This is a genomic window from uncultured Allobosea sp., from assembly GCF_945956895.1.
Lineage (GTDB): Bacteria > Pseudomonadota > Alphaproteobacteria > Rhizobiales > Beijerinckiaceae > Allobosea.
The window spans coordinates 1-50,104 of record NZ_CAMFJF010000028.1; the positions used below are offsets into that span (position 1 = coordinate 1).

The window sequence follows — 50,104 nt, forward strand, 5'->3', positions numbered from 1 at the left end:
GCTCCCGGATGAGCGCAGTGCGGCCCTCGTTGAAGCTCTGGCACCGGGGGGCCTTACCAAAGTCACCTTGGGCGGCATCTGGCGCGGCACGCGCCCTCCCCCTGCATTGCTGCTGGAGGAAGTCGAAAAGCTGCGGGATCGGGCTCCAGAGGGCTGCGGGGCTCCCGCCTGTCAGCCTCCTGACACAACGACGACAGCGGAAGCCCAACTCGCGCCTGTGGCTTTCAGCCCCCCTGCCGACTGGGGCTGGGACAACTCTAAAGACGGCTTACTGGTGTCAGGTGCCGAGATCATCGCCGTAATGGCGCGCCATCTGGCACCGGGCGAACTGCTTTGGGGAGTAGCGCGGTCGAAGGATTACGAGACGAAATGGGGGGGCCGCCCGATCAGCCGGGATGACGCCCTGAGCGGGGGCGACAACCTAGCTTGGCTGATGCAACCTAAGAACGCGAATTATGTCTCTATGGGGGTGTTCGCGGAGGACGCATCGGGGAAGACCGGCGAAAACCAACGCGGCATCGTTCGCATTGTGCTGGACGACGTGGGCACAAAGGCGAAGTTTCCCGATCTGCCCCCCACGATGGTCATCGAGACTTCGCCGGGCAACTATCAGATCAGCTATTTTCTCGACGGTGTGGAGCGCGACATCCCGCGCGTGAAAGCCCTGCTGGCGGAATTGGCCCGGCTTGGCCTCACCGACAACGGCGCCGGTTCGACGGTGCGATATTTCCGCATCCCCGGCAGCAATGTGAAGCCCGAGCACAATAGCTTCCGGGACAAGGTGCGGGTCTGGGCTCCCGAGCGGCGTTTCTCGTTGGAACAACTCGCCGAAGGGGTTGGTATCACGATCCCGGCTCCCGGCAGTGTGCCCGTGTCAGCGGGTAAGCTGGCACCGGCGGCGCTGCTGGCACCGGGGGCGGACGATGAAGTGCGCGGCAACCTCGTCGCGCGCATGCTGAAATGCATCAAGAACGACGGGCGCTTCGACAGCCGGGACGACTGGCTGAACATGTGCTTCGCGGCCCATAGCGCTTGCTATGGCGACCCTGCGGGACGCCACGCATTTGTGGATTGGTCGTATGGCGATCCCGCCGAAGCCGAACGCGTTTGGGACACGTTCAAGGGAGCGGAAAGCCTTGGGTATGGCTACCTTCTTGATCGCCTGCACGACGACGCCCAGCGCTATCCGCAGGCGCGGCGCCTGCACACCGAACTTCAGAACCGCAGGGCGAAGGACGTGTTCGGTGTGTTCTCTGACGAACAAGTCGCTCAGATCAGCATCGCCGCTGCTCGCGCCGTTCCCGAGCACATTCGGAAGCTCAACGCCGAGTATATCTATGTAGGCGACATCGACCGCATTGTGCGTCTCGACAAGCACGGACTGCCGGCAACGTATCAGCGCCGGGAGGCTTTCAAGGTCGAGCACGACAACAATGCCGCGCACCCCAAGCTTGGGACGCATTGGTTGCAGAATGCCGAGCGCCGCACGGCCAGGACGATGGGCGTCTATCCACCGGGAACGGAGCCTGAAGGCGCCTTCAATCTGTGGCGGGGCCTAGCGCTCGATCCCAAGCCCGGCTCCTGGCCGAAGATCGAAAGCTACCTTCGGAACATCATCTGCGCGGGCGACATTGGAGCATATGCCTGGTTGACGCAGTGGATTGCCCGGATGGTCCAGTGCCCCCTGGAGCGCGGCGAGACCGGCGTGGTGCTGATCGGCGCCCAGGGCACCGGCAAGAGCACGTTTGGCGAGATGTTGAAGCGTATGCTGGGCGAACACGCGGTCTCCCACATTACAGACGGCCGGCACGCCTTCGGATTTAACCTCGGGATCGAAGGCAAACCGCTGCTTTGGTTTGAGGAAGCATTCTACGGCCACGATCCGCAGATGAAAGGGAAGCTCAAGTCGCTGGTCACGGACGGCACGGTCAGTATCGAGCCGAAAGGCGTGGATCGGCGGGCTTCCCGGAATATCGCGCACGTTCTCATCACGTCGAACGAGATTGCCGCTGTCCCTCTCGACGCCGACGATAGGCGGTTCACCATTCTGCGGGTCAGCGATGCAGGAGTGGGCGACAAGACGTATTTCGGGGAACTCCGGGCGGCTATCGAAGGCGACGAACTGCGCGCGTTCGGACACTGGTGTCTGGCCGTGGACCTGACCGGGTTCGATCATCGCGAGCCCTACATGACCGTCGCCAAGCAGCGGATGAAGGAAGCGGTCATGGTCCCGGAACTGGCATGGTGGTTGGAAGCGCTGGAAAGCGGCGTTGTACCGGGATTGCCTTCGGAGACGAACTGGCACCGCCTGCCGGTCACTGTGTCTAAGGATGCCTTCTATCGGGCCTATACGCAGTTCGTGTCAGAGAGGCGCGGACATGTTCGCTCGAAGGCGCAACTGCTCGATGCTATCGCTGGATATGCCCATATCCGGGAGGTGCGTCCCTGGATCGACAAGAACGGGCGCAAGCGCGCACCGTGGAGCATCGTCCTTCCGCCGCTGGACGAGTGCCGGAAGCGCTGGACGCAACGCGCTGGCCCCCGGAACTGGGATGCGGACGACGACACCGAACACACCCTTACGGACGGAACCGACACGCAGAACGACCCCGATGCAATCTGACGCAGAGGCGGCGTTTTCCATGCCGGCACGCACGGTTGACCGGATGACCATGGGGACAACAGGGACAAGCTGTCCGCGAAAGCCTGCGGAGAAATGTGAGAGAGAGGACGGGGAGCGAAAGTGCAGCAGGACGAACTTCGTTTTCATACCTTTTCCTTTTTGCTTGTTCCTCTTGTCCCCTTTGTCCCCAATCTAAAATACTGAATAAATATCCGACACTTAGGCGTCTGCACCAAGTTCGATTTTGCTTGTCCCCCGCTTGTCCCCGAGCCGGAGAACCTGTCCCGCCGCGCGTGTGCGTGTGTGAAGCCCGCGAGAGTGGGCCAGTCCCTCGCCCACTATCTCCCCCTCACTTCTCCGCAGGGCTTGTCCCCATCGGGATTCCAGCTTGTCCCCATGGTCGGTGCAGCCCCCCGCGCGCGCTTCCCGCAGCCTCGAAATAACGGTATCTGGATACCTCAACGCACCAGGGCTGGAGACAAGATATGCACAATCACTCCTCGCATCTCGGCTCTGACTTCGCCTCACGCGACCCCGCCCATCTCGCCCGCTGGCAAGCGGCGGTGCTGGCGGGGCGCGCGCGAGCGCCCCGCTGCACGGCAATCGCAAAATCCGGCGAACGCTGCCAACTGCCGGGAATGAAGTTCTCGGACCCCTGCCGCTGCCACCGGCATCTGCACGGGCTGGCGCGCGATCTTACGGATGAGCGCCGCCGCCCATGGCTGGAAGCCCTGTCCCGCAGAGCCAGCCGCCCTGTCATGTCCAGCACTGCTCGCAAGGCCCTCGCAGCCATCGAGCGCCGCCGCCTGCATCGGGCATGGCTGCGAGACCCGACCATCCCCGGCAGCACACTGCTGTTGGCACCGGACGACGAGGCACGTGTGGCTGAAACACTCCTTCACCGCTTCGGGGTGGACCTGAACAACGAGACCCACACCGAAAGGGCTCGGGACCGCCTGAAATGGGCCTGCGTCCGCATGTTGGGAGGCGCTGACCCCATCAAGGCCGGCTATCGCGTGAACGCCGCGCTGCGCGATGATGAGCGTTGGCGTAAGCGCACCTGCGCCTGACACCAGCGGGAAACCCGATTGACCGCCCTCGCGTACACACTTCGGCGTTATTCGACCGACACCCTCGCTACCATGCGCGAGCAGCGCAGCGCGATTGCCGGACAGCGCATCACGAAATCCCTGAAAGCGACCAACAAGCCCAGCACGAAGCCCCGTGCGAACTCGACTGGCAGTGAGCCCTTTCCAGTCGCCCGCATGGGCGAGTTTCACGAAGCATGGGCTGCACTGCGAAACACGCGAAACAAGCTCTCCCCCTTGCAGGAAAGCGACCTGCGGACGGCGCTGGAGAAGCATTTGACGGGCCGCATCCCCGGCGATGTCTGGCGCAAGATGCTCAACGAGATAGAAGCGAAGCTTCGCGAGCGCGAGCCCCTTGCAGGCACGAGCATCGGACGGCGCAGGCCAGCCTATGAGCCAGAACCGCCGCAGGGCTGGTAGCGCAGGGCTCTCCGGGGTTGCCCGTCAGCGCACCCAGTCCCGTGTTGCGGGCACATCCATTTCGTCTTCACCCGGCCCGATGCCCATGACGACGACAAGGCCGCTGGCACGCAATTCCGTCTGGACAGCCGGAGCCTCTGTGTCATCAAACCAGACGCAATCGGCAGCCGCGCCAGCCGACTGCAAGGGCAGCACATGCCGTTTGATAAATTCGCGTCCGCGTTCGGACCACGCCGTCAGCCCATAGCAGCCGGCAGCGCCGTTTGATCTGATCTTGAGGTCAACGCCCGCTGTCCCGGCCACAAGCGGCACTTCGGGTGGCGGGGGTGGCGGCTCTAACGCTTTGCGCTCTGCGGCCAGCGCTGCCAGCGCAGCCCGTTTCGCTCTGGTCTTTGGTTGCCCTGCCATGCTGCCCCCCTCGCGCACACGCATAGGCGCATGATAGCAGACCAAAAAGGATCGAAAGTGCTGTCACCGGCCTCCATCGGCGAGCATTCGCAGCAACCGATACACGACGCTTGGAACGAAAAAGCCATCGGCCTCGCACATACGGAGGCGATGGATAAGGGCTTCAGCGTCGTAGATGCCCCCGTCGCTTTTCGAGCGTCCGATCTCGTTGAGTGTGTACAGGATACGCTCGCACGCGAGACGGAATGGATAGCGTAGCCTTCTCCGGAGATGGGCCACTGTGACGAGATGGACAGTTAGATAGCCCAGCACGATCAGTATCGGCCAGGCAGTCCAAGCGGTGTTGCGGGGCCTGAGCCCTTCCACCGATATGACGTCCGCGATGGCATTTAGGCCCCATGGAACATAGCCCGCGATTAACGCGACAAGCGCTAAAGCAACGGTAAGCGGGATCCCAATCCACTCGCCAGATGCAATCGTTTGGTAGGGGCGGCCGGCCCACGCCGGATACAGATCAAGTCCTATTCTGCGAAGCAACGGATAAAGCTCACACTTCAGGTGCCAGACAACGAACCTCGCCGTAACTCTGTCGCACCAAAGGCGGCCATCTTGAAGGTAGCAGCTTGTCGCTTCATCAAGATCGTCACGAAAGCCTTCCTTAGCGAAGCCTACGCCTGGTCGAATTCCTTGGATGCTTTCCTGTTCGTTTTCTGCCTCCAGGCATTTGGAGGCCGCCTGCGTGAATGACGACCACAACTCAGACTGGCGCAAGCTGTCAGCAATATCCGCTCTTGGGCCGCCATAAAGCGCGCGCATCACCTGCTCGCGCTTCTTCTCCTGCTCCTGCTCCCACTGCAACGCTACAGCAAGGCGAAATCCCATAGTGGCCGACCTCCAGTGCACAGGCCGATCTCTGATCTCAAACATTCACTGCCGCATCAAGCAGCCGGGCCGATTTAGTATCGAGCCCTATCCAGACGGGGGTGGTCGTAAGGCGCGAAAGTTGAAAAACCTGCGATTTTGTCGGGGCGTCCGCGCGGTCCCGCGCGCCGCGCGTCGTCCGTGCCGGGGGGCTCCGGGACGGACGCGCGCGGGGCAGCGCGCGTATCGTATGCGAGGCAGCGCTCGCGCACGGGGGCAGGGTGCGCACGTGCGCTCACGTGAGGGTTGTGCCACGGCACGCGGCCATCAGCGCCGAATGCCTCCCCGCCTGCGGGGCGATGCCAGTCCGTTTGCGAAGGCTTCGACAACAGCCGGTGCCAGCCCCGTACGCAGGGCGACCTGTTGAACCGGGAGCCTGCGCCGAACGAGAACCGTAAGGTCCAGGGTAGCAGGTACGAAACTCAGCAGCGCGAGCAGGCTGCGGCCTTCCGAAATCGTGCGCCCTATGACGAGAGCCCGCGTTGGCTTCAGGCGGCGAACCATGTCCGCCCTGACATGATCAACGGGAAGCAGTGTTCGATGAGCATTGGGGAAGCCTCTGGTTGGTCACGAGGCCCGTCATTGTCCACATGAAACCGTGTCTGCCAACAAGGGCTTTGTTGGGTGATGTCGGGCGCGTAACGCGACACGCCCGACACGACGCTGCCCAATGAGAAAGGCGGCGACCATGCCGGGCACGGTAGCCGCCTCTGCTGGCGGGGGCAGCGCCCGCCAGTTGCCCTAGTTCCTGCCCGACTTTCCAGAGAATCGCCTTAAGCCGTTGAAAAAACTAAAACAATCAATTGTCGAGGAAGCTCCGGAGCTTCCGCGACCGGCTCGGATGCTTCAGCTTGCGCAGCGCCTTCGCCTCGATCTGGCGGATGCGCTCGCGGGTGACGCTGAACTGCTGGCCGACCTCTTCGAGGGTGTGGTCGGTGTTCATGCCGATGCCGAAGCGCATGCGCAGCACTCTTTCTTCGCGCGGGGTCAACGACGCGAGAACGCGCGTCGTTGTTTCGCGAAGATTGCTCTGGATCGCGGCGTCGATCGGCAGGATCGCGTTCTTGTCCTCGATGAAGTCGCCGAGATGCGAATCTTCCTCGTCACCGATCGGCGTTTCCAGCGAGATCGGCTCCTTGGCGATCTTCAGGACCTTGCGCACCTTCTCCAGCGGCATGGCCAGCTTCTCGGCCAGCTCTTCCGGGGTCGGCTCGCGGCCGATCTCGTGCAGCATCTGGCGCGAGGTCCGCACGATCTTGTTGATCGTCTCGATCATGTGGACCGGGATGCGGATCGTGCGGGCCTGGTCGGCGATCGAGCGTGTAATCGCCTGCCGGATCCACCAGGTCGCGTAGGTCGAGAACTTGTAGCCCCGGCGGTACTCGAACTTGTCGACCGCCTTCATCAGGCCGATATTGCCTTCCTGGATCAGGTCGAGGAACTGCAGGCCGCGGTTCGTGTACTTCTTGGCGATCGAGATCACGAGACGCAGGTTCGCCTCGATCATCTCCTTCTTCGCCTGACGGGCCTCGCGCTCGCCCTTCTGGACCATCAGCACGATCTTGCGGAATTCCTGGATCTCCAGGCCGGTCTCGGAGGCGAGCGTATGCACCTCCTCGCGCAGCTGCTTGATCCGCTCCAGCTCCGCCGCGACGAACTCCTTCCAGCCGCGCGAGCCGAGCTTGGAGACGCGCAGGACCCATTTCGGATCGAGTTCGCCGCCGACATGCTGCTTGAGGAAGTCCTCGCGCGCCACGCCATAGCTCTCGGCGAGGCGCAGCAAGCGCGTCTCGTGGCCGATCAGGCGCTTGTTGATGTCGTAGAGCTGCTCGACCAGCGCCTCGATGCGGTTGTTGTTGAGCGAGAGCGACTTCACCGCGGTGATGATGTCGTCCTTGAGCTTCTTGTACTTGCGGTCCTGCGACGGCGAGAGCTTGGTGTTCTCCAGCCGGTTGGCGATGTCCTGATCCTGCAGGCGGCGCAGCTTCTTGTAGTCGTCGGCGATGGCGTTGAAGGTCTCGAGCACGCGCGGCTTGATCTCGGCCTCCATGGCCGAGAGCGACACGTTGTTCTCCATGTCGTCGTCGTCCATATCCGGCGGGGTCTCACCCTCCGGAGTCTCGGCCTGCTCGCCCTCTTCGCCTTCCTCCTCGCCGGTGGCAGCGGGATTCTTGCCGTCGGGGCCGGCATAGGTCGCTTCGAGATCGATGATGTCGCGCAGCAGCACCTTGCCGTCGACGAGCTCGTCGCGCCAGATGATGATGGCCTGGAAGGTCAGCGGGCTCTCGCAAAGGCCCGCGATCATCGCTTCGCGACCAGCCTCGATGCGCTTGGCGATCGCGATCTCGCCCTCGCGCGAAAGCAGCTCGACCGAGCCCATCTCGCGCAGATACATGCGGACCGGATCGTCGGTGCGCTCGGTCGGCTCCAGGTTGCGCTTGGTCTCGACCGGCAGGGTCTGGCGCGAGGCGTCGACCATGTCGCCGCCCTCGGGCTCTTCCTCGTCGGCGGCGCCATCCTTGCGGTTGGCGCGCTCCTCGCCGGCGGCTTCCGGGTCCTCGTTGTCGACGACGTTGATGCCCTGCTCGCTGAGCTGGCCGAGCACGTCCTCGATCTGCTCGGAGGAGAACTCCTCCGAGGGCAGAACTTCGTTCAGTTCGTCATAGGTGACATAGCCGCGCTTCTTCGCGAGCTTGATCATGCGCCTTACGGCCTGATCGGTCAGGTCGAGCAACGGGCCGTCGGTAGTCGGGGGGGCATCCGGCGCGACCTGATCGGTCTTTTCCCGTTCGCTCGCTTTAGTCGCCATCAATCAGCGCTCCGCACTCGCGCCGGGCATGACCGAGAAAGTCATATACCGACGCATAAAAGGGCGGCGCGACCGCAGGCCCGGCGCGCTCACCCACCCAAATCCAGTTGCAGATGGCACCAGACGTCGTTGACGAATCGTGAACCACCCCACAGCTTGCGCGCATCGGACCGGCGTCCACCATTCGCTGGGCAATCAATCCTCGGACATGGCCTCAGTGCCTTCGATTGTCTCGAGGCGGGCCTTCACGTCCTTGATCCAGGCGAAATTGGCTTCGGTCGCATCGTCAGCCAATGCACGCTCGGCTGCTCTCAACTCGCTATTTAGCGTTCGCGCGCGATGATGCAAGACGATGGCCTGATGAATCGAGTCAAAAACCGATTCAGGATCAGCATCTTGTGCGAGCTTGCGCCGCTCGGCCGGCCCCGTGACGGCCATCAGATGCCCCTGCGCCTCCCGCACACGCGGCTGCGCCAGCCGATTCGCCAGCGTCTCACGGTCGAGCGTGTCCTCGACGGAATCCAGCAGCGCCTGCCGGAAGCGCTCGGCCGCCGGCCCGTCCAATGAAAGCTCCGCGATTTCGTCCGCACAGCGCAGGATGAGATCCGGATGGCTCGCCAGCCCCAGCAGGATGAAGGCTTCGCGCTGATCCTCGCCGCGCAGCTTCGCGACGAGACGCGACTGCGTCAGCGCGCTCGATGCCTTGAGCGGCCCGGCGAGCCATGGCGGAGCCTGCCGGCCGAATCCGCCGCCGCGCTGCGGCCCGCCGCGGCCACGCTGGAAATTGCCTTGTCCCCCGCCCCGCTCCGGCCGCGCCGGGGCGGTGCTGGCGAAGAGCTGCGCCAGGCGCTCGTCCATCTCGCGGCGATAATGCTTGCGCGTGGTCTCGTCGCGGATCTGCCCGAGCGGCTCCTTCAGGCGGCGTTCAAAGGCAGCCCGCCGCTCCGGCGTATCGAGCGGCCCGGCCTCGACCTCTCGCTGCCAGAGCATATCGACCAGCGGGCGCGACGCCGCAATCACTTCAGCGATGGCCTGTCGTCCGCCCGAGCGAGCGAGATCGTCCGGGTCCTGTCCGTCCGGCAGCAAGGCGAAGGAGAGCGACTTGCCCGGCTCCAGCATCGGCAGCGCCAGATCGATCGCCCGGCTCGCCGCCTTGCGGCCGGCCTTGTCGCCATCAAGGCAGATCACCGGCTCGTCGGCCATGCGCCAGAGCAGGCCGAGCTGGTCCTCGGTCAGGGCCGTGCCGAGCGGCGCCACCGTCTGCGGAACCCCTGAGAGCGACATGGCGATGACGTCGACATAGCCCTCGACCACGACGACCTGCCCGGTGTCATGCGCGGCCTTGCGGGCATTGTGGTGATTGAACAGCAAATGGCCCTTATGGAAGAGCGGCGTCTCCGGCGAGTTCAGATATTTCGCCGCGACCTCCGAGCTCATCGCCCGCCCGCCGAAGGCGATGACCCGCCCGCGGGAATCATGGATCGGGAATATCACCCGGTCGCGGAAGCGGTCATAGGGCACGGCAATCTCCTCGCCATGCACGAGCAGCCCCGCCTCCATCATCAGCTCGGCCGGAACACCCTTCCCCGCCAGATGGTCGCGCAGCGCGAAGCGATCGACGGGGCCGTAGCCGAGCCGGAAGCGCGTGCGCGCCTCGCCGTCGAGCCCGCGGGTCGCGAGATAGCGCCGGGCCGCGCCGCCGCGATCGCCCATCAATTCGGCCTCGAAGAACTGCGCCGCGAGCTCCACGACTTCGTGCAACCCCTTGCGCTTCTCCTCGAAGATCTGCGCCTCGGCCGTGATCTTCGGCAGGATGACGCCGGCCTCGGCCGCGAGCTTCTCGACGGCCTCCGGGAAAGAGAGCCCCTCGGTCTCCATGACGAATTTGAAGATGTCGCCGTTCTTGCCCGACGAGAAATCGAAGAAGGAGGCCTTCTGGTCGTTGACGAAGAAGGAGGCCGTCTTCTCGGCATTGAAGGGCGAAAGCCCCTTCCATTCGCGCCCCGCCTTCTGCAGGCGCACGCGCTTGCCCACGACCGCCGAGACAGGCAGCCGCGCCTTGATCTCCTCAAGGACGGAGGGCGGGAATTTCATGGTTTCTGATGTGGCCCCTGCGCGTCGGAAAGCCAACCTCGAATACGACCGCGACAGGGCTTGTCGCCAATATCCACAAGCGCAGCGATCAGGCAGCACCACGCCGATCTCTCGCACGTCATTCTCGGGCGAAGCAAAGCTTCGACCCGAGAATCTCAGGACGCGAAGGCGCTGATTTCCGAGATGCTCAGGCTCAAGCCCGAGCATGACGCTCGTTGCATTCCAAGCGAAACAGCCGCCTCAGCCGCCGAGCGCGGCCTTCACCATCGGGCTGACCTTGCCGAAATCCATCTGGCCGGCATAGGCAGCCCGCAGCACGCCGATGACCTTGCCCATGTCCTTGACGGCGGTCGCGCCGGTCTCGGCCACGGCCTTGTCGATCGCAGCCTTCACCTCGTCGTCCGACATCTGCTTGGGCAGGTAGGAGGAGATCACCGCGACCTCGACGCGCTCGCCCTCGGCGAGCTCCGGGCGATTGTTGGCATCGTAGATCGCGATCGATTCCTGGCGCTGCTTGATCATCTTCTGGAGCACGCCAAGGATCTCGTCGGCGGTCGCCTCGCCCTTGCCGGCGCCCCGCGCCTCGATGTCCTTTTCCTTCAGCGCCGCCTGGATCAGGCGGATCGCGCCGACCTTGCCCTTGTCGCCGGCCTTCATCGCTTCCTTGAGATCGCCCATGAAGCGCTCGCGCAGGCTGGTCATCGTCTTCGTCCTTTTCTCTTGCTCTTTTGTCCTGTGCGGCCTGCGCCAAGCTTCATTGACGGGCGCCGCCCGGCTCTTTATGGCTCGCGTTCCAGACCGGCGGAGTGGATTGCCGCAGCCCCGCCCCCGCATTTTGCCGCTCGCGCGGCCTGGACCGAGACATAGACATGACCGCTCCCGAAGGAAACCCCGCCGAGACCGGCTGGACCGAACCGCGCGCGACCGCGCTCCTCGTGCTGGCGGACGGCACGGTGCTGGAAGGCTTCGGCCTCGGCGCCGTCGGCGAGGCGCCCGGCGAAGTCTGCTTCAACACGGCGATGACCGGCTACCAGGAAATCCTGACCGACCCGTCCTATGCCGGACAGATCATCACCTTCACCTTCCCGCATGTCGGCAATGTCGGCGTGAACGAGGAAGACACCGAGACGGTGAACGCCGCCGCCTCTTCCGGCGTGCGCGGCTGCGTGCTTCATGCCGCGATCACCGAGCCCTCGAACTGGCGCAGCCATCGGCATTTCGACGCCTGGCTCAAGGCCCGCAACATCGTCGGCATCTGCGGCGTCGATACGCGCGCACTAACCGCGCTGATCCGTGACAACGGCATGCCCAACGCCATCCTCGCCCATAGCCCGGACGGCGTCTTCGACATCGAGCGACTGAAGAAGCAGGCCGCCGGACTGCCTTCGATGGCGGGCCTCGACCTCGTCCCGCTCGTCACCGCCTCACAGCGCTACGACTGGAACGAGACCCCCTGGGTCTGGCCGGCCGGCTACGGCAAGCGCGAGAGCAACCAGTTCAAGGTCGTCGCCATCGACTACGGCGTGAAGCGCAACATCCTGCGCCTGCTCGCCAAGGCCGGCTGCGACGTCACCGTCGTGCCCTCGACCGCGACCGCCGAGGACATCCTGTCGCTCAATCCCGATGGCATCTTCCTCTCCAACGGCCCGGGCGACCCGGCCGCCACCGGCGAATATGCCGTTCCGGTCATCAAGGAACTGCTTGAGAAGAAGGTCCCGACCTTCGGCATCTGTCTGGGACACCAGATGATGGCGCTCGCCATCGGCGGTCAGACCATGAAGATGAAGCAGGGCCATCACGGCGCGAACCACCCGGTGCAGGACAAGACCACCGGCAAGGTCGAGATCGTCTCGATGAACCACGGCTTCGCGGTCGATCCGGCGAGCCTGCCGGCGAATGCGGTCGAGACCCATGTCTCGCTCTTCGACGGCTCGAACAGCGGCATCGCGCTGACCGACCGCCCGGCCTTCAGCGTCCAGCACCATCCGGAAGCCTCGCCCGGCCCGCAGGACAGCCACTATCTCTTCACCCGCTTCACCGAGCTGATGGCGGCCGAGAAGGCGAAGAAGGCGGCCTGAGCGAAGACGTCATTGCGAGCGCAGCGAAGCAATCCAGGGGCGGCAGAGCTCTACGTCCCCCCTGGATTGCTTCGTCGCTGCGCTCCTCGCAATGACGATGGCGGCGAGATGACGGGAGATCCGCGATGATCCATCAACTCCGCATCTACGAGATCTTCGAGCGCAACAAGGCGGCCTTCCATGCCCGCTTCCGCGACCATGCCGCGCGCATCATGGCCCGCCACGGCTTCCACATCGTCGCGCTATGGGAGACGGCGAGCGCTGGACGCACCGAGTTCGCCTATCTCCTCGCCTGGCCGGACATCCAGACGAAGACCGCGGCCTGGGCGAGCTTCATGGCCGACCCGGAATGGAGCGAGATCAAGCGCGTCACCAAGATCGAGCATGGCGACATGGTCGGTGCCATCGAGGATCGCATTCTCACGCCCACGGCCTATTCGCCGCCACTCGATTGACAACGGCCGGCCCTGCGCGCTTTAAGCAGGGCATGACCAGCCTGATGGCCCTCCAGCGCAGCTATTACGCCCCGTCCTCATAGAGGCGGTGGCATTCCCATGTTCAACCGCCGCGCTGGCGGTTGAATTCAGGCAGATCACCCGGCATCGCGGCTCCCACCGGACCAGAGCGATGTCTTCCAAGATCAAAACTATCTCCACCATCGGAATCATGGGCTTCGGCGCCTTCGGGCAGCTGATGGCCCGCCATCTCCAGCCGCATTTCGCCTTGCGCGTCTGCGATCCCGGCAACGCGCCTGCGACCGATACGGCCGGCAAGGGCTTGCGGCCGGCGACCGCAGCCGAAGTCGCAGCTTGCGACCTCGTCATCCTCGCCGTGCCCGTCCCGGCTATCCCCGAGGCGATCGCGGCCTTGCGACCGCATCTCAAGGCCGGCGCCATCGTGCTCGATGTCGGCTCGGTCAAGATCGGCCCGGCGCGCGCCATGCAGGCGACATTGCCGGATGATGTCGAGATCATCGGCACGCATCCGCTCTTCGGCCCGCAGAGCGCCCGCGACGGGCTCGCTGGCCTGAAAATCGCGCTTTGCCCCATCAGAGGCCGCAGCACGCCGCGCATCGCCGCCTTCCTGCGTCATGTGCTCAAGCTGAAGGTCATCGTCACCACGGCCGACGCCCATGACCGCGAGGTTGCGATGGTGCAGGGTCTGACCCATCTCATCGCCAAGATTCTGGTCCGGATGGAGCCCCTGCCCCGGACGATGACCACGGCGAGCTTCGACCTGCTGATGCAGGCGACCGAAATGGTGCGCTACGACGCGCCCAACGTCTTCATCGCGATCGAGCGCGCCAATCCCCATGCCAAGGCGGTGCGGTATCGCTTCTTCGCGCTCGCCGAGGAGATGCGGCTGTTTCTCGAGCATGGCGATGGTCGGCTCACGGAGACCGCTGAGGCGCCCGTCAACGATCAACCTGTGATGGCCTGATGAAAAAGGCGAGTCATCCCGAGCGACCGCTGGGAGACCCGGGATGACATGCGTGAGTGCTGACGTGAGACCTGCGACGCTGGCGGACCTACCCATGAGGGCCAGCATTCGCCATATCGGATGCAGTGACCTTCTGATCGCACCACGATGACCGACAATCCCCTGCTCTACCCGGGCGCCGCCCACCCCGACCTGCGCGAGCCGATGATCGCGGAGCTCGTCCGCACTTTCTATGCGCGGGCTCGGGAGGACAAACTGATCGGCCCGATCTTCGCGGCCGCCGTCGAGGACTGGGACCACCATATCGGGAAGATCACCGATTTCTGGAGCGGCGTGATGCTGCGCACCGGCCGCTACGATGGCCGTCCGATGCGCCCGCACCTGATCCTGCCGCTGGAGGGCAAGCATTTCGACCGCTGGCTCGACCTGTTCGAGATCACCGCGCATGAGGTCTGCCCGCCCGAGATCGCGGAGGCCTTCATCGTCCGGGCGCGGCGCATCGCCGACAGCTTCGAGATGGCCCGCGCCAGCCAGCGCGGCGAGGTCGCCGCGCCGAGACATAGCTTGCGGTGAGCCTTTTTCAACCAAACGCCGTCATTCCGGGCGTAGCGAAGCGGAGACCCGGAATCCATCGTAGAGGATAGCGTCCTTCGATGGATTCCGGATCGGCGCCGCTAACGCGGCTTGTCCGGAATGACGGCGCGGAGTTCGTGAAACGTCGTATTAAGCCGCCCGCGCTTCCCGGCTGAGAAAAACCCCGATCTCCCCGCGATCTGCCCCCGCTTCGCGCGCAATCCGCTCGGCCAGCGCCCCCGCCGAGGGCCGCAGAGCCCCCAGCGGCCGGTCGAGCCAGTAGGAGACCGGATTCAGCGCCTCGCGCTCATCCACACGAACGATCCGTCCCACCGCCAGTTGCTCGCGGGCCAGAGGCGGCCGCGCCAAGGCGATGCCGAGCCCATGCGCGGCGGCATCGAGCACGAGATTATAGTCCTCGAACCGCCGATCCTGCGGGCGCGGGCGGTAATCCAGCCCCTGCGCCGCAAACCAGGCCTTCCAGCCGGCAGCATCCGAGTCGTGGATCAGGGGCTGCGCCAGCAAGCGCTCCGGCGCTCCCTCCCCGATCGCCTCGGCAAGCCGCGGCGAGGCGATCGGAAAGCACCACTCCTCGAACAGCTTGAGCGAAAGCCGGTCCGGCGCCCCACCACGACCGCAGCGGATGCCGAGATCGACGCCCTCTTCTTCAAAATCCACCTTGCGATGCTCGACCTGCAGCACGATCCGCAGCGACGGCGTCCCGGCCTCCAGCACCGCGAGGCGCGGCATCAACCAGAGCGCGCAGACCGAAGGCGGCGCGCTGACCCGCACCACCGAGGCGCCCCGCGCCTCGCGCCAGCGCTCCGAATTGTCGGCGATCAGCGCGAAGGCTTCCTGCGTGCGCTGGAGCAGGCGCTGGCCCTCCGGCGTCAGCGAAACACCCCGCGCCTGCCGCAGGAAGACGCGCAGGCCCAGCCAGTGCTCCAGCTTGGCGATCTGCCTGCTGATGGCACCATGCGTCAGGTTCAGCGCCTCGGCCGCTGAGGAGAAGCTACCCGTGCGCGCCGCCGCTTCGAAGGCACGCAGGGTATCGAGCGGCGGCAGGTTCGAGCTGTGATCCATTCTCACAGCTCATGCGCGAATTGTTCGTTTGTCAATCAGCTCACGGAAGCGCTTATCGGGAGCAACTTCTCATCACCGATGGATCGACGCCATGTCCTCCTCAAGCTGCACTTCACCCGCTCTCGCCGCCTCCAGTTCCCAGCGCCTCGACCCGACGCTGATCTTCACCGTGACCTTCACGGTCATGGCCTGGGCCTCCTCCTTCCCGGCGATCCGCGCCGGGCTCGCCGGCTTCGGCCCGGCCGAGATGGCCGCGCTGCGCTTCGCGCTTGCCGGCGGCCCGGCGGCGCTTTTCCTCATCGCGACGCGGGCGAAACTACCCGAGCCCGGCGATATCTGGCGCTTCCTCGTCGGCGGCGTGATCTTCATCGCTGGCTATGCGCTGCTCTTGAATTTCGGCCAGCGCGTCGTGCCGGCGGGCCCGGCCGCCTTCATCATCAACACCAACCCGATCATGACCGCCGTGCTCGCCATGATGATCCTCGGCGAGCGTTTCAGCCTGACCGCCTGGCTCGGTACCGCGCTGTCCTTCGCCGGCATCGGCGTGATCGCGCTCGGCAAGGGGCTCGATGTCGAGATCGGCGTGAGCGTATTGCTGATCCTTGGCGCCGCCTTCTGCAACGCCATCACCACCGTGCTGCAGAAGCCGCTTTTCGCCCGCTACAAGCCGCTCCATGTCGCCGCCTGGAACATGGCGATCGGCGGCTTCGTGCTGCTGCCCTTCCTGCCCTCGGCGATCGAGCAGGCGCAGGTTGCGCCGACCGTCTCCTTTTGGTCGGTGGTCTATCTCGCGGTGGTGCCGAGCCTGATCGCCTATGGCACCTGGGCGATCACGCTCTCGCGCCTGCCGGCCGCCCGCGCCTCGAACTTCCAGTACGCCGTGCCGCCGATGGCGATGCTGATCGGCTTCTTCTGGCTCGGCGAGGTTCCGACGCTCTTCGGCCTGATCGGTGGTGCCATGGCGCTGGCCGGGGTGGTGGTGGTCAATCTGAAGCGCTGAGGCGCCTGACTCGGCCCTTGCCGTCATTGCGAGGAGCGATAGCGACGAAGCAATCCAGGGGCGGCAGGGCAGAGCGCTTCAACTCAGTCTTCCTGGATTGCTTCGCTTCGCTCGCAATGACGGAAAGCGGTCCTGGTCAGAACCCCCTCGCCTCCAGCGCCTTCTCGTCATCCGCGATGTAGTCGCGGATGATCGGGACGGCGCTCTTGTGCTGGCCGAGCAGAAGCTGGAACACCATGTCGCCGCCGATATCGAACGAGATCGAGCAGGCGCAGAGGTAGAATTCCCACATCCGCGCGAAGCGCTCGCCCATCATCGCAACGACCTCGTCGCGCTTGGCCATGAAGCGCTCGCGCCAGGCCTCCAGCGTCCAGTGATAGTGCCGGCGCCAGAACTCGCAGTCGGAAGCCCACAGGCCCGTCTGCTCCTGCGCCGCGAAGACCTCCGACAGCGCCGGCGCATAGCCCCCCGGGAAGATGTACTTCTCGAAGAAGGGGCCGGTGAAGCCGGGCGGGCCGACGCGGCCGATGCAGTGGACCAGCGCGATCCCGTCCGGCGTCAGCAGGTCGCGAATCCCCCCGAAATACTCGCCGTAATGCGCGACGCCGACATGCTCCATCATGCCGACCGAGACGACGCGGTCGAAGCGCCCGGCCAGCTCGCGATAGTCCTTGTTGATGAAGGTGACGGCCTCGCCGACGCCGGCCTGTTCCGCACGCTTCTGGGCCGCCGCCATCTGGTCCGGCGAGACGTTGAGCCCGGTCACCTTCGCCCCGCAGGCCTTGGCGAGATAGATCGCAAGCTCTCCCCAGCCCGAGCCGATATCGAGCACGCTCATGCCTGGCTCGATCTTCAGCTTGGCGGCGAGATGCCGGAGCTTCGCCTTCTGCGCGGCCTCCAATCCGACATCCGGGCTGTGCCAGTAGGCGCAGGAATAGGTCATCGTCTCGTCGAGCCAGAGCCGGTAGAATTCGGTCGGGATGTCGTAGTGATGCTTGACCTTCTTGCCGGCGACGCCGAGCGGGTTGTGCATCCGCCAGCGCCGGATTTTGAAGCGCAGCTTGCGGATCGCCTGCTGCAGCGGGTCCTTGCGCATCTCGCGGCGCTGCAGCCAGAACAGCGTCAGCAGGTCGTGGATCGTGCCTTCCTCGAAATCGATCCGCCCGTCCATGTAGCCTTCGGCCAGGGCGAGCTCGGGATTGAGGAAAAGCTCACGCTCGACGCGGTTGTCATGGAAACGCACGGTGACGGCGGGCGCGGTCTTGATGACGCCGGCGAAAAGCAATTCCGCCGGTCCGGAGCCGAAGACATGCCGCTTGCCGTCCGGCGTGATGACCGTCAGGCGGCCGTGGCGGATGAACCGCTTGAGCAATCGCGGCAGCAGCAGCATGAGCGCTCCTCGTCTCGATTCGCCAACTAAAGCCGAAACCCGGCGTCCTCGAAACCCCCGGAGGTTGCGGAGCCACCCGGCTTGTGCGTAGTCATCGGGAACAGGCGGCCGCTACCGGCCGCGCCGTGAGGGTCGACCGAACACATGTCCTGGCGCGATTTCTGGAATGGCGAGCATTCGATCTACGTCTCGCCGCGCCACAAGGCCCTGCATTATCGCGCCATCGCGACCGACCTGATCGCCCATGTCCCTGCAGCCAATGCGGTCGTCCTCGACCATGGCTGCGGCGAGGCGCTCGACGCCGCCCGCGTGGCGGCTTCCTGCGGCAAGCTCTATCTCTGCGAGGCTGCCCCGAGCGTCCGCGACAAGCTGCGCGCCCAATTCGGCCGCAAGGACAACATCACCGTGGTCTCGCCGGAGGAGGTCGAGGCTCTGCCGCCGGCCTCGCTCGACCTCGTCGTCGCCAATTCTCTGCTTCAGTACCTCTCGCGCGACGAATTGAAGGCGCTGCTGGAAACCTGGCGCGACCGGTTGAAGCCCGGCGGCGCGCTCATCCTCGCAGACGTCATCCCGCCCGATGTCAGCCCGCTGACCGATGCCTCGCAGCTTCTCGCTTTCGCCTGGCGCGGCGGCTTCTTCCTGGCGGCGCTGGGCGGCCTCGTGCGCACCGCCTTCTCGGACTATCGCAAGCTCCGGGCGCAATACGGCCTCTCGACCTATACGCCCGAGGCGATCACGGCCCTGATCCGCGAGGCAGGCTTCGTCGATGTGCAGCGGCCGGAGAATTTCGGGCACAACCCGCACCGGATGACCTTCAAGGCCATCAAGGCCACAACCTAGACGAAAGTAGAATTCAGGCCGGAATCTCGAGTTTCGGCACCGAAATTCCCTTACGGAAATTCGCCATACGCCTTGATTTGATGCTTCAAATATGGCTTTGACCGCGGCTTGCCCCCGCGAGATTGCCGTGCAGGACCAGTTCACCTGTCCCTATTGTGATGCCACGCTCAACAAGGGCGTGCTCTCCTGTCGCTGCTGCGGCCGGGACCTCACGCCCGTACTGCCGCTGCTGCGCCGTCTCGATGCGCTGGAGGAACGCCTCGCCGCCATGGAGAAGCGCGCCGAGGAGGATCGCATAGCGCTCGCCAACACTCGGCCTGCCGAGCCCCAGAGCACTGCTGCCATCGAACCCGTGGAAGCCCCGCGAGACGCCGAGCCGGCCGCCCTGCCGCTCGCGCGCCGGCGCTTCTGGGTGCTGCCCTTCGGCCTTGTGCTGCTTCTGCTCGCCTATGCCGGGGTGGTGCTCTGGCTCGACCTGCCGCTCTGGACGCTGCGCCTCGCCTCGATCGCGATCCCGTTCTTCACAGGCCTGATCTATTTCGGCATCCGCCCGCGCCTGATCGCCTTCGATATCGTCATCGCGATCGTCTTCGCGATTTTTTCCGTCGTGACCATGAACGCGTTGCTGAGTTGGCACGACAACATACCGCTCCTCCCGCAGGGGTCGGCAGCCTGGCGCGAGACATCGTTCTACGCGCTGAGCATCGGCGCCTCGATGTTCTCGGGGATGTTGCTGCGCGTGACGCAGGCTGCGCTCGCCGCGCGTGGCCTCGTCTCGCTGCCGGAACTGCGGAAGGGGCTTCTGGCGATCCACGGCAAGGTGCCGATGGAAACCCTGAAGACCATCGAAACCACCATCCTGATGGCCGGCACCGCCATTTCCGCAGTTGCCGGCCTCATCGCTGCAATCCTTGGAGTGAAATAGGACGATGATGAAGTCTGTGCTCGCTTGGCACATGCTGCCTGCCGTTCTCGCCACCGCCGCCATGTTGACGGCGGCGCAAGCCGCCGACCCGGTCCATCTCATCACCCGAGAGGAAGCCGGCCTGCCGACCGCGGCCAAGATCCCAGCCAGCACGCGCAACCTGACGCGCGGCCCCGGCATCGACACCTTGCCGACCCCTGACAAGGGCGTCGATGGCAAGCCCTTCCGCCTGAACGTGCGCTTCATGCCGGCCAACGGCGTACCGGTCGATCCGGCGACCGTGCGCGTCTTCTACCGTCGTAACCCTCCGGTCGACATCACCCAGCGCATCAAGCAGTACATCACGCCGGGCGGCATCGACGCGCCCTCCGTCGTCGTGCCGAGCGGCAGGCACATCATCGAGATCGAGGCCACCGACAAGGAGGGTCGCGTCGGCCGCAGGCAGATCACGCTGGACGTCACCCCGACACAGTGAAGCCGGAGGGCGGCGTGAACGACGCGTCACGCCGCCCTGTCCGCGAAGCTGAAGAACTTGTGGCCGAGGAACGAGAACACCATCACCACGCCCGTGGTGACCAGTTGCATCGGCAAGTAGGGCAGACCCGCCCGCGCCACGAAGAGATGCATCAGGATGCCGGTGAGCACGAAGCCGCCGGCCGCGATCAGGGCGAAGCGCCAGCCGGCCTGGGCATGGCTGCGGGTCGCATCGAACGTCATCCAGCGGTTGAGCGCATAGGAAACCAGCGCGCCGACGATGAAGCCGGCGAGCGTCGCCGGCACGGGATCGACATGGGCTAGCTCGACCAGCCCGATCAGCACGCCGTAATGCGCGACCGCCGTCAGCCCGCCGGCGAAGACATAGGCCACGAGCTGGCGGAACTGGCGCGGATACTGGCGAAGCGGCATCCGCGCTTCCTAGAGCATCAGATCGAAAAGCGGAATGACGAGGTGACCCGCCTTTGTCTCAGCCCGCGTCGCTGCCGGCGAGATTGGCCGGCATGCCGCTGACGGGCATGTCGAGCCCCTGCTTCAGCGTGTCGAGATGGAATTCGCGGATGCGTCCGTTGGTGGGATCGCTGACGAAGGCGCTGCCGCCGATCACGGCAAGGCTCGGCGTCGGTGTCTTGGCCCCGTAGGCGCAGTCGAAAGCAGGCACTGCGTCGAAGGCCGCGAGTTCCTTCCAGGCCGGCGCGATCTCGTAGATGCGCAGCTTACCGTCCGGCGTCAGGTTGGCGAGCCGATTGCCATTGCCGCCGAGCTCGAACTGGCAGGCGGCCTGCCCGCCCGGCACCCCCAGCACGTCCTCTGCAGTCAATGCCTTCGCCTCCGGATCGATCCGCAGCAGCGCATCGTAAGGCGCCTTCAGGCCGTAATTGCCGACGAGATGACGCCCGCCCTCCCGCGACTTCAATGCGCTGACGCGGCGCTCGTCGGGATAGCTGAGCTTGCGCCCGCTCCAGCCCGTAGCCGCTCCCTGTCCCGCCTTCGACAGCACGAGCAAGCCGCCGCCCTCACCCTCGGCACAGCCGAAAACATGGCGCCCGCCGCGCGCTTCCGCCGAACCATGGAAGAGCTTGCAGGACGCTTCGGGCTTTCCGGCATCGTCGAACAGCACAATGCGCTTCCAGCCCTTGCCCTCCGCGAGAATCTCGAAGCCGTTCGGGCGTGGCGAGGCGCTGCGGTCATCGCCCTTGGCATAGGCGGGATTGGGGATCGACATCAGCCATTGCCGGCTGCCCAGCGGCACGGCGACACCGTGCTGCGGCGCCGGACTCGGCCAAACCGTCACAGCAGGCTTATCCTTGGCGAGGCTGTCGATTGCGATCAACACCGCCTTGGGCTCGCTCTTGCCCTCCCACGGCCGCAACCCGTCGTAGAACAGCGCAAGCTGGCCATGGCCGGAGAGCACATGCGCCGGCCGATCCCCCTTTACACTGAAGTCGAGCAGTTTCGGCGGAGCCTTATCGAGATCGACATGGTCGCCATGCGATTCCGCGATCAGCCCGGTATCGAGGATGCGCAGCGTCCCCGCCTCGTCTCCGGTCTTCACCACGACATAGCGCCCGCCAGAAACGCCGGCGAAACCGGGATTGGCCTTGGGTACGTCGAAGCTATGCGTGACCTCGCCGCTGTCGAGATCGAGGATGCGGACCACCGGCTTCTCATGATCGGCGAAGACCAGGCGGCCGCGCAGGGGCACATGATCATGAGCGAGCGCCGCGGAAGCGAACAGGCAGCCGGCGAGACCGGCGGCGGCGTGGCGGAACGAAAGCACGGGAAAGCTCCAAGGCAATTATGATATGATATAACATTGCATTAATACTTCATGAACTCAACCTGCTTGTGCATCCCGCCGTGGACAAGGTCGGGCGGCAACCGGCGCGCTCCACGTCGGTGCTTGGCTATCAGCCAGGCAGCCTCAGGCTCGAACCTCGAACACCATGTTGAACGGCGTCTCGGTGGCGCGGCGGAAATGCTGGAAGCCTGCATCCATCGCGACCTTGCGCAGCCGCATCTCGCCGGCTTGCGCTCCGAGGCCGAGCCCGACCTCCTGCGACAGCGAGGCCGGCGTGCAGATCATAGTCGACGCCCCGTAGTAGATGCGCCCGACCGGATTGAGATTGTCCTTGAGATGATCATGCGCGAAGGGCTCGACGATCATCCAGCTGCCGTCCTGGGCCAGCGACTCGCGCACATGCTTGCCCGCGCCGACCGGATCGCCCATGTCGTGCAGGCAGTCGAACATCGTCACGAGGTCGTATTTCCGCTCGGGGAAATCCTTGGCCGAAGCGCGTTCGAAGACGATGCGGTCGGCGACGCCGGCCTTCTCCGCCGCCTCCCGCGCCCGCTCGACCGAGGGCCCGTGATAGTCGAAGCCGTAGAAGCGCGATTGCGGATAAGCCTGTGCCATCAAGATCGTCGAGGAACCATGCCCGCAGCCGACATCGGCGACGGTCGCGCCCTCCATCAGCTTGGCCTGGACACCGCTCAACGCCGGAATCCACTCTGCCGTCAGATGGGCGTTGTAGCCGGGCCGGAAGAAGCGCTCGGTTCCGCGGAACAGGCACTTGCTATGCTCGTGCCAGCCGAGGCCAGCACCACTGCGGAAGGCCTCCTCGACCTTCGGCTCATCGAGCCACATCGACTGGATGACCTCGAAGGCACCGGCGAAGAAGGCCGGGCTGTCCTCCTCTGCGAAGGCCATGGCCTGCTCCGGCGAGAGGCTGAAGCTATCGCTGCCTTCGTCATAATCGACATAGCCGGCCGAAGCCTGCCCAGCGAGCCATTCGCGCAGATAGCGCTCCTTGAAGCCCGTCTTCTCCGCCAGTTGCTGGGAAGTGACGGGCTGTCCGTCTGCCATCGCCTTGTAGAGGCCGAGCTGATCTCCCAGCACGATCAGGGCGCCGGTGACGGACGCTCCGACGTCACCAACGAGACGTCCCACCAAAGTGTCGAGTTTCTGAGGGTCGGCTGCACGCATGGCCATGCTCCTCGGGTTCGGGCGTGGCCGGTGCCGTATCGCGAACCGGCTCGACGCCATCGCGGAAACGAAGACGTTAAACCTGTGCGGATACCTGTCAACGAGACGCTGTCCGTCCCTATGCCCCAACGCTGCCGGAGAGCCATTCCGGCCCCAGCCGGGGCAGGTTCGGATCGCGCCGCGCCGTCTCGATCACGCTGTCGATCAGCCCCGGAAAGCGCTGGTTCAGTTCCTCGCGCCGGATGCTGAGATAGCGCGAGGTGCCTTCGACCCGCATGCGGGTGATGCCGGCCTCGCGCAGCTTGGCGAAATGATAGGACAGGAGCGAGGGCGAGGCGAAGGCGGTGAAATGGCTGCAGCGCGCCTTGTCGACCTCGTTGACGTCCGAGAGCGCGACGAGAATGCCGAGCCGGATCGGATCGGCCAGCGCCGCGAACAGGTCGGCGGGCGCCACATCCTCGATATCGGGGTGAAAAACCGGCTTCATGCCCTTCGAAATAGGCGATGCGGCCGCTCCTGACAATATTCAACATCCGTTGAAATTACCCTTGCGGTAATTGTCGGGCAGGATTAGTTCAACGATCATTGAATTTCAAACCCTGCCTTCGAAACAGCGATCATCCGCAAGGATCATTCCCATGGATACGCGCCTTCTCTCGCTCGCCGGCGGCGCTTTCGCCATCGGCACGGGCAGCCTGATCGTCACCGGCATCCTGCCCCATCTCGCCACAGGCCTCGCCGTCTCCGTCGACACCGCCGGCCTGCTCATCTCGATCTTCGCTCTGGCTTATGCGATCGGCTCGCCGATCCTTTCGACCGTGCTTGGCGATGCTGACCGCAAGACGGTGCTCGTCGGGGCGATGACCGTCTTCGGCCTCGCCAATCTCGGCGCCGCCTTCGCGGGCGATTTCTGGGTCGTGATGGCCGCCCGCATCGTGATGGCGCTCTCGGCCGGCGTCTTCATGCCCGCGGCCAATGCGGTCGCCGTCGCGGTCTCCTCGCCCGAGCGGCGCGGCCGCGCCATCGCGCTCGTCACCGGCGGCATGACCGTCTCGCTGATTCTCGGCATCCCGATCGGCACCGCCGTGGTCGGCTTCGGCGGCTGGCACCTCGCCTTCCTGATCGTGACGCTGTTCAGCGCGCTCTCGCTTGCCGGGCTGCTGATCAAGCTCCCGCGCGGCCTGCCCCGCGGCACCAACACCTTGCGCGAACGGCTGCAGGTAGCGGCACGCGGCGACGTGCTGCTGGCGCTCGCCACGACCATGCTGTGGACCACCGGCGCCTTCGTTCTCTACACCTATATCGCGCCCTTCCTGACCAACCATGCCGGCATCACCGGTCCCTGGCTCGCCGCGACGCTCGTCGTCTCCGGCATTGGCTCGGCCATCGGCAACCAGCTCGGCGGCATCGCCAGCGACCGCTTCGGCCCGGAGCGCACGCTGACTGTGGTGCTGACGATCCTGGCCGCGGCGCTGCTCACCGCCTCCATCATCGCAGTCAGCCTGCCGCCGGCACTGGCGATCTATCCGATTCCCTTCGTGCTCCTGGTCTGGAGCGCGGCGGGCTGGGCCGGCCATCCCTCGCAGATGTCGCGACTGGCGGCGATGGCGCCGGACGCGACCGTGGTCGCGCTCTCGCTCAATGCCTCCGCGCTCTATTTCGGCATTGCCGCCGGCGCGGCGCTGGGCCAGCAGGTGATGCGCCATGCCGGCACCTGGCCGCTCGGCTTCGTCGGCGCCGCCTGCGAGGTCGCGGCGCTCGCGGTGCTCTTCGTCGCCATGCGGCGCAAACGCCGGCAGCCTCGCGCGCTGGAGATCGATCTCGTCATCTCCGCGCCAAGGCCTGTGCGTTGAGCAAAAGGGGAAGCGCTTTTAGCTTTCCCCCGCGGCCTTGGCCGTCTATAGCGAGCGCCTAGCATTCATTCAGACGCTCGCCTCGCCTCCGCTCGCACGATCGGACCGGCCTTGCGCGCGCCTGCCCAAGACCGGTCGAGATCATGCCCAAGCGCACAGACATCAAGTCCATCCTGATCATCGGCGCCGGCCCCATCATCATCGGACAGGCCTGCGAGTTCGACTATTCCGGCACCCAGGCCTGCAAGACGCTGAAGGCCGAGGGCTACCGCATCATCCTGGTCAACTCGAACCCGGCGACGATCATGACCGATCCGGACCTGGCCGACGCGACCTATGTCGAGCCGATCACGCCCGAGATCGTCGCCAAGATCATCGAGAAGGAGCGCCCCGACGCGCTGCTGCCGACCATGGGCGGCCAGACCGCGCTGAACTGCGCGCTCTCGCTGAAGAAGATGGGCGTGCTCGAGAAGTTCGGCGTCGAGATGATCGGCGCCACCGCCGAGGCGATCGACAAGGCCGAGGACCGCGAGCTCTTCCGCGAGGCGATGACCAAGATCGGCCTCGACACCCCGCGCTCGCATCACATCAAGACGCTCGGCCAGGCGCTCGACGCGCTCGAGGATATCGGCCTGCCCGCCATCATCCGCCCGTCCTTCACCATGGGCGGCACCGGCGGCGGCATCGCCTACAACAAGGGCGAGTTCATCGACATCGTCGAGCGCGGCATCGACGCCTCCCCCACCAGCGAAGTCCTCATCGAGGAGAGCGTGCTCGGCTGGAAGGAGTACGAGATGGAGGTCGTCCGCGACAAGAAGGACAACTGCATCATCGTCTGCTCGATCGAGAATTTCGATCCGATGGGCGTCCATACCGGCGACTCGATCACGGTCGCCCCGGCCCTGACGCTGACCGACAAGGAATACCAGATCATGCGCGACGCCTCGCTGGCGGTGCTGCGCGAGATCGGCGTCGAGACCGGCGGCAGCAATGTTCAGTTTGCGATCGATCCTGCAACAGGGCGCATGATCGTCATCGAGATGAATCCGCGCGTCTCGCGTTCCTCGGCGCTGGCGTCGAAGGCGACGGGCTTCCCGATCGCCAAGGTCGCGGCGCGGCTTGCCGTCGGCTACACGCTCGACGAGATCGAGAACGACATCACCGGCGGCGCGACCCCGGCCTCCTTCGAGCCGACGATCGACTATGTCGTCACCAAGATCCCGCGCTTCGCCTTCGAGAAGTTCCCGGGCTCCGAGCCGACCCTGACCACCGCGATGAAGTCGGTCGGCGAGGCCATGGCGATCGGCCGCACCTTCCAGGAATCGCTGCAGAAGGCGCTGCGCTCGCTTGAGACCGGGCTCGACGGGCTCGACGAGATCGAGATCGAGGGCTTCGGCCAGGGCGACGATCGCAACGCCATCAAGGCGGCGATCTCGACGCCGACGCCGGACCGCATCCTCCATGTCGCCCAGGCCATGCGCGCCGGCTTCAGCGACGAGGAGATCCACGAGAGCTGCAAGATCGATCCCTGGTTCCTCGCCCAGATGCGCGAGATCGTCGAGACCGAGCAGAAGATCCGCACGATCGGCCTGCCGACCACGCCCGGCGCCTTCCGCCAGATCAAGGCGATGGGCTTCTCCGACAAGCGCCTCGCCGCCGTCTCCGGCAAGACCGAGGCCGAGGTCCGCAAGGCGCGCCGCGCGCTGGAGGTCCGCCCGGTCTACAAGCGCATCGACACCTGCGCGGCCGAGTTCGCCTCGCCGACGGCCTATATGTATTCGAGCTACGCCATGCCCTTCGCCGGCAAGGCCGCGGACGAGGCCAATCCCTCGGATCGCAAGAAGGTCGTGATCCTCGGCGGCGGGCCGAACCGCATCGGCCAGGGCATCGAGTTCGACTATTGCTGCTGCCATGCCTGCTACGCGCTGCGCGACGCCGGCTACGAGACCATCATGGTCAACTGCAACCCGGAGACGGTCTCGACCGACTACGACACCTCCGACCGGCTCTATTTCGAACCGCTGACGGCGGAAGACGTGCTCGAGATCCTCGAGACCGAGAAGCAGAACGGCACGCTGATGGGCGTCATCGTCCAGTTCGGCGGCCAGACCCCGCTGAAGCTCGCGAATGCGCTGGAAGAGGCCGGCATCCCGATCCTCGGCACCTCGCCCGACATGATCGACCTCGCCGAGGATCGCGACCGCTTCAAGCGCCTGCTCGACAAGCTGCATCTCAAGCAGCCCAAGAACGGCATCGCCTATTCGGTGGAGCAGGCCCGCATCATTGCCTCCGAGCTCGGCCTGCCCTTCGTCGTGCGCCCGTCCTATGTGCTCGGCGGCCGTGCCATGGCGATCATCCGCGACGAGATCCAGTTCGAGGATTACCTGCTCGGCACCCTGCCCTCGCTGATCCCCTCCGAGGTCAAGGCCAAGTACCCGAACGACAAGACCGGCCAGATCAACACGGTGCTCGGCAAGAACCCGCTGCTGTTCGACCGCTACCTGTCGGACGCCATCGAGGTCGATGTCGACTGCCTTTGCGACGGCAAGGACGTCTTCGTCGCCGGCATCATGGAGCATATCGAGGAAGCCGGCATTCATTCCGGCGATTCGGCCTGCTCGCTGCCGCCGCGCTCGCTCTCGCCTGAGACAATTGCCGAGCTGGAGCGCCAGACCAAGGCGATGGCGCTGGCCCTCGATGTCGGCGGCCTGATGAACGTGCAATACGCCATCAAGGACAACGATATCTATGTGCTGGAGGTCAATCCGCGCGCCTCGCGCACGGTGCCCTTCGTCGCCAAGGTCATCGGCGTGGCCGTAGCCAAGATCGCCGCCCGCGTCATGGCCGGCGAGCCGCTCGCCGGCTTCGGCCTGAAGCCTGCGAAGCTCGACCATGTCGGCGTGAAGGAAGCGGTCTTCCCCTTCGCGCGCTTCCCCGGCGTCGACGTCCTGCTCGGACCGGAGATGCGTTCGACCGGCGAGGTCATCGGCCTCGATCGCTCTTTCGACACCGCCTTCGCCAAGAGCCAGCTCGGCGCCGGCTCGAAGGTCCCGGTCAAGGGCACCGTCTTCGTCTCGGTGCGCGACGAGGACAAGCCGCGCATCGTGCCGGCGGTCCGCATCCTCGCCGATCTCGGCTTCCGCATCCTCGCGACCGGCGGCACGCTGCGCCACCTTCAGGAGCAGGGCATCGCGGCCTCCAAGATCAACAAGGTTCTGGAAGGCCGTCCGCATGTCGTCGATGCCCTGAAGAACAGCGAGATCCAGCTGGTCTTCAACACCACCGAAGGGCCGCAGGCTCTCGCAGACTCCCGTGCACTCCGGCGCACGGCCCTCTTGCACAAGGTGCCCTATTATACCACCTTGGCCGGAGCGATCGCGGCGGCGGAGGGCATCAAGGCCTATTGCAGCGGCGATCTCGAAGTACGATCCTTGCAGTCGTATTTCGAACGCGCGGCCTGACGGGCCGCACGGCGCGACATTCAGAGATTGAGCGGAAGCGCGGGAGCCGGCGGTCGATATGCCGCCGGCGAGCCGCGCTTTCGGAGCTTATGGGACGGAAGGTATGGAAAAGGTTCCGATGACCGCGGGCGGTTTTGCCGCCCTGGAGGCCGAGTTGAAGGACCGTCAGCAGGTCCAACGCCAGCGCATCATCACCGCGATCGCCGAGGCGCGCGCGCTCGGTGATCTCTCCGAGAACGCGGAATATCACGCGGCCAAGGAAGCGCAGTCGCTCAACGAAGGCCGGATCATGGAGCTCGAATCGCTGATCGGCCGCGCCGACATCATCGATGTCTCCAAGCTCGGCGGCGAGACGATCAAGTTCGGCGCCACCGTCAAGCTGATCGACGACGATACCGAGGAAGAGAAGAGCTACCAGATCGTCGGCGAGCCGGAATCGGACGTGAAGTCCGGCAAGGTCTCGATCGGCTCGCCGATCGCGCGCGCGCTGATCGGGAAGAGGGTCGGCGATTCCGTGCAGGTCAGCACGCCCGGCGGCGGCAAGTCCTACGAAGTCGTCAGCGTCGTCTTCCGCTGAGACGACGTTTCGTACACCGGTCATGCTCGCCCTTGTGGCGAGCATCCACGTCTTGAACACATCCTTCGATCGACGAAGTAAAGACGCGGATGGTCGGGACAAGCCCGACCATGACGCGCGATAGCCACTCTCCCCCTGCCAACACGTACCGCGTCGCTTCGATGATGCCGCTCCGCAGCTTCGCCAAGCCTCCGTTCGACACAGCTTGGCAACCATCATCTGCACATGATCGCCGCATGGCCGCGGCCTTGGACTATTACAGTTCCGCACCTACATTGAAGCGACGAGCATTTTTGGAGATCCGGCCATGATCACGCGTCGACATGTTCTGGCATCCGCGCTCGGTACGAGCGCTCTGGCCCTGGCGCCCGGCGCCTCCTTCGCTTCCGCTCCGGCTGTGCCTGTCGGCTCGATCAAGGTCGACTTCTCGCCAGCCGTGGCGTCGGCCTGGGGCCCCAATATCGCAATCGTCAGCAGCGAGCTCCAGCGCCAGCTCACCGAGCTGCTCGGGCCTTCGCTCCAGCGCGGCGCCGGCACCCGCCTCGTCGTCTACGTCACCAGCATCTGGCTGTCGTCGGATGCCGGCGGTGGGGGAGGCGGCGGCGGCCGCAAGGCCGCCGACGGTGGCGGTGCCGATTTCGACTACCTCGAAAGCATCGTAACGCTCTCCGACCGCAGCGGCCGCGAGCTCGGCCGGTGGCCGATCCGGTCGAGCGAAATGGCCGGCAGCGCGGGCGTCTGGACCTTGCCGGACATCCAGGAGCGCCGGCTGAAGGCGCTGGGCCGCAACAACGCCTACTGGATCAAGCGCTATCTCGGCTGAGCCATCAGCCGAAGGGTACGATCGGCTCGTCCTTGACCCGGTCGAGGGCGAGCGCGGTCCGGACGTTGCGGACATTCGGCATCGCCGTGAGTTCCGCAACGAAATCCTGGAAAGCCTTCAGGTCCGGCGTGACGCATTTCAGGGCAAAATCGATATCGCCCGACAAGGTCCAGCATTCGCGCACGGTCGGCCAGTTGCGAATCCGCTCCTGGAAGGCGACGAGATCGGCCTCGGCCTGGCTCGCCAGATGCACGAAAGCGAAGCAGACCACCTCGTAGCCGAGCTTCCGCTCATCGAGATCGGCATGGTAGCCGCGGATCAGCCCAGCCTCCTCCAGCGCGCGCACGCGCCGCAGGCAGGGCGGCGGCGAGATGCCGACGCGGCTGGCGAGCTCGACATTGGTCATGCGCCCATCGGCCTGGAGTTCGCGCAGGATGCGCAGGTCGATATCGTCGAGTTTGGGGCGCAACGAGTGTCCTCGCGTGAAGGTCGCGCTGGTGTAGACGGCGCGGCCAAGCGATACAAGGCGCATGCCCCAAGCGCAGAAAGCCATGCACGACAATCCGGAGCCGACCGTCTGGGTTCTGACCGACGGCAAGGCCGGCGACGAATTGCAATGCCTCGGCGTCGCCGAGCGGCTGGGCGTTGCCCCCGAAATCCGCCGGGTGAAACCGCGCAAGCCCTGGGCTTGGCTGATGCCGCGCGGACCGATCGACCCGCGCGAGGCACCGGACCGGCCGGACAGCCCGCTCAAGCCCCCTTTCCCCGATATCGCCATCGCCTCGGGCCGGCGCGCCGTCGCCTATCTGCGCGCTCTGAAGCAGGTCTCGAACGGCGCGACCTATACCGTCTTCCTCAAGGACCCGCGCACCGGCCCCGGCACGGCCGACCTGATCTGGGTCTCCGGCCATGACAGGCTGCGCGGCGACAACGTTGTGGTCACCACGACCTCGCCGCATCGGCTGACGCCCGAGAAGCTTGCTGCCGCCCGCGCCGCGCCGCCGCCAGCCATCGCGAATTTGCGCGGCCCACGCGTCGCGGTGCTGGTCGGCGGCGACAGCCGGCATCACCGCTTCACGCCGGCCGATATCGAGCGTCTCGCCAAGCAACTCGATGAACTCGCCCAATCGGGTGCGAGCCTGATGGGCTCGCCATCGCGGCGCACCTCGCCCGCGCTGGGAGCTGCCGTCGCCGCGGTCTTCGCCCGGCATGGCGGCTGGTGGTGGGACGGTACGGGCGAGAATCCCTTTCTCGCCCTGCTCGCCAATGCCGATGCGGTCATCGTCACGGCCGACTCCACCAATATGATCGGCGAGGCGGCGGCAGCCGGCGTTCCCGTACTGGTCTTCGAGCCCACCGGCGGCCATCCCAAGATCGCGGCGCTGGTCGCCGCGCTCGAACGGCAGGGCGTTGTGCATCGCTTCTGTGGACGCCTTGAAGGCCAGGCTTACGAACCGATAGACTCAACGCCGATCATAGCCGATGCGATACGGCAAGGCTGGCTGCGCCACCGGGCAGCACTGGGATTCACGCGCTCCTGAACCCGGCCGCTCTTGTTTCGGTGCCGCGCCGGCGTATCTGACGGATCGAGGCTGCGGCTCCAAGCCCGCAGGAGAGGAACTGAGACGATGGCCCACACCCATGCCCGCGTCATGATCGTCGGCTCCGGCCCGGCCGGCTACACCGCCGCGATCTACGCCGCCCGCGCCATGATGGAACCGGTGCTGATCTCCGGCATGCAGGCCGGCGGCCAGTTGATGATCACCACCGATGTCGAGAACTATCCCGGCTTCGCCGACGTCATCCAGGGCCCCTGGCTGATGGAGCAGATGCGCGCCCAGGCCGAGCACATGGGCACCCGCATGGTCTCCGACCATATCGCCCGCGTCGACCTCTCGCAGCGCCCCTTCCGCCTCTGGGGCGATGGCGGCGAGACCTATTCCTGCGACGCCTTGATCATTGCCACGGGCGCCCAGGCCAAGTGGCTGGGCCTGCCCTCCGAGCAGAGCTTCCAGGGCTTCGGCGTCTCGGCCTGCGCCACCTGCGACGGCTTCTTCTTCCGCAACAAGGAGGTCGCGGTCGTCGGCGGCGGCAACACCGCCGTCGAGGAGGCGCTCTATCTCGCCAATCTCGCCAGCAAGGTGACGCTCATCCACCGCCGCGACAGCCTGCGGGCCGAGCGCGTGATGCAGGAGCGCCTGTTCAAGCATCCGAAGATCGAGGTGGTCTGGGACAGCGAGATCGCCGAGATCTGCGGCGGCACCACCCCGCCCAGCGTCACGCATCTGCGCCTGAAGAACCTCAAGACCGGCGCCGAGAGCGAATTGAAGACGGACGGCGTCTTCATCGCCATCGGCCACAAGCCGGCGACGGAGCTGTTCGTCGGCCAGCTCGCCATGAACGCATCCGGCTATCTCGATGTCGAGGCCGGCACGACCCGGACCAATGTGGACGGCGTCTTCGCCGCCGGCGACGTCACCGACGAACATTACCGACAGGCGGTGACGGCGGCCGGAATGGGCTGCATGGCGGCGCTGGACGCCGAACGCTGGCTCGCGGCCGGCGCGCTCGGCCGCCGCGAAGCAGCGGAATGAAGGCTTCGGCGCAACCCATCACTGACTCTGATGGGTTGCGTCACCAGATTCACGGCGAATAACAGTATCTGTCTGCCACACAGACATTGACGCACCACGCGTTTATCCCCCATCATGCAAAAAACGCATAGCGGGGGAAGCGCGGTGGATTGGGACCGCATTAGAATCTTTTATACGGTCGCGGAGTCAGGCAGCTTCACCAAAGCTGGCGATGTTCTGGGCCTGAGTCAATCGGCCGTCAGCCGCCAGATCGGTGCGCTCGAGCGGGAGTTGCGGGCACCGCTGTTCCATCGCCATACGCGCGGCCTGATCCTCACCGAGCAGGGCGAATTGCTGTGGCGCGCCGCGCGCGAGATGACGCAGCGGCTGGAGCGCACCCGCTCTCAGCTCTCGGAGACGCGCGAGCATCCTTCCGGCGAACTCAAGGTCACCGCGACCCGCGGCCTTGGCGGGCACTGGCTGACGCCGCGCCTCGCCGAGTTCATGGACCTGTATCCCGACATTCGGGTCGAGCTCATCCTCACCGACGAGGAACTCGACCTGTCGATGCGTGAGGCCGATATCGCGATCCGCCTGCGCCAGCCGCAGCAGCCGGACCTGATCCAGCGCAAGCTCTTCACCGTGCACTTCCACGTCTACGCCTCGCCGGCCTATGTGAAGCGCTTCGGCGAGCCCAAGAGCTACGACGACCTCGACAACCACCGCATCCTGTCCTTCGGCGGCACCTCGCCGTCCTATCTGACGGCGGTGCACTGGCTCGGCACGATGGGGCGCGACCAGCGCAACCCGCGGCCGATCCATCTGACGGTCAACAATATCACCGCGATGAAGCGGGCGGTGGATTCGGGCGCCGGCATCGCTGTGCTGCCGGATTATCTGATCGAGACCGGCTCCCCGCTCGTGCAGTTGATGCGCGAGACCGAGATGCCGCAGCTCGAAAGCTATCTGGTCTATCCCGAGGAAATGAAGTCGGTCGCCCGCGTCCAGGTCTTCCGCGATTTCCTCATCCAGAAGGCCCAGCGCTGGACCTATTGATTTCGCCTCCCGGCGAAGGAATCGGGCGCCGCAAGGCGCCCGATTTGATTCTGGCGGTTTTGTGGCCATCCAACCATCTCGCATGCGCCAAAATCGAACAGTTCGCCTGAAAACTGTTCAGCAGCGGACAAAAACCCCACTCCCGCAGGGCCTGCAACCTCCCCGCGCAGCCTCCATCCTGCAATGAACGCATATTTCTCAATCATTTAGGCTCAAATTCGCGCCATCTGCCCTTAGTTCATGCAGCCATTGCATGGCGGACCCAAGATATGTTGCATTGCAAAATGGCAGGCCATGCCCGATATTGAACTCACGGTTGTTCGGAACGGGCTCCGCAATCTCCTCCCGGCGTTGAGTTCGTTTCAGCCGTTCCCCTCTGAGATGTTTGGCGTTTCGCCAGATGTTTCAAACTTTCAAAGCCGGCTCCCCTCGGGGACGCCGGCTCTTTTTTTGCCTGAACGCAGCGGCTTTCGATCCACCTGCTTCTCCCCGCTGCATCACAGCGTCTCTCGGCCCGACCACCGTCATTGCGAGCGCAGCGAAGCAATCCGGAGGGACTGGGTTGAATGCTTGAGTCCAGCCCCCTGGATTGCTTCGTCGCTTTGCTCCTCGCAATGACGGCACGGCTTAACGGGCCATCGGCTCCCTCAAACGAAAAGGCGCCGCCTGGAGGCGACGCCTTTCACAGCGATAATAGCTGCTTCGATCAGATGGCGAGCTTGCCGGCGATCTTCGCGAAATTGTCGAGGAAGCCTTGCAGGAAGCCGCGCGTCGCCTCGTTGGTGACATTGTGCTGCGCGTCGATGAGATCGTCCTTGAACGTCACGAAGACCTGGCCGCCGACGACGACGCCGGCGAGATTGGTCAGGATCATGCGCAACCCGTTCTGCGAGACGGCCGTGCCGATCGCACCGCCGCTCGCGCCCGTCACGGCTACCGTCTTGCCGGCCCAGGAGTTCTTGCCATAGGGGCGCGAGGCCCAGTCGATCGCGTTCTTGAGCACGGCCGGGATCGAACGATTGTGCTCGGGCGTGACGATGAGGACCGCATCGGCGGCCTCGATCTCGCGCTTGAGGCGCAGCGTCGATTCCGGGCGGTTCGGCTCCAGATCCTGATTGAACATCGGCAGGTCGTCGATCTGGACGAAGGTGGCGTCGAAGGCGCCCTCACCCAGCTTCGCCAGCGCCAGGGCCAGCTTGCGGTTGATCGATTCGCGGCGGTTGCTGCCCACGATGACGGCGAGCTTCAGTTTAGCCATGCTAGTCCCTAGTGGAGGGTGGAAAGGCCGGCACAGTAGAGGCCCCGCGCCGGACCGCACAAGCAGCGGAGCTGCAAGAGCGGCATTGCGCGATTTCAAACGCCGTCATTGCGAGCGAAGCGAAGCAATCCAGGGAGACTGGGTGAGCGGTTCGGCCCAGTCCTCCTGGATTGCTTCGTCGCTTCGCTCCTCGCAATGACGGCCTGCGTTTCAATGCCGCCCCGGCCGCGCCGCCAGCGGCAGCGCGTCGAACAGGCTGGGCTCGGCGCTGGTGCGCGCCTTCTCAATGGTGAGGATTCTCAGCTTGATCTCGACGCCGCCCTCGGCCGAGAAGCCCCCGGTCTTGCCGCCGGCCGCCAGGATGCGATGGCAGGGCACGATGATCGGCCAGGGATTCTGGCCGAGCGCCACGCCGACCGCCCGCGCCGCGCCCGGATCGCCGATGCGCTGCGCCACCTCGCCATAGGTCAGCGTCTCGCCATGGGGAATCGCGAGCGCGACCTCGTAGACCTTGCGGTTGAACGCGGAGACGTTCTCCAGCGCGACCGGCAGCTGCGACAGGTCGCGCTTCTCGCCCTCGAACAGCGCGCGGATGCCGGCCACGGCTTCCGCGACGAACCCATCAGCCTGCATCTCATCGGCTTCGGGAAAGCGTCGCGACAGGCGCTTGCGGGCGGCTTCCTCGTCGCGCTCGGGCAGCTGCGTACCGATGAAGCGCTCACCTTCCCAGATCACCGCGCAGGGGCCGATCGTGGTCTCGAACAGGTGGAAATGCTGATTGGCCATGTGCGACTCGTGTCGTTCCGGCGAAGAATGACACGAGGTCTAGCACGGTCGCGGCAGGAGACGGCACCCGAAACCTGCCGAACGCCTGCCTCTCATCGAGTGCCTGCCTCACATGAAGAGGTTCTCGCCCTCGAGCCCCTTGTAGAGCCCGGCGACCTGGTCGCCATAGCCGTTATAGATCTGCGTCGGCCGCCGCTCGCGCGAGCCCAGGATCTGCTCGCTCGCCTGGCTCCAGCGCGGATGCGGCACGGCCGGGTTCACATTGGCCCAGAAGCCGTATTCCGAGGCCTGCAGGCCCTCCCAGAAGGTCTTCGGCCGCTCGGCGACGAAGCTGATCTTGCGGATCGATTTCACCGACTTGAAGCCGTATTTCCACGGCGTGATCAGGCGGATCGGCGCGCCATGCTGCGTCGGCAGCGGCTTACCATAGATGCCGGTGACGAGCAGCGGCAATTCGTTCGTCGCCTCCGCGATGGTCAACCCTTCCGTATAGGGCCAGGGATACCAGCGCTGGTTCTGCCCCGGCGCGACGCGCGGGTTCAGGAAGGTCTCGAAGCGGATGTACTTGGCGCCCGAAAGCGGCTTCGCCAGCGCAACGAAGGATTTCAGCGGAATGCCGGTCCACGGCACCGCCATCGCCCAGGCTTCGACGCAGCGGAAGCGATAGAGTCGCTCTTCCAGCGGCAGCTTGCGCACGAGATCGTCGAAGCCGATCTCGAAGGGCTTCTCGACAAGGCCGTCGACCTGGATGTTCCAGGGCCGCGTGGCGAGGCGCTTCGAGGCGTCGACGATGTCCTTCGACATGCCGAACTCGTAGAAATTATTGTAGTTCGCGGCGTCGTTTTCCGCCGTCTGCGGCACGCCCAGCACATAGGCGCCGTTACGCTTGGCGGGATAGAGATCGAGCGTCGGATCGGCACCTTGAGCCGACGCGATGCCCGGAAGCGCTGCGCCTGCGATCAATCCGGCGCCGGCAGTCATCAACTGGCGGCGATTGAGGAATACGCTCTCGGGCGTGGCCCGGCTTTCCGGCATTTCCCAGCCGGCATGGCGCTTGATCAGCATGACGGACATACTCCGTTTTCGATGGGCTCGTTAGGCCACGAAAGCGGGGTCACGGCAATTCACGAGGGAGAGAGATATTCTCTCCCTCGTCATGTTCAGGCTCGTATCAGCCCCGCGCTTCCAACGCCCCAATGATCGCCTGGCCCATCTCGCTGGTCGAGACGGCGTTGGCGCCGGGAGCCGCGATATCCTTGGTGCGGGTGCCGGAGCCCAGCACGTCGGCGATCGCGCCTTCGAGGCGGTCGGCAGCCTCGCCGGCATTGAAGGAGTAGCGCAGCGCCATGGCGAAGGAGCCGATCATCGCGATCGGGTTGGCGAGGCCCTTGCCGGCGATGTCCGGCGCCGAACCATGGACGGGCTCGTAGAGCGCCTTGCGCTTGCCGGTGGCCGGATCCTCGGCGCCGAGCGAGGCGGAGGGCAGCATGCCGAGCGAGCCGGTCAGCATCGCCGCGACGTCCGATAGAATATCGCCGAACAGGTTGTCGCAGACGATGACATCATACTGCTTCGGCCAGCGCACGAGCTGCATGGCGCAATTGTCAGCCAGCACATGCTCGAGCTCGACATCCTTGTATTCGGCCGCATGCAGCGCGGTGACCGTCTGCTTCCAGAGCACGCCGGTCTTCATCACGTTGTGCTTCTCGGCCGAGGAGACCTTGTTGCGGCGGGTGCGGGCCAGCTCGAAGGCGACGCGGCAGATGCGCTCGATCTCGCCGGTCGTGTAGAGCTGGGTATCGACGCCGCGCTTCTGGCCGTCCTCCAGCGTGACGATCTCCTTCGGCTCGCCGAAATAGACGCCGCCGGTGAGCTCGCGCACGATCAGGATGTCGAGGCCTTCGACGACCTCGGGCTTGAGCGAGGAGGCCGAGGCCAGCGCCGGATAGCAGATCGCCGGGCGCAGATTGGCGAACAGGCCGAGATCCTTGCGCAGGCGCAGCAGGCCGGCTTCCGGGCGGTGCTGATAGGGCACGTCAGCCCATTTGGGACCACCGACCGCGCCGAACAGCACGGCGTCGGCTGCCTCAGCCAACTTCATGTCTCCTTCGGATATGGCCTGCTTGTGCGCGTCATAGGCAGCGCCACCGACGAGACCCTTCTCGATCTCGAAGGAAGCGAGACCCTGCTTGCCGAACCAGGAGACGATCTGCTCGACCTGACCCATCACCTCGGGGCCGATGCCGTCGCCGGGGAGCAGCAGGAGCTTGTGGGTCGCCATGGTCGTCGCCTCGCGCGCTTGATGTCGTCAGCTTGGCCGTTTTGCGGCCTCGCCGGGTGATTACGGGCGGAACCGTGGCGACGCAAGCGGCGGGCATGCGAAGCCGGCGCATGGCAGGCCATGCGCCGGCGCCGTGAGCGCTGCTCAGGCCTTCTTTTCCATGTTCCAGAAGAACTGGACCGGCGAGAGCACCATGCCGCTCAGGTTCCGCCGGAAAGCCATCGGCTGCTGGACGAGGCCGCAGGGAACGTAAGGGACGACCTCAAAGCCACGCTCCTCGATCTTCGCGGCGAGTTCCTTCTGCTTCGCCTCCTCCGGCGTCGCGATCCAGGTATCCCGAAGCCCTTCGATCTGGCTGTCCTCGGGCCAGCCGAACCAGGCGGAGCCGCCATTGGCCCGCATCAGCGGATGCAGCGCCGGATTGAGCGTATCGGCACAGGACCACAGCGTATGGAACACCGACCAGCCGCCCTGGTCGGGCAGGCCGCGATTGGAACGCCGGCCGATGAAGCTTGCCCAGTCGGTCGCCACCAGCTCCGAATTGATGCCGAGCTTCTTGAACAGATCCTCGGTGATCATGCACTGCTGGTAGGCGATCGGCTGGTCGGCAGGCGCAAGCAGGACGACCTTCTCGCCCTTGTAGCCGGCCTCCTTGAGCATGGCCTTGGCCTTCTCGAGATTGGCCGGCATGGCCGCAGCCCCACCTGCGCCCGACGACATCGGCGAGCCCGGGGTGAAGAAGGTCTTGGCCGGGCTGTAGAACGCCTTGTCGCCGACGACCGCCTCCATGTAATCGGTCTGGTTGACCGCAGCCATCACGGCCCGGCGGATCGCCGGATTGTTGAAGGGCGGCTGCATCTGGTTGAACCGCATCAGCAGGAACAGGCCGAGCGGCACGTTCTCGATGACGACGTCCTTGTTGCCCTTCAGCATCGGGATCAGGTCGACCGGCGGCTGCTCGTACCAGTCCAGCTCTCCCTGCATCAGGGCGCCGGCCGCGGCAGCGGCCTCGGTCAGGGCGAGCCATTCGATGCGATCGATCCGGGCGACCTTGCCGCCGGCCGCCCAGGACGGCGCCTCCTCGCGCGGCTTGTATTTGGCGAAACGCTCGTAGATCGCGTTCTGGCCGGGTACCCATTGCTTGTCCATGAAGCGCCACGGGCCGGAGCCAACGGCTTCCGTGATGTTCTTCATGTGGTCGGTCTGCGCGATGCGCTCCGGCATGATGAAGGGCACGTTCGACGAGAGCTTGCCGAGCGCCGCGGTCATCATCGGGAACGGCTTCTTCAGCCGGATACGGAAGCTGCGCTGGTCGACGACATCGTAGCCCTCGACGAAGGTGGCGAAGGTCTGGCCGAAGGCATCGCGCTTCGACCAGCGGGCGATCGAGGCGATGCAGTCCTGCGCGCGGACCGGCGTCTCGTCATGGAAGGCCAGCCCCTCGCGGAGGCGGAACGTCCAGCTCAACCCATCCGGCGCGGTCTCCCAGGCCTCGACCATCTGCGGCTTGATCTGGAAATTCGCATCGGTGGCGAAGAGGGTATCATAGATCAGATAGCCGTGATTGCGGATGACGTAACTGGTGGCCGTGATCGGATCCAGCGAAGGCAGAGGCGTCGAAGGGTTGAAGCGCAGCGTCGCCGCCGCCCCTTGCGAAAAGGCCCGGTTGCCCATGAAGGCTGTCGCGGCAAGCGCGCCGGCTCCCTTGAGGACCGTGCGACGGCGGATCGACATGGCAGATCTCCCTCTTTTTGTAGGCGGATGCCTCAAGGGCACCGCCAAGCAAGGGATATACCAATTGTCGGCACCCTGTCGACAATTTGCCGTCAAGCGCGAGGCAAGCGTGCCGTCACCTCGATCTCGACCTTCATCTCCGGCTTGAGCAACCCGGCCACGACATAGATGCCGGCGGCCGGCCTGATCTCGCGGAAGAACTCGCCGCAGACGCCAAGCACCGGCTCGCAATAGCTGCGGTCGGTGACGAAATACTGCGCCCGCACGGCCTGCGACAGCGACGAGCCCGCCTCCTCCAGCACGGCGCTGATCGTGCGGAAGATGTTCCGCGCCTGCTCGGCCGGATCGTCGGGCAGGATCATGGTGGTGTAGTCGTAGCCGGTTGTGCCGGAGACGAAGACGAGATCGCCGTCGATCACGGCGCGCGAATAGCCGAAATTGCGCTCGAAGGGCGAGCCGGTGGAAAGCAGGCGGCGCATAGGTTCTCCGAATGAAACGCCGGTCATCCCGGGCGACCGAAGGGAGACCCGGGATCCATGCCGGAACGGTTCAGGCATGAATCCCGGATCGGCGCCGCTCACGCGGCTTGTCCGGGATGACCAGGCTTTTCATTCGAAACGGCGGCGCGACACCACCCGTTTTCTGCGCGATCAGACCCGCCCGCCCTTGAGCGCACGCAGGACCTTCTCGCCCGGCCGCCCGGTCTGCGGCATGCCGATCTTGGCCTCGATCTCCTTGATCGCGGCGCGCGTCAGCGAACCGACCGCGCCATCCGGCTCGCCGACATTGTAGCCCCGCGCGATCAGCAGGCGCTGGAGTTCGCGGCGCTGCTCCCGCGAAAGCGGCAGGTCGTCTGTCGGCCAGTCGCCCTGCACGCCCGGCCGGCCGCGCAGGCGGTCGGACAGCAGCGAGATGGCGAGCGCATAGGAATCCGCGCCGTTATAGCTGTAGGCCGCATCGTAGTTCTTGAAGACGAGGAAGGCCGGGCCGTTGCGCCCCGCCGGCATCAGCAGGCCGGCATTGCCCGCGCCCGTCAGCGCCGAGCCGTCGAACTTGACGATGCCGCGCGAAGCCCAGCTCGAGACCGGCTGCTTGGGATTGCGCCCGGTCGGGCCGGAATAGCCGCCGGGAACGCGGACTTCGTAGCCCCAGGTCGCGCCGGTGACCCAGCCGGCCTTGGCCATGAAGTTCGCAGTCGAATGCAACGCATCGGGGATCGAATCGACAAGGTCGCGCCGCCCGTCGCCATCGCCGTCGACGGCAAGCCGAAGATAGGTCGAGGGAATAAACTGGGTGTGGCCGAAGGCGCCGGCCCAGGAGCCGAACAGCCGCTCGGGCCGCACGTCGCCGCGCTGAATGATCTGCAGCGTCGCGATCAATTCGCCCTTGAAGAAGGCGTTGCGCCGTGGCGCCAGGCAGGCGCCGGTCGAAAGCGCCTGCACCAACGGCATCTTGCCTCGCGCCTTGCCGAAATCGCTCTCCACACCCCAGACCGCGGCGATGGTGTGGCGGTCGACGCCGAAGCGCTGCTCCGCCGCGGCGAGCGTCGAGGCATGCTGACGCATCATCGCGCGCCCTTCCGCGACCTTCTCGTCATCGACCAGCGTGCCGAGATAATCCCAGATCGGAGTCTTGAACTCCGGCTGGTTGTTCATGGCTTCGATGACCTTCATGTCCGGTTCGACGCCGGCCATGGCCCGGTCGAAGGTCGCGCCCGAGACGCCCTTGGCAGCGGCCTCCGAACGCAAGCCCGCAAGACAGGACTGGAAGTTGCCCTGCGCCGAGGCGGCGGAGGCGAGAAGGACGAGTGGCAAGGCCAAGTGAATTGCGCGCATGGTCTCCACCGAATCGCAGAATTCCCGCCAAACTAGGGCGTTGCCGTTAACGGAAGTTAACCATGCCCCATCTGGCGATGCGCGACCGAATCCCGCTATGGGAGGCGGCCTCACCCGGAACCCGCCCCGTGCCCCTCGCCGTCGAACTCCTCGGTTTCGTCGCCGCCGCGCTGACCAGCCTGTGCTGGCTGCCGCAAACCTGGCGTACGCTGCGTACCCGCGACACCCGCGCGATCTCGCTGTGGACGCAACTTCTCCTCGCTTGCGGGACGGTGCTCTGGCTGGTTTACGGCGTCCAGATCCTGTCCTGGCCGGTCATCGTGGCCAATTCGCTGACGCTGCTGCTCGTGCTGGCCATCATCACCATGAAGCTGCGCTTCGGTTGAACGCCCAAGCCCGCCCTGCCGTCGCGAAGAAGGCCTCCGGCATGCCCTCGCTTTCACTGGCCCATCTCCTGCCGATCGTGATGCTGTTCGGCTCGAACATCTTCATGACCTTCGCCTGGTACGGGCATCTCAGCTACAAGAGCACCGCGATCTGGCTCGCCATCCTCGCGAGCTGGATGATCGCATTGCCCGAATACATGCTGGCCGTGCCGGCCAACCGCATCGGCTCGGCCGTCTATTCCGCCGCCGAGCTCAAGACGATGCAGGAGGTCATCACATTGACCGTCTTCGCCGGCTTCTCGGTGTTCTGGCTGAAGGAATCGCTGACCTGGAGCCATGCGATCGGGTTCGCCCTGATCGCGGCCGGCGCCTTCTTCATCTTCCACGCCAAGGCCTGAGCGCCGCACGTCACTTTCCCTTCGACAGGACTACTGCCTTGCAAAAGACGGCACTTATTTTCTGCGGCCTCGTGCTCGCCCCCACCGCCGCCCTGGCCGGCCCGACCTGCAGCCCGAGCAGCGACAACGCCCGCATCCTCTCCGCGGCATCGCCGAGCGCCGTCCATCGCAACTGGCAGGGCGGCAAGCAGCTCGGCTACGGCTGGTCGCTTCAGGTCGATCGCAGCGCCCATGACGCCACCGGCACCGAATACTATGTCGGCGACCTCTACGACCCCAATGGCAGCCTCGCGACCCGCAAGGTCTTCGTCATGGAGCGCGAATGGGATTGCGGCCCCTGATCGAGGCCTCCAGGCGTCATTCTCGGGCGCAGCGAAGCGTAGACCCGAGAATCTCTCGCAGGACAGGGCGCCTTTCCGTCCTGAGATGCTCGGGTCAAGCCCGAGCATGACGAGCCTTCTCGCTCACCTGGCCGGCCGCATCCGCAGCACCTTCCCATCCGCCTCGTCGGTGAGCAGGTAGAGGAAGCCGTCCGGCCCCTGGACCACGTCGCGGATGCGCTCGCCGATATCGGTCAGCAGGCGCTCCTCGCCCGTCACCTTCTCGCCCTCGGTCGAGAGCCTGACCAGCATCTGCCCGGCGAGCGCCCCGACAAAGAGCGAGTTCTTCCAGGCCGGCCAGACCGGCCCGGAATAGAAGGCGGCTCCCGACGGCGCGATCGACGGGTCCCAGTAGAACAGCGGCTGCTCCATGCCCGGTTTCGCCGTGCCCTCGCCGATCTTCGCCCCGGAATAATCGACGCCGTAGGTGATGACCGGCCAGCCGTAATTGAGCCCGGCCTTGGGCGTGTTGATCTCGTCGCCGCCGCGCGCGCCATGTTCTGCGGTCCAAAGCTGCCCGGTATCGGGATGCAACGCCGCACCCTGCACGTTGCGATGGCCGATCGACCAGATCTCCGGCGCCCAGCCCTCCTTCTTCGGGTTGTCGGCAGGCGTGCTGCCATCCGGCCGGATGCGGACAAGCTTGCCGAGGTGATTGGCGGGATTCTGAGCCTGATCGCGCTGACTGTAGCGCTCGCCGAGCGTGACGAAGAGCGCACCCGCCCTGTCGAAGATCAGCCGCGAGCCGAAATGCAGATTGGAATTGATCGTCGGCATCTGCCGGAAGATCATCCCGACCGCCGTTAGTGCCGTGCCCTGCTCGTTCAGGCGGCCCCGCGCGACGCTGGTGCCGTTGCCTCCGGAGCGCGGCTCGGCGAAAGACACATAGACAAGGCGGTTCTGCGCGAAGGCGGGATCGAGCGCGATGCCGAGCAAGCCGCCCTGCCCCCGCGCCATCACGCTCGGCAAACCGGCGATCGGCCGCGAAAGCTTGCCGTCGGCCTCGACGAGCCGAAGCCGCCCCGGACGCTCGGTGACCAGCATGCGCCCGTCCGGCAGAAAGGCGAGCCCCCAGGGGTGTTCGAGCCCGCTGGTGACGGTTTCGACGGAAAGCTCACCGGCGCTGGAGGGATAGCGCTTCTGGGCAGACGCCGTGACGGAAGATATCGCCAGGATCGCAATGGAAGCAGCGATCCGCATGATCCGGTTCTGCATGGAGCCCTTCCTGAAAGAAGACGTGCTCCACCAAAATAGGCAGACCCGGCGCAGTCGCTAGGCTTGTGCCGGCTTTGCTCTCGGAACAGTCGCACGCTTCACGATCACGATGCCGCTTGGATCTCCCCGCCGGCAACGAGCCCATGGCTGTGAAGCACAGGTGGCGCTCCCAGAATGAGCCGCCGCGCCAGGAAATAGCTTGCCACCGCGATTCCGAGCCCCGCCGCGACATCGATGAAATAATGCCCGCCATCGATCGGCGTCGCCGCGATCATCGTGAGGTTGAGAAACCAGAAGGGCCATCGTACCCAGCGACTCGTGGCCGGGCCGATCAACAGCAGCATTCCGAGAGCCGCATGATAGGACGGAAAGGTGATGATACCCTCGGCACGCATGAGGTCGAGGCGGAACGGCGCCCCCGACCTCAGTCCGGCCATATCGGCGACATGAACGAATGAAGCCGCCGGATTGAGGTTCGGATAGTCGGCGGGGCTCAGCCCAAGATGGACGAACATCGCCATGGCCGGCAGGAAGCCCGAAATGAGGATCGTGAACAGCCCCGCGATCATCATCGCGAGAACGACGACACGGATCCGGGTCCCCTCGCCGCTGAAACTCAGTACCGTGATCAGCACGATCGCCTGGGGCATGAAGCTGGCATAGGCAAAGGTGAACAGGGCGCCGAGCCATGGACGCTCGTCGACCGCCTTGAGATAGGCCAGCCAATCAAGCCCAAGGCTGAGATCCGCAGCGTGAAACGCGCGATCCTGGAACGGAAAGCCGAGGGTGGCCACCTGATAGGACAAGAGCGCCCCGAAGACGAGGAAGACCACCATCTGCCCCGTGCAATCGAGCGCGTTGGACAGGCGGGGCTCGTTGCGCCAGCCGGCGTAGTATCGGGCGCCCACCGTCAAAGCCGCTCCGACCGCCGTCGGAAACAGCAGCGATAGCGGCGCAAGCGATATCGTGGAGAACGGCAGCCAGCACAACGTCACGAGCGACAGGGCTGCAAGAAGCGCCCATGTCACGCGATTGGCACGATCAGCTCGCTGTGCTTCGATTTCCGTCGCCAAGACATGTCACCTGATGGAGCGTGGCGGCCACGATAGCCGGCGGCGCTTAAGTGCAGGTCAACGCGGATCGTTAAAAAAGCGGTTTCCGTCGCCCGATGCTCGCGGCGAAGCCCGGCGGCTTTCGGCGAGTTCCAGCCGAGCAAAGCGAAGTCCCCGAGCCACCGCGAAGCGCTCCGCGACGACTCCGGGATCGCCTCCACCGGAGCGACCAGTCCGCAACGATGGCAAGGTGCCGGTCTATTCCGGCTTCACGCCGGCGTCGGTGATGATCTGCTTCCAGGTCGCGATCTCCTGGATGTGGTAGGGCTTGAACGCTGCGGGATCGCGCACCTTCAGGGTGAAGCCGAGCTTCAGGATCGCTTCGCGCGTCTCGGGCTTGTTGAGCGAGGCGACCACCGCCTTCGAGAGCTTGTCGAGCACGTCGTCCGGCGTCTTCACCGGGGCGAAGAAAGCCGCCCAGGAATCGGCGTCGGCATTGCTCACGCCCTGCTCGCGCAGCGTCGGGATATCCTTGGCGCGCGGGTTGCGCTCGGGGCTGGCCAGCGCCAGCGCGCGCAGCGTGCCGGCATTGATCTGCTCCAGCACGCTCGGCAGCGTCGAATTGGCGATATCGATGCGGCCGGCGACGATCTCCTGCACTAGCGGCGCCGCGCCGCGGAACGGCACATGCGTCATCTTGATGCCTGTGCGCTGCATGAACAGCTCCATGGCGAGATGCGAGCCGGAGCCGACGCCGGTCGAGCCGTAATTGAGCTTGCCTGGGTCGGCCTTGGCGAGCGCGATCAGCTCCTGGATGTTCTTGGCCGGCAGGTCCTTGCGGACGACGAAGGCGTGCTCGAAGGCACCGACGCCGGCGAGCGGCGCGAAATCCTTCACCGCGTCGTAGCCCGGCTCCTTCAGCAGGAACATGTTGTTGCCATGCGTCTGGTTGTTGCCGAAGACGATGGTGTAGCCGTCCGGCGCCGCATGGGCGACGGCGCGGGTGCCGACGGCGCCCGAGGCGCCGGCTCGGTTGTCGACGACGACATTGTGCCCGAAGGCGGTCGTGAGGTCCTGCGCCACGAAGCGCGCGATGGCGTCGGTCGGCCCGCCCGCCGGATAGGGCACGACCAGCGTGATGACCTTGCTCGGGAAGCTCTGCGCCCGAACGATCGACGGCGCGAAGACGGCGCCGGCCATCAGGCCGAGCGTGGAACGACGGGTCAGCGACATGGACTTCCTCCCGGACACCCGCCTGAATGGCAGGCCTGCTTTGGTCGGGAGGTTTAGGGGCAAAGGCACGATGCGTCCAGCAATGCCAAAGTCATAGCGGCGGCGCTTTTCCTGCCGCGATAACTCCGAGCTCACTTGAAAAGCCTCTCAACCCTCATCCTGAGGAGCCATTCCCGTGGGAATGGCGTCTCGAAGGATGCTCCAGGAAGCTCAGAGACATCTGGAGCATCCTTCGAGACGCCGCGTGCCGCGGCTCCTCAGGATGAGGGCTGTGCTTTCAAAGCGGCTCTCCGTCAGACCGAAAAGCCCCTACCCAAAGCCTCTACCCGCCGAAACCCGCCCGCTTCAGCCGCTGGATCGCGAGGTCGAGCGCCTGCAGGAAGGTCGAGCGGTCCTTCTGCGAGAATGGTTTCGGCCCGCCCTGTACGGTGCCCATCGCACGCAGGTCCTCCATCATATCGCGCGTCGCCAGCGCCATGCCGATCGAGGCTTCGGTGAAGGGTTTTCCGGTCGGCCCGATCACGTCGGCGCCTGCCTTGATGCAGCGGTCGGCCAGCGGAATGTCGGCTGTGATCACGATCGCGCCTCGCCCGACCCGCTCCGCGATCCAGTCGTCGGCAGCATCGAAATTGCCGGACACGGTCACGCGCTCGATCCAGGGCTCGCGTGGCACGTTGAGGAAGCTGTTGGCGACGACGAAGACACGTGAGCCGTGACGGCCGGCGACACGATAGACCTCATCCTTCACAGGGCAGGCGTCGGCATCGACATAAACAGCGATAGGGCCGGTAGCGTTCGTCATCGGGCCGACTTCGCATGCCCGGAGCGCAAGGGCAAACCGCCCCGAATTCATGACGTTTCTGCCAGACATCAATCAGTTGCGCTTGCGATCATGGCCCGTGAGTCATAAACCTCGCCCGCGCCTTTTTCCGGCGCCCACCCTTCCGCCTCCTCCGGAGACCAGTCCCATGGCCTTTCTTGCCGATGCCCTGAAGCGCGTGAAGCCGTCCGCGACCATCACGATCACGCAGAAGGCCCGCGACCTGAAAGCCCAGGGCAAGGACGTGATCTCGCTCTCCGTCGGCGAGCCCGATTTCGACACGCCGGACAATATCAAGGAAGCCGCGATCGCCGCGATCAAGCGTGGCGAGACCAAATACACCCCGGTCTCCGGCATTCCGCAGCTGCGCGAGGCCGTCGCCCGCAAGTTCAAGCGCGAGAACGGCCTCGACTACAAGCCGAGCCAGACCATCGTCTCGACTGGCGGCAAGCACGTTATCTACAACGCCCTGCTCGCCACGCTGAACCCCGGCGACGAGGTCATCTGCGTCTCGCCCTACTGGGTTTCCTATCCCGAGATGGTCGCGCTCTGCGGCGGCACGGCGACCTATGCCGAGACCTATCTCAAGAACGACTTCAAGCTGCAGCCGGAAGACCTCGAGAAGGCGATCACCCCCAAGACCAAATGGGTGATCCTGAACTCGCCGTCGAACCCGTCGGGCGCCGCCTACAGCCATGCCGAGATGAAGAAGCTCACGGATGTGCTGATGCGCCATCCGCATGTCTGGATCCTCACCGACGACATGTACGAACACCTCGTCTATGGCGACTTCACCTTCGTCACCCCGGCGCAGGTCGAGCCCGCTCTCTACGAGCGCACGCTGACCATGAACGGCGTCTCGAAGTCCTACGCCATGACCGGCTGGCGCATCGGCTACGCCGCCGGTCCGCAGCACCTGATGACCGCCATGGACCTCGTCCAGGGCCAGCAGACCTCCGGCACCTCGGCGATCTCGCAATGGGCCGCGGTCGAGGCGCTCGACGGCACGCAGGAGCATATCCCGGTCTTCAAGAAGGCCTTCGAGCGCCGTCGCGACCTCGTCGTCTCCATGCTGAACCAGACCCGCGGCCTGAAATGCCCGGTGCCGGAAGGCGCGTTCTACGTCTATCCCGACTGCTCGGCCCTGATCGGCAAGACCCTGCCGAACGGCAAGAAGATCGAGACGGACGAGGATCTCGTCATGGGCCTGCTGGAGACGGAAGCGGTCGCGGCCGTGCACGGCTCGTCCTTCGGCCTCGGCCCCAATTTCCGCATCTCCTACGCCACCTCGGACGAGAAGCTGGAAGAGGCCTGCCGCCGCATCCAGCGCTTCTGCGCCGAGCTGCGCTGAGCATCATGACCAAAGGCGCCGCAACGCGCCGGATCGTTCTGGCCGGGGGCTTCATGCTCCCGGCCTCTTTCGTTTTCGGGCAATCGGCGGCGACGCTCTCGCCCCGAGAAGCCTATGAGGCGGCGCAGGCGAAGCGCATCCTGCTCGTCGATATCCGCGGCGCGCAGGAATGGGCCGATACCGGCTTGCCGCAGGGCGCCCTGCCGCTGGATGTCGATGCGCCGGCCTTCGAGGTCAGGATCGCGGGCTTGCGCCTCGACCATCCCGGCAAGCGCATCGTCCTGATCGATCGGACAGGCGCGCAGGCGGTCGCCGTGGCTCAGAAGCTGGCCGGGCGCGGCTGGCGCGATCTCGCTGGTGTAAGGGGCGGCATGCTCGGGCCGGGCGGCTGGCTGGCCGAGAAGCTGCCGGTGACGGAGTATCGTTAGCCTTCCTTCTCCCCTCGGGGGAGAAGGTGGCAGCGCGGAGCGCTGACGGATGAGGGAAGAATAGCGCTAACGGCCCTCATCCGTCTGCTTCGCAGACACCTTCTCCCCCGAGGGGAGAAGGGAAAGAAGGTCCGGCCGCCGCTCCCGCGTGATCTGCTCCGCCTGCTCGCGCCGCCATTTCGCGATGCGGGCATGGTCGCCGGAGAGCAGCGCGTCCGGCAGCCCCCTGCCCTCCCATTCGCGCGGACGCGTGTAATGCGGGTATTCGAGCAAGCCGTTCTCGAAGCTCTCGTCCTCGCCGGAAGCGACCTTGCCCATCACACCGGGGATGAGGCGTACGCAGGCATCGAGCAGCGTCAGCGCCGCCATCTCCCCACCCGAGAGGATGTAGTCGCCGATCGAGACCTCGATCAGGTTGCGCCCCTCGATCACCCGCTCGTCCACACCCTCGAAGCGCCCGCAGACGATAACGAGGCCGGAACCCTCCGCCCAATCGCGGACCTGTTCCTGCTTGAGCGGCCGGCCGCGCGGCGACATCAGCAGGCGCGGGCGCGCGTCATCCGCCGGCACGGCGGCATCGATCGCCGCGGCGAGCACGTCGCAGCGCAGCACCATGCCGGCGCCGCCGCCAGCCGGATTGTCGTCGACATTGCGGTGGCGGCCGATGCCGTGCTCGCGAATCTGGTGGGTATCGAGCGACCACAATCCCTTGCGCAGCCCCTCGCCCGCCAGAGAGATGCCGAGCGGCCCCGGAAACATCTCCGGATAGAGCGTCAGGATCGAGGCGCGGAAGGACATGCTTTCAAGCAAAGCTCAACGCGGGCAACCCGTCCAGCGCCGTGAAATCAGGGGCCGAGGCGATCAGGTTGTCGTAAGCCGCGAAGCCCTCCGGGCCGAGCAGGGTGAGCAGCGCCACCGCCCGCATGCCGGCGCGGCGCGCCGCCTCCACACCGAGCGGCGCATCCTCGAAGACGATACAATCGGCCGGATCGACCTTCATGCGCTCGGCGGCGGCCAGGAACATGTCGGGATGCGGCTTGCCGCGAAAACCCTGGCTCGGCGAGACGATGGTCGCGAAGCGCCGGCGCAGGTCCAGCGCATCGAGCACCACTTCGATATTGTCAGGCGGCGCAGCGGTGCCGACTGCCATCGGCACGCCTGCCGCATCGGCACGCGCCATCAGGTCGAGCAACCCGGCCGTCGCCGCGACATGCGGGCGATAGGCCTCGCGATAGAGCGCTTCCTTGGCATCGCCCATCGCGGCGATCTCGTCGCCGGTGGCATTCGGAAAATAGGGCCCGACGATCTCGCCCAGCGCCATGCCGGCGGTGCGGGCCGAAAAGGTCTCGCGATCGAAGGGCAGATTGTTAGCGACGTGCCAGCTCTCCCAGGCATCGTCATGGAAGCGCATGTTGTCGACGATGGTGCCGT

At 65.4% G+C, this 50,104-nt stretch carries 48 protein-coding genes; 23 read left to right on the forward strand and 25 right to left on the reverse strand.

All coding sequences use genetic code 11. The annotated features are described in order from the left end of the window. From Q0Q02_RS15295 to Q0Q02_RS15305, 3 genes are all read left to right on the forward strand, one after another. Positions 1-2,623 (forward strand): DUF5906 domain-containing protein (locus Q0Q02_RS15295; protein WP_293810606.1); only part of this gene is annotated, 2,623 nt, incomplete at its 5' end. Positions 2,624-3,108: 485 nt separating this feature from the next. Further along, complete coding sequence (locus Q0Q02_RS15300; RefSeq protein ID WP_293810607.1) at positions 3,109-3,693, forward strand: hypothetical protein; 585 nt, start codon at positions 3,109-3,111, stop codon at positions 3,691-3,693. A gap of 18 nt (positions 3,694-3,711) precedes the next feature. Continuing rightward, positions 3,712-4,131, forward strand: coding sequence for a hypothetical protein (locus Q0Q02_RS15305; protein WP_293810608.1), 420 nt, complete (start codon positions 3,712-3,714; stop codon positions 4,129-4,131). 24 nt (positions 4,132-4,155) lie between these two features. On the opposite strand, the gene Q0Q02_RS15310 is transcribed toward Q0Q02_RS15305, so the two are convergent. The 5 genes from Q0Q02_RS15310 to Q0Q02_RS15330 form a co-directional block, all read right to left on the reverse strand. Then, positions 4,156-4,434 (reverse strand): hypothetical protein, encoded by a 279-nt coding sequence (locus Q0Q02_RS15310; protein WP_293810609.1) that lies wholly within the window; start codon positions 4,432-4,434, stop codon positions 4,156-4,158. 168 nt (positions 4,435-4,602) lie between these two features. Beyond that, positions 4,603-5,421 carry a hypothetical protein gene (locus tag Q0Q02_RS15315; RefSeq protein ID WP_293810610.1) on the reverse strand — a complete coding sequence of 273 codons (819 nt, stop codon included), beginning with the start codon at positions 5,419-5,421 and terminating at the stop codon, positions 4,603-4,605. Between the two features lie 838 nt (positions 5,422-6,259). Then, positions 6,260-8,269: an RNA polymerase sigma factor RpoD gene (rpoD, locus tag Q0Q02_RS15320; protein WP_293810611.1), complete on the reverse strand. Its 2,010-nt coding sequence runs from the start codon at positions 8,267-8,269 to the stop codon at positions 6,260-6,262. 195 nt (positions 8,270-8,464) lie between these two features. After that, positions 8,465-10,363, reverse strand: coding sequence for a DNA primase (dnaG, locus tag Q0Q02_RS15325; protein WP_293810612.1), 1,899 nt, complete (start codon positions 10,361-10,363; stop codon positions 8,465-8,467). Between the two features lie 240 nt (positions 10,364-10,603). After that, positions 10,604-11,065: a GatB/YqeY domain-containing protein gene (locus tag Q0Q02_RS15330; RefSeq protein ID WP_293810613.1), complete on the reverse strand. Its 462-nt coding sequence runs from the start codon at positions 11,063-11,065 to the stop codon at positions 10,604-10,606. A gap of 167 nt (positions 11,066-11,232) precedes the next feature. On the opposite strand from Q0Q02_RS15330, the gene carA reads away from it, so the two are divergent. The 4 genes from carA (at position 11,233) to Q0Q02_RS15350 (ending at position 14,454) form a co-directional block, all read left to right on the forward strand. Further along, a complete protein-coding gene (gene carA / locus Q0Q02_RS15335) occupies positions 11,233-12,441 on the forward strand; it encodes a glutamine-hydrolyzing carbamoyl-phosphate synthase small subunit (RefSeq protein WP_293810614.1) in 1,209 nt (402 codons plus the stop codon). A gap of 125 nt (positions 12,442-12,566) precedes the next feature. After that, the gene (locus tag Q0Q02_RS15340) at positions 12,567-12,896 is read left to right on the forward strand and encodes an NIPSNAP family protein (protein WP_293810615.1); all 330 of its coding nucleotides are present in this window, start codon (positions 12,567-12,569) and stop codon (positions 12,894-12,896) included. A gap of 172 nt (positions 12,897-13,068) precedes the next feature. Further along, positions 13,069-13,881, forward strand: a complete 813-nt coding sequence (locus Q0Q02_RS15345; RefSeq protein WP_293810616.1) for a prephenate dehydrogenase — start codon at positions 13,069-13,071, stop codon at positions 13,879-13,881. A 147-nt stretch (positions 13,882-14,028) separates the two neighbouring features. Next, positions 14,029-14,454 (forward strand): group III truncated hemoglobin, encoded by a 426-nt coding sequence (locus tag Q0Q02_RS15350; protein WP_293810617.1) that lies wholly within the window; start codon positions 14,029-14,031, stop codon positions 14,452-14,454. A 150-nt stretch (positions 14,455-14,604) separates the two neighbouring features. On the opposite strand, the gene Q0Q02_RS15355 is transcribed toward Q0Q02_RS15350, so the two are convergent. Next, complete coding sequence (locus Q0Q02_RS15355; protein WP_293810618.1) at positions 14,605-15,537, reverse strand: LysR family transcriptional regulator; 933 nt, start codon at positions 15,535-15,537, stop codon at positions 14,605-14,607. A 91-nt stretch (positions 15,538-15,628) separates the two neighbouring features. Between Q0Q02_RS15355 and Q0Q02_RS15360 the strand changes: the two genes are divergently transcribed. Further along, positions 15,629-16,537, forward strand: a complete 909-nt coding sequence (locus Q0Q02_RS15360) for an EamA family transporter (protein ID WP_293810619.1) — start codon at positions 15,629-15,631, stop codon at positions 16,535-16,537. A 136-nt stretch (positions 16,538-16,673) separates the two neighbouring features. Here Q0Q02_RS15360 and Q0Q02_RS15365 read toward each other — a convergent pair whose 3' ends face one another. Next, a complete protein-coding gene (locus Q0Q02_RS15365) occupies positions 16,674-17,927 on the reverse strand; it encodes a cyclopropane-fatty-acyl-phospholipid synthase family protein (protein WP_293810620.1) in 1,254 nt (417 codons plus the stop codon). 144 nt (positions 17,928-18,071) lie between these two features. Here Q0Q02_RS15365 and Q0Q02_RS15370 point away from each other — a divergent pair, with 144 nt between their 5' ends. From Q0Q02_RS15370 to Q0Q02_RS15380, 3 genes are all read left to right on the forward strand, one after another. Then, complete coding sequence (locus Q0Q02_RS15370) at positions 18,072-18,767, forward strand: class I SAM-dependent methyltransferase (protein ID WP_293810621.1); 696 nt, start codon at positions 18,072-18,074, stop codon at positions 18,765-18,767. 91 nt (positions 18,768-18,858) lie between these two features. After that, positions 18,859-19,692: a hypothetical protein gene (locus tag Q0Q02_RS15375; RefSeq protein WP_293810622.1), complete on the forward strand. Its 834-nt coding sequence runs from the start codon at positions 18,859-18,861 to the stop codon at positions 19,690-19,692. Between the two features lie 4 nt (positions 19,693-19,696). Continuing rightward, complete coding sequence (locus Q0Q02_RS15380) at positions 19,697-20,167, forward strand: hypothetical protein (protein WP_293810623.1); 471 nt, start codon at positions 19,697-19,699, stop codon at positions 20,165-20,167. A gap of 26 nt (positions 20,168-20,193) precedes the next feature. Here Q0Q02_RS15380 and Q0Q02_RS15385 read toward each other — a convergent pair whose 3' ends face one another. The 4 genes from Q0Q02_RS15385 to Q0Q02_RS15400 form a co-directional block, all read right to left on the reverse strand. Further along, positions 20,194-20,598 (reverse strand): GtrA family protein, encoded by a 405-nt coding sequence (locus Q0Q02_RS15385; RefSeq protein ID WP_293810624.1) that lies wholly within the window; start codon positions 20,596-20,598, stop codon positions 20,194-20,196. Between the two features lie 58 nt (positions 20,599-20,656). Next, the gene (locus Q0Q02_RS15390) at positions 20,657-21,967 is read right to left on the reverse strand and encodes a hypothetical protein (protein WP_293810625.1); all 1,311 of its coding nucleotides are present in this window, start codon (positions 21,965-21,967) and stop codon (positions 20,657-20,659) included. Positions 21,968-22,111: 144 nt separating this feature from the next. Beyond that, positions 22,112-23,173: a class I SAM-dependent methyltransferase gene (locus tag Q0Q02_RS15395; protein ID WP_293810626.1), complete on the reverse strand. Its 1,062-nt coding sequence runs from the start codon at positions 23,171-23,173 to the stop codon at positions 22,112-22,114. A gap of 118 nt (positions 23,174-23,291) precedes the next feature. Beyond that, positions 23,292-23,660 carry a helix-turn-helix transcriptional regulator gene (locus Q0Q02_RS15400; protein WP_293810627.1) on the reverse strand — a complete coding sequence of 123 codons (369 nt, stop codon included), beginning with the start codon at positions 23,658-23,660 and terminating at the stop codon, positions 23,292-23,294. A 151-nt stretch (positions 23,661-23,811) separates the two neighbouring features. Between Q0Q02_RS15400 and Q0Q02_RS15405 the strand changes: the two genes are divergently transcribed. The 4 genes from Q0Q02_RS15405 to Q0Q02_RS15420 all read left to right on the forward strand — a co-directional run bounded on the left by Q0Q02_RS15405 (position 23,812) and on the right by Q0Q02_RS15420 (position 29,887). Beyond that, complete coding sequence (locus tag Q0Q02_RS15405; protein WP_293810628.1) at positions 23,812-25,026, forward strand: MFS transporter; 1,215 nt, start codon at positions 23,812-23,814, stop codon at positions 25,024-25,026. 143 nt (positions 25,027-25,169) lie between these two features. After that, positions 25,170-28,487, forward strand: coding sequence for a carbamoyl-phosphate synthase large subunit (gene carB, locus Q0Q02_RS15410; protein WP_293810629.1), 3,318 nt, complete (start codon positions 25,170-25,172; stop codon positions 28,485-28,487). A 103-nt stretch (positions 28,488-28,590) separates the two neighbouring features. After that, positions 28,591-29,064 (forward strand): transcription elongation factor GreA, encoded by a 474-nt coding sequence (gene greA / locus Q0Q02_RS15415; protein WP_293810630.1) that lies wholly within the window; start codon positions 28,591-28,593, stop codon positions 29,062-29,064. Positions 29,065-29,371: 307 nt separating this feature from the next. Beyond that, positions 29,372-29,887 (forward strand): hypothetical protein, encoded by a 516-nt coding sequence (locus Q0Q02_RS15420; protein WP_293810631.1) that lies wholly within the window; start codon positions 29,372-29,374, stop codon positions 29,885-29,887. Between the two features lie 4 nt (positions 29,888-29,891). On the opposite strand, the gene Q0Q02_RS15425 is transcribed toward Q0Q02_RS15420, so the two are convergent. Further along, the gene (locus Q0Q02_RS15425) at positions 29,892-30,356 is read right to left on the reverse strand and encodes an Lrp/AsnC family transcriptional regulator (RefSeq protein ID WP_293810651.1); all 465 of its coding nucleotides are present in this window, start codon (positions 30,354-30,356) and stop codon (positions 29,892-29,894) included. Positions 30,357-30,438: 82 nt separating this feature from the next. Here Q0Q02_RS15425 and Q0Q02_RS15430 point away from each other — a divergent pair, with 82 nt between their 5' ends. The 3 genes from Q0Q02_RS15430 (at position 30,439) to Q0Q02_RS15440 (ending at position 33,516) form a co-directional block, all read left to right on the forward strand. After that, complete coding sequence (locus tag Q0Q02_RS15430) at positions 30,439-31,428, forward strand: mitochondrial fission ELM1 family protein (RefSeq protein WP_293810632.1); 990 nt, start codon at positions 30,439-30,441, stop codon at positions 31,426-31,428. A gap of 87 nt (positions 31,429-31,515) precedes the next feature. Then, the gene (gene trxB / locus Q0Q02_RS15435; RefSeq protein ID WP_293810633.1) at positions 31,516-32,481 is read left to right on the forward strand and encodes a thioredoxin-disulfide reductase; all 966 of its coding nucleotides are present in this window, start codon (positions 31,516-31,518) and stop codon (positions 32,479-32,481) included. Between the two features lie 144 nt (positions 32,482-32,625). Next, entirely contained in the window at positions 32,626-33,516 is an 891-nt protein-coding gene (locus tag Q0Q02_RS15440; RefSeq protein ID WP_293810634.1) for a LysR family transcriptional regulator, read from the forward strand. A 706-nt stretch (positions 33,517-34,222) separates the two neighbouring features. Here Q0Q02_RS15440 and Q0Q02_RS15445 read toward each other — a convergent pair. The 7 genes from Q0Q02_RS15445 to Q0Q02_RS15475 all read right to left on the reverse strand — a co-directional run bounded on the left by Q0Q02_RS15445 (position 34,223) and on the right by Q0Q02_RS15475 (position 41,410). Next, complete coding sequence (locus tag Q0Q02_RS15445; protein WP_293810635.1) at positions 34,223-34,774, reverse strand: NADPH-dependent FMN reductase; 552 nt, start codon at positions 34,772-34,774, stop codon at positions 34,223-34,225. A 210-nt stretch (positions 34,775-34,984) separates the two neighbouring features. Then, complete coding sequence (locus tag Q0Q02_RS15450; protein ID WP_293810636.1) at positions 34,985-35,560, reverse strand: methylated-DNA--[protein]-cysteine S-methyltransferase; 576 nt, start codon at positions 35,558-35,560, stop codon at positions 34,985-34,987. 108 nt (positions 35,561-35,668) lie between these two features. Then, complete coding sequence (gene msrP / locus Q0Q02_RS15455; protein ID WP_293810652.1) at positions 35,669-36,625, reverse strand: protein-methionine-sulfoxide reductase catalytic subunit MsrP; 957 nt, start codon at positions 36,623-36,625, stop codon at positions 35,669-35,671. A 106-nt stretch (positions 36,626-36,731) separates the two neighbouring features. Beyond that, on the reverse strand, positions 36,732-37,841 hold the full coding sequence (gene leuB, locus Q0Q02_RS15460) for a 3-isopropylmalate dehydrogenase (protein WP_293810637.1): 1,110 nt from the start codon (positions 37,839-37,841) through the stop codon (positions 36,732-36,734). A 144-nt stretch (positions 37,842-37,985) separates the two neighbouring features. Next, positions 37,986-39,575 carry an ABC transporter substrate-binding protein gene (locus tag Q0Q02_RS15465; RefSeq protein ID WP_293810638.1) on the reverse strand — a complete coding sequence of 530 codons (1,590 nt, stop codon included), beginning with the start codon at positions 39,573-39,575 and terminating at the stop codon, positions 37,986-37,988. A 92-nt stretch (positions 39,576-39,667) separates the two neighbouring features. Beyond that, entirely contained in the window at positions 39,668-40,054 is a 387-nt protein-coding gene (locus Q0Q02_RS15470; protein WP_293810639.1) for a RidA family protein, read from the reverse strand. A gap of 171 nt (positions 40,055-40,225) precedes the next feature. Then, a complete protein-coding gene (locus Q0Q02_RS15475; protein WP_293810640.1) occupies positions 40,226-41,410 on the reverse strand; it encodes a lytic murein transglycosylase in 1,185 nt (394 codons plus the stop codon). Positions 41,411-41,472: 62 nt separating this feature from the next. On the opposite strand from Q0Q02_RS15475, the gene Q0Q02_RS15480 reads away from it, so the two are divergent. The 3 genes from Q0Q02_RS15480 to Q0Q02_RS15490 are packed head-to-tail and all read left to right on the forward strand — an operon-like array spanning position 41,473 to position 42,535. Continuing rightward, positions 41,473-41,796 (forward strand): SemiSWEET family sugar transporter, encoded by a 324-nt coding sequence (locus tag Q0Q02_RS15480; RefSeq protein ID WP_293810641.1) that lies wholly within the window; start codon positions 41,473-41,475, stop codon positions 41,794-41,796. A gap of 41 nt (positions 41,797-41,837) precedes the next feature. Then, on the forward strand, positions 41,838-42,194 hold the full coding sequence (locus Q0Q02_RS15485; RefSeq protein WP_293810653.1) for a DMT family protein: 357 nt from the start codon (positions 41,838-41,840) through the stop codon (positions 42,192-42,194). Between the two features lie 38 nt (positions 42,195-42,232). Beyond that, a complete protein-coding gene (locus Q0Q02_RS15490) occupies positions 42,233-42,535 on the forward strand; it encodes a hypothetical protein (protein WP_293810642.1) in 303 nt (100 codons plus the stop codon). Positions 42,536-42,658: 123 nt separating this feature from the next. Here Q0Q02_RS15490 and Q0Q02_RS15495 read toward each other — a convergent pair whose 3' ends face one another. The 4 genes from Q0Q02_RS15495 to Q0Q02_RS15510 all read right to left on the reverse strand — a co-directional run bounded on the left by Q0Q02_RS15495 (position 42,659) and on the right by Q0Q02_RS15510 (position 46,876). Then, positions 42,659-43,789, reverse strand: a complete 1,131-nt coding sequence (locus tag Q0Q02_RS15495; RefSeq protein ID WP_293810643.1) for a PQQ-dependent sugar dehydrogenase — start codon at positions 43,787-43,789, stop codon at positions 42,659-42,661. A 104-nt stretch (positions 43,790-43,893) separates the two neighbouring features. Next, positions 43,894-44,862 (reverse strand): phosphatase PAP2 family protein, encoded by a 969-nt coding sequence (locus Q0Q02_RS15500; protein ID WP_293810644.1) that lies wholly within the window; start codon positions 44,860-44,862, stop codon positions 43,894-43,896. 237 nt (positions 44,863-45,099) lie between these two features. After that, the gene (locus tag Q0Q02_RS15505) at positions 45,100-46,074 is read right to left on the reverse strand and encodes a tripartite tricarboxylate transporter substrate binding protein (RefSeq protein ID WP_293810645.1); all 975 of its coding nucleotides are present in this window, start codon (positions 46,072-46,074) and stop codon (positions 45,100-45,102) included. Positions 46,075-46,396: 322 nt separating this feature from the next. After that, positions 46,397-46,876 (reverse strand): YaiI/YqxD family protein, encoded by a 480-nt coding sequence (locus Q0Q02_RS15510; protein ID WP_293810646.1) that lies wholly within the window; start codon positions 46,874-46,876, stop codon positions 46,397-46,399. Between the two features lie 166 nt (positions 46,877-47,042). Between Q0Q02_RS15510 and Q0Q02_RS15515 the strand changes: the two genes are divergently transcribed. Then, entirely contained in the window at positions 47,043-48,245 is a 1,203-nt protein-coding gene (locus Q0Q02_RS15515; protein ID WP_293810647.1) for a pyridoxal phosphate-dependent aminotransferase, read from the forward strand. Between the two features lie 5 nt (positions 48,246-48,250). After that, the gene (locus Q0Q02_RS15520) at positions 48,251-48,673 is read left to right on the forward strand and encodes a rhodanese-like domain-containing protein (protein ID WP_293810648.1); all 423 of its coding nucleotides are present in this window, start codon (positions 48,251-48,253) and stop codon (positions 48,671-48,673) included. Positions 48,674-48,739: 66 nt separating this feature from the next. Here Q0Q02_RS15520 and trmD read toward each other — a convergent pair whose 3' ends face one another. Then, the gene (gene trmD, locus Q0Q02_RS15525; RefSeq protein ID WP_293810649.1) at positions 48,740-49,471 is read right to left on the reverse strand and encodes a tRNA (guanosine(37)-N1)-methyltransferase TrmD; all 732 of its coding nucleotides are present in this window, start codon (positions 49,469-49,471) and stop codon (positions 48,740-48,742) included. Positions 49,472-49,475: 4 nt separating this feature from the next. Further along, positions 49,476-50,104: HAD family phosphatase (locus Q0Q02_RS15530; protein ID WP_293810650.1), on the reverse strand; the 629-nt coding region annotated here is incomplete at its 5' end.

Bases quoted from the DNA above. Each gene is read 5' to 3' on its own strand.
- Q0Q02_RS15300 (WP_293810607.1), top strand. From the start codon at position 3,109: ATGCACAATCACTCCTCGCATCTCGGCTCTGACTTCGCCTCACGCGAC.
- Q0Q02_RS15315 (WP_293810610.1), bottom strand. From the start codon at position 5,421: ATGGGATTTCGCCTTGCTGTAGCGTTGCAGTGGGAGCAGGAGCAGGAG.
- rpoD (WP_293810611.1), bottom strand. From the start codon at position 8,269: ATGGCGACTAAAGCGAGCGAACGGGAAAAGACCGATCAGGTCGCGCCG.
- dnaG (WP_293810612.1), bottom strand. From the start codon at position 10,363: ATGAAATTCCCGCCCTCCGTCCTTGAGGAGATCAAGGCGCGGCTGCCT.
- Q0Q02_RS15330 (WP_293810613.1), bottom strand. From the start codon at position 11,065: ATGACCAGCCTGCGCGAGCGCTTCATGGGCGATCTCAAGGAAGCGATG.
- carA (WP_293810614.1), top strand. From the start codon at position 11,233: ATGACCGCTCCCGAAGGAAACCCCGCCGAGACCGGCTGGACCGAACCG.
- Q0Q02_RS15340 (WP_293810615.1), top strand. From the start codon at position 12,567: ATGATCCATCAACTCCGCATCTACGAGATCTTCGAGCGCAACAAGGCG.
- Q0Q02_RS15345 (WP_293810616.1), top strand. From the start codon at position 13,069: ATGTCTTCCAAGATCAAAACTATCTCCACCATCGGAATCATGGGCTTC.
- Q0Q02_RS15350 (WP_293810617.1), top strand. From the start codon at position 14,029: ATGACCGACAATCCCCTGCTCTACCCGGGCGCCGCCCACCCCGACCTG.
- Q0Q02_RS15355 (WP_293810618.1), bottom strand. From the start codon at position 15,537: ATGGATCACAGCTCGAACCTGCCGCCGCTCGATACCCTGCGTGCCTTC.
- Q0Q02_RS15360 (WP_293810619.1), top strand. From the start codon at position 15,629: ATGTCCTCCTCAAGCTGCACTTCACCCGCTCTCGCCGCCTCCAGTTCC.
- Q0Q02_RS15365 (WP_293810620.1), bottom strand. From the start codon at position 17,927: ATGCTGCTGCTGCCGCGATTGCTCAAGCGGTTCATCCGCCACGGCCGC.
- Q0Q02_RS15370 (WP_293810621.1), top strand. From the start codon at position 18,072: ATGTCCTGGCGCGATTTCTGGAATGGCGAGCATTCGATCTACGTCTCG.
- Q0Q02_RS15375 (WP_293810622.1), top strand. From the start codon at position 18,859: ATGGCTTTGACCGCGGCTTGCCCCCGCGAGATTGCCGTGCAGGACCAG.
- Q0Q02_RS15380 (WP_293810623.1), top strand. From the start codon at position 19,697: ATGATGAAGTCTGTGCTCGCTTGGCACATGCTGCCTGCCGTTCTCGCC.
- Q0Q02_RS15385 (WP_293810624.1), bottom strand. From the start codon at position 20,598: ATGCCGCTTCGCCAGTATCCGCGCCAGTTCCGCCAGCTCGTGGCCTAT.
- Q0Q02_RS15395 (WP_293810626.1), bottom strand. From the start codon at position 23,173: ATGCGTGCAGCCGACCCTCAGAAACTCGACACTTTGGTGGGACGTCTC.
- Q0Q02_RS15400 (WP_293810627.1), bottom strand. From the start codon at position 23,660: ATGAAGCCGGTTTTTCACCCCGATATCGAGGATGTGGCGCCCGCCGAC.
- Q0Q02_RS15405 (WP_293810628.1), top strand. From the start codon at position 23,812: ATGGATACGCGCCTTCTCTCGCTCGCCGGCGGCGCTTTCGCCATCGGC.
- carB (WP_293810629.1), top strand. From the start codon at position 25,170: ATGCCCAAGCGCACAGACATCAAGTCCATCCTGATCATCGGCGCCGGC.
- greA (WP_293810630.1), top strand. From the start codon at position 28,591: ATGGAAAAGGTTCCGATGACCGCGGGCGGTTTTGCCGCCCTGGAGGCC.
- Q0Q02_RS15420 (WP_293810631.1), top strand. From the start codon at position 29,372: ATGATCACGCGTCGACATGTTCTGGCATCCGCGCTCGGTACGAGCGCT.
- Q0Q02_RS15430 (WP_293810632.1), top strand. From the start codon at position 30,439: ATGCACGACAATCCGGAGCCGACCGTCTGGGTTCTGACCGACGGCAAG.
- trxB (WP_293810633.1), top strand. From the start codon at position 31,516: ATGGCCCACACCCATGCCCGCGTCATGATCGTCGGCTCCGGCCCGGCC.
- Q0Q02_RS15445 (WP_293810635.1), bottom strand. From the start codon at position 34,774: ATGGCTAAACTGAAGCTCGCCGTCATCGTGGGCAGCAACCGCCGCGAA.
- Q0Q02_RS15450 (WP_293810636.1), bottom strand. From the start codon at position 35,560: ATGGCCAATCAGCATTTCCACCTGTTCGAGACCACGATCGGCCCCTGC.
- msrP (WP_293810652.1), bottom strand. From the start codon at position 36,625: ATGCTGATCAAGCGCCATGCCGGCTGGGAAATGCCGGAAAGCCGGGCC.
- leuB (WP_293810637.1), bottom strand. From the start codon at position 37,841: ATGGCGACCCACAAGCTCCTGCTGCTCCCCGGCGACGGCATCGGCCCC.
- Q0Q02_RS15465 (WP_293810638.1), bottom strand. From the start codon at position 39,575: ATGTCGATCCGCCGTCGCACGGTCCTCAAGGGAGCCGGCGCGCTTGCC.
- Q0Q02_RS15470 (WP_293810639.1), bottom strand. From the start codon at position 40,054: ATGCGCCGCCTGCTTTCCACCGGCTCGCCCTTCGAGCGCAATTTCGGC.
- Q0Q02_RS15475 (WP_293810640.1), bottom strand. From the start codon at position 41,410: ATGCGCGCAATTCACTTGGCCTTGCCACTCGTCCTTCTCGCCTCCGCC.
- Q0Q02_RS15480 (WP_293810641.1), top strand. From the start codon at position 41,473: ATGCCCCATCTGGCGATGCGCGACCGAATCCCGCTATGGGAGGCGGCC.
- Q0Q02_RS15485 (WP_293810653.1), top strand. From the start codon at position 41,838: ATGCCCTCGCTTTCACTGGCCCATCTCCTGCCGATCGTGATGCTGTTC.
- Q0Q02_RS15495 (WP_293810643.1), bottom strand. From the start codon at position 43,789: ATGCAGAACCGGATCATGCGGATCGCTGCTTCCATTGCGATCCTGGCG.
- Q0Q02_RS15505 (WP_293810645.1), bottom strand. From the start codon at position 46,074: ATGTCGCTGACCCGTCGTTCCACGCTCGGCCTGATGGCCGGCGCCGTC.
- Q0Q02_RS15510 (WP_293810646.1), bottom strand. From the start codon at position 46,876: ATGACGAACGCTACCGGCCCTATCGCTGTTTATGTCGATGCCGACGCC.
- Q0Q02_RS15515 (WP_293810647.1), top strand. From the start codon at position 47,043: ATGGCCTTTCTTGCCGATGCCCTGAAGCGCGTGAAGCCGTCCGCGACC.
- Q0Q02_RS15520 (WP_293810648.1), top strand. From the start codon at position 48,251: ATGACCAAAGGCGCCGCAACGCGCCGGATCGTTCTGGCCGGGGGCTTC.
- trmD (WP_293810649.1), bottom strand. From the start codon at position 49,471: ATGTCCTTCCGCGCCTCGATCCTGACGCTCTATCCGGAGATGTTTCCG.